Source organism: Variovorax ginsengisoli, assembly GCF_030811835.1.
Lineage (GTDB): Bacteria > Pseudomonadota > Gammaproteobacteria > Burkholderiales > Burkholderiaceae_C > Variovorax > Variovorax ginsengisoli_C.
In genome coordinates this window covers 282906-339664 of sequence record NZ_JAUSRO010000003.1, presented here as the reverse complement: position 1 = coordinate 339664, position 56759 = coordinate 282906, and the positions used below count along the sequence as shown (strand labels likewise).

At 67.2% G+C, this 56759-nt stretch carries 49 protein-coding genes and 2 pseudogenes (2 of these 51 cut by a window edge); 26 read left to right on the top strand and 25 right to left on the bottom strand.

The window, feature by feature from the left end:
- A protein-coding gene (locus tag J2W36_RS05840) for an NAD/NADP-dependent octopine/nopaline dehydrogenase family protein (RefSeq protein ID WP_307688739.1) crosses the window boundary here: on the bottom strand, positions 1-1016 show its 5' portion. Its footprint begins 58 nt before the window's first position; the window shows 1016 of its 1074 coding nt (coding positions 1-1016); its start codon is at positions 1014-1016; its stop codon lies off the left edge, out of view.
- A 112-nt stretch (positions 1017-1128) separates the two neighbouring features.
- Positions 1129-1707 carry a DUF3237 domain-containing protein gene (locus tag J2W36_RS05835; protein WP_307688738.1) on the bottom strand — a complete coding sequence of 193 codons (579 nt, stop codon included), beginning with the start codon at positions 1705-1707 and terminating at the stop codon, positions 1129-1131.
- 263 nt (positions 1708-1970) lie between these two features.
- Here J2W36_RS05835 and J2W36_RS05830 point away from each other — a divergent pair, with 263 nt between their 5' ends.
- The 3 genes from J2W36_RS05830 to J2W36_RS05820 all read left to right on the top strand — a co-directional run bounded on the left by J2W36_RS05830 (position 1971) and on the right by J2W36_RS05820 (position 4739).
- Positions 1971-2387, top strand: a complete 417-nt coding sequence (locus J2W36_RS05830; protein WP_370869264.1) for a barstar family protein — start codon at positions 1971-1973, stop codon at positions 2385-2387.
- Between the two features lie 87 nt (positions 2388-2474).
- Complete coding sequence (locus J2W36_RS05825) at positions 2475-4040, top strand: ATP-binding protein (protein WP_307688736.1); 1566 nt, start codon at positions 2475-2477, stop codon at positions 4038-4040.
- A 15-nt stretch (positions 4041-4055) separates the two neighbouring features.
- The gene (locus tag J2W36_RS05820; RefSeq protein ID WP_307688735.1) at positions 4056-4739 is read left to right on the top strand and encodes a response regulator; all 684 of its coding nucleotides are present in this window, start codon (positions 4056-4058) and stop codon (positions 4737-4739) included.
- A gap of 148 nt (positions 4740-4887) precedes the next feature.
- Here J2W36_RS05820 and J2W36_RS05815 read toward each other — a convergent pair whose 3' ends face one another.
- Genes J2W36_RS05815 through J2W36_RS05785 form a run of 7 tightly spaced genes read right to left on the bottom strand, consistent with a single transcriptional unit; the run spans position 4888 to position 12615 of the window.
- A complete protein-coding gene (locus tag J2W36_RS05815) occupies positions 4888-6348 on the bottom strand; it encodes an amidase (RefSeq protein WP_307688734.1) in 1461 nt (486 codons plus the stop codon).
- A gap of 42 nt (positions 6349-6390) precedes the next feature.
- The gene (locus tag J2W36_RS05810) at positions 6391-6735 is read right to left on the bottom strand and encodes an AzlD domain-containing protein (RefSeq protein WP_307688733.1); all 345 of its coding nucleotides are present in this window, start codon (positions 6733-6735) and stop codon (positions 6391-6393) included.
- Entirely contained in the window at positions 6735-7475 is a 741-nt protein-coding gene (locus J2W36_RS05805; RefSeq protein ID WP_307688732.1) for an AzlC family ABC transporter permease, read from the bottom strand. The genes J2W36_RS05810 and J2W36_RS05805 overlap by 1 nt, the downstream gene beginning before the upstream one ends.
- A complete protein-coding gene (locus J2W36_RS05800; RefSeq protein ID WP_307688731.1) occupies positions 7475-9136 on the bottom strand; it encodes a dipeptide ABC transporter ATP-binding protein in 1662 nt (553 codons plus the stop codon). Before J2W36_RS05800 ends, J2W36_RS05805 begins: the two co-directional genes overlap by 1 nt.
- A gap of 11 nt (positions 9137-9147) precedes the next feature.
- Complete coding sequence (locus tag J2W36_RS05795; protein ID WP_307688730.1) at positions 9148-10020, bottom strand: ABC transporter permease; 873 nt, start codon at positions 10018-10020, stop codon at positions 9148-9150.
- A gap of 1 nt (position 10021) precedes the next feature.
- Positions 10022-10963: an ABC transporter permease gene (locus J2W36_RS05790; protein WP_307688729.1), complete on the bottom strand. Its 942-nt coding sequence runs from the start codon at positions 10961-10963 to the stop codon at positions 10022-10024.
- Positions 10964-11022: 59 nt separating this feature from the next.
- On the bottom strand, positions 11023-12615 hold the full coding sequence (locus tag J2W36_RS05785) for an ABC transporter substrate-binding protein (RefSeq protein WP_307688728.1): 1593 nt from the start codon (positions 12613-12615) through the stop codon (positions 11023-11025).
- A gap of 184 nt (positions 12616-12799) precedes the next feature.
- Between J2W36_RS05785 and J2W36_RS05780 the strand changes: the two genes are divergently transcribed.
- Positions 12800-14221 carry an aminotransferase-like domain-containing protein gene (locus J2W36_RS05780; protein WP_307688727.1) on the top strand — a complete coding sequence of 474 codons (1422 nt, stop codon included), beginning with the start codon at positions 12800-12802 and terminating at the stop codon, positions 14219-14221.
- On the opposite strand, the gene J2W36_RS05775 is transcribed toward J2W36_RS05780, so the two are convergent.
- Positions 14211-14747: a GAF domain-containing protein gene (locus J2W36_RS05775; RefSeq protein WP_307688726.1), complete on the bottom strand. Its 537-nt coding sequence runs from the start codon at positions 14745-14747 to the stop codon at positions 14211-14213. The genes J2W36_RS05780 and J2W36_RS05775 overlap by 11 nt on opposite strands.
- Before the next feature lie 130 nt (positions 14748-14877).
- On the opposite strand from J2W36_RS05775, the gene J2W36_RS05770 reads away from it, so the two are divergent.
- The 8 genes from J2W36_RS05770 (at position 14878) to J2W36_RS05735 (ending at position 24315) form a co-directional block, all read left to right on the top strand.
- Positions 14878-16716 carry an ABC transporter ATP-binding protein gene (locus J2W36_RS05770; protein WP_307688725.1) on the top strand — a complete coding sequence of 613 codons (1839 nt, stop codon included), beginning with the start codon at positions 14878-14880 and terminating at the stop codon, positions 16714-16716.
- 382 nt (positions 16717-17098) lie between these two features.
- Positions 17099-18562 carry a DUF2868 domain-containing protein gene (locus tag J2W36_RS05765; protein WP_307688724.1) on the top strand — a complete coding sequence of 488 codons (1464 nt, stop codon included), beginning with the start codon at positions 17099-17101 and terminating at the stop codon, positions 18560-18562.
- Positions 18559-20025, top strand: a complete 1467-nt coding sequence (locus J2W36_RS05760; RefSeq protein WP_307688723.1) for a GTPase/DUF3482 domain-containing protein — start codon at positions 18559-18561, stop codon at positions 20023-20025. Before J2W36_RS05765 ends, J2W36_RS05760 begins: the two co-directional genes overlap by 4 nt.
- 10 nt (positions 20026-20035) lie before the next feature.
- Positions 20036-21442 carry a sensor domain-containing protein gene (locus J2W36_RS05755; RefSeq protein ID WP_307688722.1) on the top strand — a complete coding sequence of 469 codons (1407 nt, stop codon included), beginning with the start codon at positions 20036-20038 and terminating at the stop codon, positions 21440-21442.
- Between the two features lie 192 nt (positions 21443-21634).
- Positions 21635-22285 (top strand): CDP-alcohol phosphatidyltransferase family protein, encoded by a 651-nt coding sequence (locus J2W36_RS05750; protein ID WP_307688721.1) that lies wholly within the window; start codon positions 21635-21637, stop codon positions 22283-22285.
- A 36-nt stretch (positions 22286-22321) separates the two neighbouring features.
- On the top strand, positions 22322-22969 hold the full coding sequence (locus tag J2W36_RS05745) for a histidine phosphatase family protein (RefSeq protein WP_307688720.1): 648 nt from the start codon (positions 22322-22324) through the stop codon (positions 22967-22969).
- A gap of 57 nt (positions 22970-23026) precedes the next feature.
- On the top strand, positions 23027-23986 hold the full coding sequence (locus tag J2W36_RS05740) for a DnaJ C-terminal domain-containing protein (RefSeq protein WP_307688719.1): 960 nt from the start codon (positions 23027-23029) through the stop codon (positions 23984-23986).
- A 5-nt stretch (positions 23987-23991) separates the two neighbouring features.
- On the top strand, positions 23992-24315 hold the full coding sequence (locus tag J2W36_RS05735) for a chaperone modulator CbpM (protein ID WP_307688718.1): 324 nt from the start codon (positions 23992-23994) through the stop codon (positions 24313-24315).
- 18 nt (positions 24316-24333) lie between these two features.
- Here the strand turns inward: J2W36_RS05735 and J2W36_RS05730 are convergent, their stop codons facing one another.
- Together J2W36_RS05730 and J2W36_RS05725 are read right to left on the bottom strand one after the other, a co-directional pair.
- Complete coding sequence (locus tag J2W36_RS05730; RefSeq protein WP_307688717.1) at positions 24334-25062, bottom strand: alpha/beta hydrolase; 729 nt, start codon at positions 25060-25062, stop codon at positions 24334-24336.
- Positions 25063-25150: 88 nt separating this feature from the next.
- On the bottom strand, positions 25151-26119 hold the full coding sequence (locus tag J2W36_RS05725) for a helix-turn-helix transcriptional regulator (RefSeq protein WP_307688716.1): 969 nt from the start codon (positions 26117-26119) through the stop codon (positions 25151-25153).
- A 122-nt stretch (positions 26120-26241) separates the two neighbouring features.
- Between J2W36_RS05725 and J2W36_RS05720 the strand changes: the two genes are divergently transcribed.
- A complete protein-coding gene (locus J2W36_RS05720; protein ID WP_307688715.1) occupies positions 26242-27549 on the top strand; it encodes an amidohydrolase family protein in 1308 nt (435 codons plus the stop codon).
- A 42-nt stretch (positions 27550-27591) separates the two neighbouring features.
- The gene (locus J2W36_RS05715) at positions 27592-28284 is read left to right on the top strand and encodes a hypothetical protein (RefSeq protein WP_307688714.1); all 693 of its coding nucleotides are present in this window, start codon (positions 27592-27594) and stop codon (positions 28282-28284) included.
- On the opposite strand, the pseudogene J2W36_RS05710 reads toward J2W36_RS05715, so the two are convergent.
- Positions 28259-28645, bottom strand: a pseudogene (locus J2W36_RS05710) (Sir2 family NAD-dependent protein deacetylase); the annotation flags it as partial. The gene J2W36_RS05715 and the pseudogene J2W36_RS05710 sit on opposite strands and share 26 nt — an antisense overlap.
- A 189-nt stretch (positions 28646-28834) precedes the next feature.
- On the opposite strand from J2W36_RS05710, the pseudogene J2W36_RS05705 reads away from it, so the two are divergent.
- Positions 28835-29008 (top strand): annotated as a pseudogene (locus tag J2W36_RS05705) (cytosine deaminase); the annotation flags it as partial.
- 60 nt (positions 29009-29068) lie between these two features.
- Here the strand turns inward: J2W36_RS05705 and J2W36_RS05700 are convergent.
- Positions 29069-29896 (bottom strand): IclR family transcriptional regulator, encoded by an 828-nt coding sequence (locus J2W36_RS05700; RefSeq protein ID WP_307688713.1) that lies wholly within the window; start codon positions 29894-29896, stop codon positions 29069-29071.
- A gap of 159 nt (positions 29897-30055) precedes the next feature.
- On the opposite strand from J2W36_RS05700, the gene J2W36_RS05695 reads away from it, so the two are divergent.
- From J2W36_RS05695 to J2W36_RS05660, 8 genes are read left to right on the top strand one after another with little or no spacing between them, the layout of a single operon-like run.
- Positions 30056-31354, top strand: a complete 1299-nt coding sequence (locus J2W36_RS05695; RefSeq protein ID WP_307688712.1) for a 3-isopropylmalate dehydratase large subunit — start codon at positions 30056-30058, stop codon at positions 31352-31354.
- Complete coding sequence (locus J2W36_RS05690; RefSeq protein ID WP_307688711.1) at positions 31351-31893, top strand: 3-isopropylmalate dehydratase small subunit; 543 nt, start codon at positions 31351-31353, stop codon at positions 31891-31893. Before J2W36_RS05695 ends, J2W36_RS05690 begins: the two co-directional genes overlap by 4 nt.
- A 16-nt stretch (positions 31894-31909) precedes the next feature.
- Positions 31910-32773: a branched-chain amino acid ABC transporter permease gene (locus J2W36_RS05685; protein ID WP_307688710.1), complete on the top strand. Its 864-nt coding sequence runs from the start codon at positions 31910-31912 to the stop codon at positions 32771-32773.
- A gap of 4 nt (positions 32774-32777) precedes the next feature.
- A complete protein-coding gene (locus tag J2W36_RS05680) occupies positions 32778-33749 on the top strand; it encodes a branched-chain amino acid ABC transporter permease (protein ID WP_307688709.1) in 972 nt (323 codons plus the stop codon).
- Positions 33746-34597 carry an ABC transporter ATP-binding protein gene (locus tag J2W36_RS05675; RefSeq protein WP_307688708.1) on the top strand — a complete coding sequence of 284 codons (852 nt, stop codon included), beginning with the start codon at positions 33746-33748 and terminating at the stop codon, positions 34595-34597. The genes J2W36_RS05680 and J2W36_RS05675 overlap by 4 nt, the downstream gene beginning before the upstream one ends.
- A complete protein-coding gene (locus J2W36_RS05670; protein WP_307688707.1) occupies positions 34581-35324 on the top strand; it encodes an ABC transporter ATP-binding protein in 744 nt (247 codons plus the stop codon). Before J2W36_RS05675 ends, J2W36_RS05670 begins: the two co-directional genes overlap by 17 nt.
- 37 nt (positions 35325-35361) lie before the next feature.
- Positions 35362-36570: an ABC transporter substrate-binding protein gene (locus J2W36_RS05665; RefSeq protein WP_307688706.1), complete on the top strand. Its 1209-nt coding sequence runs from the start codon at positions 35362-35364 to the stop codon at positions 36568-36570.
- A gap of 28 nt (positions 36571-36598) precedes the next feature.
- A complete protein-coding gene (locus J2W36_RS05660; RefSeq protein WP_307688705.1) occupies positions 36599-37495 on the top strand; it encodes an isocitrate lyase/PEP mutase family protein in 897 nt (298 codons plus the stop codon).
- Positions 37496-37522: 27 nt separating this feature from the next.
- Here the strand turns inward: J2W36_RS05660 and J2W36_RS05655 are convergent, their stop codons facing one another.
- The gene (locus J2W36_RS05655; RefSeq protein WP_307688704.1) at positions 37523-38362 is read right to left on the bottom strand and encodes an NAD-dependent protein deacetylase; all 840 of its coding nucleotides are present in this window, start codon (positions 38360-38362) and stop codon (positions 37523-37525) included.
- A gap of 53 nt (positions 38363-38415) precedes the next feature.
- Positions 38416-38946 carry a 2'-5' RNA ligase family protein gene (locus J2W36_RS05650; protein ID WP_307688703.1) on the bottom strand — a complete coding sequence of 177 codons (531 nt, stop codon included), beginning with the start codon at positions 38944-38946 and terminating at the stop codon, positions 38416-38418.
- A 142-nt stretch (positions 38947-39088) separates the two neighbouring features.
- Here J2W36_RS05650 and J2W36_RS05645 point away from each other — a divergent pair, with 142 nt between their 5' ends.
- Entirely contained in the window at positions 39089-41218 is a 2130-nt protein-coding gene (locus J2W36_RS05645) for a TonB-dependent siderophore receptor (protein WP_370869259.1), read from the top strand.
- Positions 41219-41224: 6 nt separating this feature from the next.
- Complete coding sequence (locus J2W36_RS05640) at positions 41225-43636, top strand: PepSY domain-containing protein (RefSeq protein ID WP_307688702.1); 2412 nt, start codon at positions 41225-41227, stop codon at positions 43634-43636.
- Positions 43637-43669: 33 nt separating this feature from the next.
- Here the strand turns inward: J2W36_RS05640 and J2W36_RS05635 are convergent, their stop codons facing one another.
- The 7 genes from J2W36_RS05635 to pgaA all read right to left on the bottom strand — a co-directional run bounded on the left by J2W36_RS05635 (position 43670) and on the right by pgaA (position 54221).
- On the bottom strand, positions 43670-44113 hold the full coding sequence (locus J2W36_RS05635; protein ID WP_370869258.1) for a hypothetical protein: 444 nt from the start codon (positions 44111-44113) through the stop codon (positions 43670-43672).
- A gap of 82 nt (positions 44114-44195) precedes the next feature.
- Positions 44196-45269 (bottom strand): phospholipase, encoded by a 1074-nt coding sequence (locus J2W36_RS05630; RefSeq protein ID WP_307688701.1) that lies wholly within the window; start codon positions 45267-45269, stop codon positions 44196-44198.
- 5 nt (positions 45270-45274) lie between these two features.
- Positions 45275-47647 carry a Tex family protein gene (locus J2W36_RS05625; protein WP_307688700.1) on the bottom strand — a complete coding sequence of 791 codons (2373 nt, stop codon included), beginning with the start codon at positions 47645-47647 and terminating at the stop codon, positions 45275-45277.
- Positions 47648-47733: 86 nt separating this feature from the next.
- Positions 47734-48291, bottom strand: a complete 558-nt coding sequence (pgaD, locus tag J2W36_RS05620) for a poly-beta-1,6-N-acetyl-D-glucosamine biosynthesis protein PgaD (protein ID WP_307688699.1) — start codon at positions 48289-48291, stop codon at positions 47734-47736.
- Positions 48275-49552 (bottom strand): poly-beta-1,6-N-acetyl-D-glucosamine synthase, encoded by a 1278-nt coding sequence (gene pgaC, locus J2W36_RS05615; RefSeq protein ID WP_307688698.1) that lies wholly within the window; start codon positions 49550-49552, stop codon positions 48275-48277. Before pgaC ends, pgaD begins: the two co-directional genes overlap by 17 nt.
- Complete coding sequence (gene pgaB / locus J2W36_RS05610) at positions 49549-51621, bottom strand: poly-beta-1,6-N-acetyl-D-glucosamine N-deacetylase PgaB (protein WP_307688697.1); 2073 nt, start codon at positions 51619-51621, stop codon at positions 49549-49551. Before pgaB ends, pgaC begins: the two co-directional genes overlap by 4 nt.
- A gap of 11 nt (positions 51622-51632) precedes the next feature.
- Positions 51633-54221, bottom strand: a complete 2589-nt coding sequence (pgaA, locus tag J2W36_RS05605; protein ID WP_307688696.1) for a poly-beta-1,6 N-acetyl-D-glucosamine export porin PgaA — start codon at positions 54219-54221, stop codon at positions 51633-51635.
- A 245-nt stretch (positions 54222-54466) separates the two neighbouring features.
- Between pgaA and J2W36_RS05600 the strand changes: the two genes are divergently transcribed.
- Positions 54467-55849: an MATE family efflux transporter gene (locus J2W36_RS05600; protein ID WP_307688695.1), complete on the top strand. Its 1383-nt coding sequence runs from the start codon at positions 54467-54469 to the stop codon at positions 55847-55849.
- Positions 55850-55869: 20 nt separating this feature from the next.
- Here the strand turns inward: J2W36_RS05600 and J2W36_RS05595 are convergent, their stop codons facing one another.
- On the bottom strand, positions 55870-56571 hold the full coding sequence (locus J2W36_RS05595; protein WP_307688694.1) for a PqiC family protein: 702 nt from the start codon (positions 56569-56571) through the stop codon (positions 55870-55872).
- Positions 56568-56759: the final stretch of a PqiB family protein gene (locus J2W36_RS05590; protein WP_307688693.1), read on the bottom strand. The gene runs 1452 nt beyond the window's last position; the window shows 192 of its 1644 coding nt (coding positions 1453-1644); the start codon falls outside the window, past its right edge — the gene reads right to left on this strand; its stop codon occupies positions 56568-56570. The genes J2W36_RS05595 and J2W36_RS05590 overlap by 4 nt, the downstream gene beginning before the upstream one ends.

Sequence of the window (56759 nt, the reverse complement as noted above, 5' to 3'; positions counted from 1 at the left end):
AGCGCTTCGAAAGTGCGAGGTCCTTGCCGCAGGTCGCGTTGGAGAAAGCCACCCGCAATGGCCAGCAGGCCGTGCGCGATGGGCGCCTCCACGCCCGCATGCCGTGCCGCGGAAGCCAGGAACGCGAGGCCCAGCTCGGTGTCCTCGGTGATGTAGCGGTGGGTATGGAGGTCGATGTTCTCGCGCCAGTCACCCGACTTCACGAGCTGCTTGTGCGCGTCCCCATACATCCAGCGGTCGTTGTCGTAATGGTCGGCCAGTGGATAGTGCGGCGCGCCCATGCCCCAGGCCTCGCGAACGGCGATGCGTTCCAGGTCGAGCCGGTCGGTCACGTCGCGCACCGCGCGCTGCGTGCCTTCGTTGTGGATGTCCCAACGCTCGAAGTGCTGCAGCGGCGCCGCGTTCATGACCATCAGGGGCGGATGGATCACCGGGCCTGCATTCATGAGCGCGCCCGACAGCGCGTCGCCGCACGCATGCACGCTCGGGTAGGCTTGGCGGATGACCTGGATCGCTGCCGCGGACTTGCGCGCCGGGTAGACGCCGGTGGGCAGGCGCAGCGCTCGCACGGTCACATTGACCTCGCGTTCGCCGTGCTTGCGTGCAAGGTAGGGCAGCGTGCCGGTTTCTGCCCAGGCCACGTCGGCACGGCTGCCCATCTGCGCCACCGCGCGTGCCATCACGTAGCTGCCGAAAGTGCCCGGCGGCAGGAACACGACCTGACCATCGACGAGGTGCGGCGCCATGGCGCGCGCAATGTCCTCTTGTGCGGTAGCGGGCCCTGGAACGACGATGAGCTCGGCACCCTGCAGCGCTGCACCGATGTCGGCGGTCGCCAGCGAAATGCGCACCTCGCGGGGCCCCGCCGCGTCCTTCAACGTGATGCCGCCGGCGTCGATCACCGCCTGCAACGCCACCGCGTCGCGCCGCCACAGTCGTACCGCATGCCCCGCTTCCGCCAGATCCGCAGCGGCCGCATAAGCGCCGTGTCCACCACCCAGAATCGCAATTTTCATGGTTTCACAGTCGAAGAATGAAAGGTCAATGAAGCGGTTGCGCGGCAGAGGAAACAGCGCGGCGTCACATTACATTACTTTTCATTTGTTCGAGTGTCAACAAACATGAGTCCTAAACAAGCTTGTAGACCCGGATCACCACGGCGTCGCGCTGCGGCCGCATGCTGTTGAGCGTGCCGACGTAGACGAAATCGTTGATCCAGCCGTAGCGGCCTTCGGGCGCGGTGATCTCCAACGTGGAGAACACGTAGCGCGGCGTCGCGTCGCGCGCAGGCCGCGACAGCACGCGGTTGCGCACGGAGATGATCACGCCGTCGTCGGTCTGGAGTTCGTACACCGCGTCCAGGTTGACAGAGCCATCGCGCCGCACCAACTGCCGATCGGCCCCGCCGGCCATCACCTTGCCTCGCAGGCCCGGGCCCTCGAACGTGCCGCCGACGATGGGCACCATGCGCCGGTCGCCAAACGGGGAAGCCCCCAGTTGCAACGTGGGTGCGAGGTCGACGATCGACTCGTACACGAATTCGGAGCGCGGCAACGCCATGGGAATGGTGGCGGTTGTGGGCGTGGATGGCAGTTCCGCCGCCGACGCCGCAGCGCCCAAGGCGCCAGCGCCTGCTGTAGCGAGTCCAGCCAGCAACAGGCCACGGCGCGAAGGGATTAGGGGTCTAAGGGAAGAGGAAGTTTGCATGCGATGTCTCCTGGTTGTGGTTGAAAGAGCCGGGCCGGGGTGCTGCTCAAACCAAATTATCGTTATGGTTCATAATCAAAACAATGCGCCCCGATCCGCGTGGGCTCCGGACTTACCCGGTAGGAGCGCATCTCGCGGACGCACTCACCGTTCGCTGTGCGCCGCGTCGCCTTACTCGATGTCGGGCAAAACGCAAAGCCCCTCGATTCGCAGAAAACCCCGTTCTCGAATAGAGTTACGCCCCCTCTCCGAATAGATTACCGATGGAATTGAGCGAAATCACACTGTCCTTGCGCACCATGCGCCCGAACATCGTCCAGTCGATCCGCGCACTGCGTGTGGACGATCTCCAAGGAGCGGCCGAAGAGGAAGGACAGGTTTTCCTGCGTGCCAACCTGCGCGACGCGCAGACCAAGCAGGAAGTCCTTGACAGTCTCGTGCAGCAATTTGCGCTGCGCCCCGAAGCTTCCAAGAGCCTGAGCACGCTGTCGAGCGCGCTCACTGGCGTGCTGCCCAAATCGATGCCGCAACCCGGCTTCGTGGTCGTGCTCGAACAGATCCCGGTCACGGCCAAGTTCGACAAGGAAGACCGCGAGCAGTTGCTCGACATCTTCCGCGACGCGGCAGACCAGTGGGGCGACAGGCGTACGCCGTTCCGCTGCTTCTTCTCGTTCGCCTGACGCGCGCGCTCGAACGCTCAGGCGGCTGACGGCCTGGCGCTGGCGGCACTCAATGTTTCTCCGAATTGTGGTTCCATGATCAGGCGAATGCGAGTCCGTTTCCCGCGTCTTCCGACGTCCCGCCTGACGCTGTCCAAGAAGGTCTTCCTGGCCATGGCGACGCTGCTCGCGTTGCTGCTGCTGATCTTTGCCAGCTTCTCCATCCTCGGGCTGCAACGCGGCCTGGGTCCCTATGTGGCGGAAATCGAAATCCGCCGCATGGATTGGCTCGCCGAAATCCTTCAGAAGAAGTACGCCGTACACGGCAACTGGGACACCGTTCGTGCCGAACGGTCGGTGCTGCCGCGCCCCACGAGGAACGATGGCGGTGACGCGCCCGAGTTTGAACGCCACCGTGGCATGCCGCCGGGCGGTCCACCGCCCGACGAGGGAAATACGCCGCCGCCCGAGGGGGCGAATGCACCACCGGACGGCAGCATGCAGCCGCGCTTCATTCCACCGCCTTTCATCCGGGGGCGCGATGCGATCTACCAGCGCCTGGAAGTGATCGACGCTGCCGACAAGCACGTGGCGGGGGCATCGGTGGACGTCAATGAGGCCGCACGCCTGCCCTTGCTGCATGACGGCCGCGTCATCGGCACCCTTTTACTGGCACCGCTGCAGGAACTCGAAAGTGAAGCCGATCGCGCCTTCGTGGCGCGCCAGTCCAACGTCATCGCCCTGACCGGCGGTGTCGGCCTGATCATCGCGCTCATCCTCTCCTGGCTGCTGGCGCGCCACTGGTTCACCCCGATCGACGAGTTGACCCAGGGCGCCAAGAGCATTGCACGCGGGCGCCTGGACACCCGCGTGACGCCGCGCGGCTCCGACGAACTCGCCCTCCTCGGCCACACGTTCAACTCGATGGCCGAGCGGCTCGACACCATCGAGGCCTCGCGCCGGGCGTGGCTGGCCGACGTGGCGCACGAGCTTCGCACCCCCCTGGCAGCGATGCGCGCTGAAATCGAAGCGCTGCAGGACGGCATCCGGACCTTCGACGACAAGACGGCCCTGCGGCTGCACCGGCAGGTCATGCGCCTGGGCCAACTGGTCGACGACCTGCGCAGCAGCATGCATGAACCCGAGGGCATTGCCGCCAGCCTCGTTCCGGTGTTTCCGCTGGCCTTGCTGCACGAGACGCTGGCGCTGGCACGTGAGCGTTTTGCGCAGCGTGCCATCACGCTTGACACCCAAGGCCTCGACGAACTCACCGCTCGCCAGCCGATGGTGATGGGCGATCCGCGCCGGCTCCACCAGGTGTTCATGAACCTCCTGGAAAACACCCTGGCCTACACAGATGCCGGTGGTCAGCTCCAGCTCGGCGCACGCGTGCAGGGTGCGCCCGATGCCATGTGCCTGGTGCTGCGCTTCGACGACAGCGCGCCCGGCCCGGCAGCGCATGAACTGCAGCGGCTCTTCGACCGGCTGTACCGGGGCGACGCTTCGCGCAGCCGCCAGGTCCGCGACGCAGACATGAACGTGGGCGGCTCCGGATTGGGCCTGTCCATTTGCCGAACCCTGATCGAGCAGCATGGCGGCACGATCGAAGCCTCGGCCTCGCCGCTGGGCGGCCTGGGGATCACATTGACGCTGCCATTGATCGCCGACAACTGAGACGCCGCTGTGCCCATGAAAAATCGAATTCTGATCGTCGAAGACGATGCCGACATCGCCTCGGTGCTGCAGGACTACTTGCGCCACGCAGGCTACGAGACCGAACATGCTGCCGACGGTCGAACCGGGCTGGCCCGCATTCTTGCCGCACCGCCCGATCTCACGCTGCTCGACCTCATGCTGCCCGAGCTCGACGGGCTGGGTGTGCTGCGCGGCGCACGTGCGCGCACCAACCATCCGATCATTCTGCTGACCGCACGCATCGAGGAAGTGGACCGGCTGGTGGGCCTGGAACTGGGCGCTGACGACTACATCTGCAAACCCTTCTCGCCGCGCGAGGTGGTGGCACGGGTGCGCGCGGTGCTGCGACGCGCCAGCCCCAGCGCCCCCGCCGACCTCGCCGAGTCGGCACTGGTGCTCGACGAGGACCAATGGCAGGCCAGCATCCAAGGCACCCCGCTCCAACTCACGCGGCGCGAATTCCGCCTGTTGCAGGCCCTGGCACGGCATCCTGGCCGGATTTTCTCGCGCGGCCAGTTGCTCGAGCTGGCTTACGAGCCGTCGGACGACGTCACAGAGCGTGCCGTCGACAGCCACATCAAGAACCTGCGTCGCAAGCTGGCCGCTGCCGCGCCCACGCACGACTGGATCCGGTCGGTCTACGGCGTCGGGTTCTCATTCGAAGCGCCTGAAGGCTGAGCCGTCGGCGTTCATGGACTTCCTGCGCCATCTGGGCGCGTTATGGGAGGCACTGGTCGCGCTGGCACGCCTCCTCGCACGCCTGCTCGACCTGCTGCCCTGAGCCGCGACCAGGCCAGCAGGTCCGCGCGTTCAAGCGTTCAAGCGTTCAAGCGCCAGCGACGTGCACGCTGGGGCGTTGTCCCGCATTCCATTTGCCCCCGATGGCCCGCTCGATCTGCGCGGCCAGTTGCAGCAGCAACCCATCGTTGGCCTGGCGCGCCTGCGCCTGGATCCCCAGCGGCAGACCGTTTTCCTGCGCCGCCAGTGGCAGCGAGATGCCGGGCATGCCGCACAGGTTGGCCAGCGGGGTGTAGGCGAAGTTCTTCCAGAGGTTTCCGAACCAGTCGTAGACGGACGGGTTGTCGCTGACCGTGAGGTATTCGGTGGTGCCGACCTTGGGTGTGGGCAGCGCGGTCACCGGCGTGAGGATGATGTCCCAGTCCTCGAAGAAGTTGCCGAAGGCGCGCGAGGTGGTGTTGAACACCGCCTGCATCTTCGAGCGCTCGCCGTAGGTGGTGTCGAGGCCCGCTTCCCAGATCTTGATGTTGATCGGCTCGAGCAGATCGGCCGGCGGGCGCTCGTGGCCCAGGCGCGCGATCTGGCCGGCGATGACCTGCGCGAAGTTGCTGATGTAGCAGGTCGTCTGCGCGGCAAAGGCGGTCTGGAAGTCGACCTTGGGCAGCGCCCACTCGACGTGGTGGCCCAGCCCTTCGAGGAAGCGGCCGACGCGCTCCAGCTCGGCCACGAAATGCGGCACGGCGCGGTAGTCGCCCCACTCGTGCGACAGCGCGATGCGCAGACGGCCCGGGTCCTTCTTGATGAGTTCGCTGTAGGGCTCGGCCGGCGACCAGAAGGGCATGAACTCGCCCGGTGCGCCGCCGCGGCACTGGTCGACGAAGGCCGCGGTGTCGCGCACCGTGCGGCTGTGACAACCCTGGATCGACACCAGGCCCGACAGGTCCGACAGGTTCGGTGCCAGCGAGAACACACCGCGCGAAACTTTCAGGCCGATGTTGCCGTTGGCGCCGGCCGGGATGCGGATCGAGCCGCCGCCGTCGGTGGCGTGCGACATCGGCAGCACGCCCGCGGCCACGATGGCACCCGTGCCGGCCGAGGAGCCATAGGTGGTGTAGGCGGTGTCCCAGGGGTTGCGCGTGACGTACAGCGCGTTTTCCGCAGAGCTGCACACACCGAACTCGGGCGTGGTGGTGCGGCCCATGATGTTCAGCCCCGCCTGGCGGATCTTGCCGGTGAGGAAGCTGTCTTCGGCCGGGCGGTGGCCCTGCATCAGCATCGAACCGAATTCCTGCAGTCGGCCCTTGAGCGTGGGGCCCAGGTCCTTCATCAGGTAAGGCACGCCAGCGAAGGTGCCATCGGTGTTCGTGCCGTTGCCCACCGGGTCGGCCACGGCGTCATCGAACACCTCGACCACCGCATCGAGCGGGCCGTTGACCTTGTCGATGGCCGCCTTCGCCTGCGCCGCCAGCTCAGCCGGGCTCACGTCGCCCTTGCGCACCCGCTCGGCCAGTGCCACCGCATCGTGGTCCGCCCATTCGGACCAGCTCATTGCCATCGTCATTTCAGTTTCCGTTTCTTTTCAGTTGTCGAATCAAGGCCAGCCTAGCCCCAGCCTGAACAGCATGAGCGTAGCCGCCCCTGCCAGGATCGTCCCGGTCACGTCGTTTCGCCGAGCCAGGTAGTACAGCAAAGCCGCGGCCACGGCGAACAGGCGCGCGTCGCGCCAGTCGGCCAGCAGGTGGCCGTTGCTCAGGAAGACCTCGGGCACGACCATCGCCAGCAGCGCGGCCACCGGGGCATGGCGCAGACCCTGGCGGAGCCAGCCGGGCAGGCGCGGCTCGCGGTCGGGCAGCAGGAAGAAGCTGCGCGTGAGCACGGTCACCAACACCAGCGCCAGCACCGCGAGCCAGGCGTACACCCCATGGGCCGCATGCATCAGCGCAGGTTCCAGTGGCGGTCGGCCCAGAGCCCGGCCACGAAGGCGGTGGCGATGGCTGCGACCACGTTCAATCCCATCGGCCACGAGGCCGTGGCCAACGCGACCGACGCGGCAGCCAGCGCCGAGCAGCGCACCGCGCGGTCGGTCAGCATCGGCAGCGCGAGCGCGAGCAGTGCGAGCACGCCAACGAAGCGCAGGCCCCAGGCGGTCGGGATGGCGTCGGCCAAAAAAATGCCTGCGAGCGACGCCACATGCCAGGCCGCCCAGTTGGTGAGCGCCAGGCCGAGGAAGTAGCCCTGCTGCGCCACGGTCGCGCGGCCGGTCGGCGACGGCACCGGATGCCGCTGCACGAACTGCGCGTACACCGGGTCGCCCGCCAGGTACGACAGCAGCACCCGCTGCGGCCGGCCGTGCCCGCCGAAGTAGCGCCGCCAGCTCACGCTGAAAACGACGAAGCGCAGGTTGAGCACGCAGGCGGTCGCAGCGATCACCCACAGCGGCGCACCGGCGGCCATGAGCGGCAGGCAGGCCAGCTGCGACGCGCTGGCGAACACCAGCAGCGACATGCCGAGGATCACGCCCAGGCCGACGCCGCTCTTGGCCATCGCCACGCCGGCCACCAGGCCCATCGCCAGGGTGCCCAGCGCCGGGCCCCGGATGTCGCGGCAACCCAGCCTGAACTCGCGGCGCCACGCGGGGTCGTTGAGCTGCGGCGATGACAGGAACGGTCGCCGCATCAGGCGCCCGTCGTCACCGGTTGGCCCGCCAGTTCGGCGCGCGGTGCGGCGGCCAGCAGCCGGCGCGTGTAGTCGTTCTCGGGGGCGTTGAACACGCGCCCCGTGGGGCCCTGCTCGACGATGCGGCCCTGGCTCATCACGATCACGCGGTCGCACAGCTGCGCCGCGACACGCAGGTCGTGCGTGATGAAGAGGATGCCCAGGCCGAGGTCGCGTTGGATCTCGCGCAGCAGGTCGAGGATCTGCGCCTGCACCGACACGTCGAGCGCCGACACCGCCTCGTCGGCCACCAGCACCTGCGGCTGGCAGGCGATGGCGCGCGCGATGGCCAGGCGCTGGCGCTGGCCGCCGGAGAACTGGTGCGGGTAGCGTTCGAGCGCGGTGCGCGGCAGCTGGATGCGGTCCATCAGCTCTTCGGCCGTGCGGCGCGCATGCAGCTTGTCCATGCCGAAGTTCATCGCGCCCTCGACCATCGAGGAGCCGACAGTGCGACGGGGATTGAGTGAACGATTGGGGTCCTGGAAGACCACCTGCACCCGCGAGCGCATCGGGCGCAACCGCCCTTCCGAGAGCGACTGCACCGCGGTATCGCCCCAACGCACCTCACCCGCCGTGGGGTCGATCAGCCGGATCATGCAGCGAGCGAAGGTCGACTTGCCCGAACCGGACTCGCCCACCACGCCCACCGTTTCGCCGCGATGCACCGCCACGCTTGCGTCCTGCAGCGCGGTGTTGTGCTTGCTGCGGCCCAGCCAGTCGCGCCGGACATAGACCTTGCCGACACCCACGCCCGTGAGCAGCGGCTTGCCTTGGGCCACAGGCCGCGCGGGTGGCGGCGTCATGCCGGGCACGGCGTCGAGCAGCATGCGCGTGTAGGCTTCGCGCGGACGGCGAAGCACCTGATCGCAAGCACCCTGCTCGACCAGCACACCGCGGTGCATGACCATCACGTCGTCGGCGATTTCCGCGACCACCCCCATGTCGTGGGTGATGAAGAGCACGGCGCTGCCCTGCTCGGCCTGCAGCTCGGCGATGAGCTTGAGAATCTCCGCCTGCGTGGTCACGTCGAGCGCGGTGGTCGGCTCGTCGCAGATCAGCAGGCGCGGCTTCAGGATGATCGCCATCGCGATCACAATGCGCTGGCGCTGGCCGCCCGAGAGCTGGTGCGGGTAGCTGGCAAAGATGCGCGCCGGGTCGGGCAGGCGCACGCGCTCGAAGATCGCAAGGATGTGCGTGCGGCGCTCGGCCGCACCCCATGGCGTGTGGGTGCGCAGCAGCTCATCGACCTGTTCTCCACAGGTGAGCACGGGGTTCAGCGCCGTCATCGGCTCCTGGAACACCATGCCCATGCCGGTGCCGCGCAGTTCGCGCAGGCGGCGGTCAGCCACGTAGCGACCTTGGTCGAAGATGGTTTCGCCCGCCAGCACGATGCGGCCGGCCGCAGGCGTCAGGCCTTTGGCGATCAGCCCCATCACCGTGGTGGCCAGCACCGACTTGCCCGAGCCGGACTCGCCGACGATGCACAAGGTGCGGCCAGCGTCGATGCGCAGGTCGAGCCGTTCGATGGCAAAGGGTCGGTCGGCATCGGATGGCAGCGCAACCTGCAGGCCCTGCACGTCGAGGATGGCGCCGGGTTGTTCCGGGTGTGGATGGTCGTTCATGATGGGTCGCCTCAGACGCGTTTGGAGAACTTCGGATCCAGCACGTCGCGCAGGCCGTCACCCAGCATGTTGATGGCGAGCACGGTGGGCACGAGGAACAGGGCCGGAAACAGCACATTGCCGGGGCTCTGCGAGAACTGCACGCGGCCTTCGGCCATGATGTTCCCCCAGGTCGGCACGTCCGACGGCAGGCCCAGACCGAGGAAACTCAGGATCGCCTCGGTGAGCACCGCGGAGGCTGCGATGAAGGTGCCCTGGACGATCAGCGGCGCGAGCGCGTTGGGCAGGATGTCGCGCCAGAGGATGGTGAAGTCGGCGGTGGCCAGCGCGCGCGCGGCCTCGACAAAGGGCTCGTCGCGCAGGCTCATCACCAGCGCACGCACCAGGCGCGTGACGCGCGGCACCTCGGGTACGGCAATGGCAAGCACCACCGTCGGCAGGCTGGCGCCCAGCACGGCGACCAGCGTGATCGCCAGCAGCACGGCCGGGATGGCCATCACGCCGTCCATCACACGCATGAGCACCGCATCGATCGCGCGGAAGTAACCCGCCAGCATGCCCAGCAGGCAGCCGAAGACGATGGCGACCAGTGCCGTCAGCAGACCGACGGCCATCGAGATGCGGGTGCCATAGAGCACACGGCTCCACACGTCGCGCCCCACGCTGTCGCTGCCCATCCAGAAGGTGTGCGCAATCTGCGTACCGTCGGGCAAGGTCACCTGCCCCGTGGTGCCGGCTTCTACCGAAATGAAGCTCGGGTCCATGGCGGAAGGGTCGAAGGTGCCCAGCCACGGCGCGAAGATGCCCATCAGGGCGAGCGCGACCAGCACGATCACGCCACCGCGCACCGCCGTGTTGCGCCAGAGTTTGTGGAGATTGCCCATGTCAGTACCGGATACGAGGGTCGAGAAAGAGGTAGCTCAGGTCCACCAGCAGGTTCACGCCGACATAGACCAGCGCGAAGAAGAGCACCACGCCCTGCAGCACGGGGAAGTCCCGGTTGAGCACGGCGTCCACGGTGAGCTGGCCGAGGCCGGGAATCGCAAACACGGTTTCAGTGACGACCACGCCGCCCAGCAGCAGGGCCGCGCTGACGCCGATCACCGTGACCACGGGCACCGCCGCATTGCGCAGCGCATGGTGCTTGAGCACCTGCAGCTCGGTAATGCCCTTGGCCCGCGCGGTGCGGATGTAGTCCTCGGTCAGCGCCTCGCTGACAGCGGCGCGCGTCACGCGAGACAGAAGTGCCACATAGGTGATGGCCAGTGTCAGGCAGGGCAGCATGAGCTGGTGCATCCATGGCCACACGCCGTCGGCGATACGCCGATAACCCTGCACCGGAAACCACTGCAGCTTCATCGACAGCAGGTAGATGAGCACATAGCCGACCACGAACACCGGCACCGAGAAACCGGCGACCGAGAATGCCATCACCGCCTTGTCGAGCCAGCCGCCCATGCGCCACGCAGCAAGCGTGCCCAGCGGCAGCGCGATCAGCACCGCCAGCAGCAGCGTGCCGGCCGCCAGCGAGAGCGTGGGCTCCATGCGCTGTCCGATGAGTTCGGTCACCGGCTTGTTGAGGAAGAACGAAAAGCCAAGATCGCCGCGCAGCACGCCGCCGCCCCAGATCGCGAATTGCTCCCACAGGGGTTTGGTCAGGCCGAGCTGCACGCGAATGCGATCGAGGTCTTCGTTGGTGGCACTGTTGCCGCCGATGACCGCCGCCGGATCGCCGGGTGTGAGCCGCACGATCATGAAGATCGCAATGGCCACGACCAGCAGCACGGGCACGGTGGCGAGCAGGCGCTTGCCGAGAAAATTCAGCATGGGAAAAACTCCGGACAAAGACGGCGCGCGCCAGGCGCACCGTCTTCAGGTGGTGTGGCTTATTGCTTCTTGATGTTCCAGTACACCTGGGCACCCGCCGGCACCAGGCCGTCGATGTTCTTGCGCACGGCAGCAGGCTGGTTGTACTGGCCGACCGGCACGTGGGTCGCGGTCTCGAAGGCGCGCAACTGGGCGGCGGCGGCCAGCTTCCTCTTCTCGGCGTCGGTCTTGGCCTGCGTGAACTGGACCTTGATCTCTTCGAGCTTGGCGTCGGTCTGCCAGCCGAACCACCCCTTGTCGCCGGTGGCGTTCATCATCGCCATGGTGATCGGGTTGAGGATGTCCGACGCGGTCCACGAGGTCATGAAGGCGCTCCAGCCGCCGGCCGAAGGCGCGTCCTTCTTGGCGCGGCGCGCGACCAGCGTCGACCAGTCCATCGCCTGCATGTCGACCTTGAAACCGGCCTGCTCCAACTGCTGCTTGGCCACCAGCGGCAGCTTGCCGATGGTGGGGTTGTCGGTCGGGCGCATCAGCACCACGGGCTCGCCCTTGTAGCCGGCTTCGGCCAGCAGCGCCTTGGCCTTGGTCGGGTTTGCAACGCCGGTGTACTCGCCGGTCTGCTCCGACTCGAACAGCGTGCCGCACGGGAACATGCTCTTGCAGTAGCGCGTGAGGCCCGGCGTGCCGACCTGGGTGCGCAGGAAGGCCTCCTGGCCCAAGGCCAGCATCGCGGCGCGACGCACCTTTTCGTTGTTGAAGGGAGGCTGCAGGAAGTTGAAGCGCAGGATGAACTGGTTGCCGGCCGGCTGGGCGTCGACCAGCTTGATGTCCGGGTTGGTGCGCAGCGTGGCGTACTGCTCGAACGCGGGCTGCTCCAGGATGTCGGCCTCGCCATTGAGCAGCGCGTTCATCTGGGTCTGTGCGTCGCGGATGATGAGCCACTCGACGCGGTCCACATACACGTTCTTGCCGCCCGCCGTGCCCGATGGCGCTTCCGCACGCGGCTTGTAGCGCGTGTTCTTGGTGAACACCACGCGCTCGCCCGGGCGGAACTCGTCGGCCTTGAACACATAGGGGCCCGAGCCGATCGATTCCTTGATCTGCACGTCGCCGGGTGTGTCGGCCACCCGCTTGGGCATGATGAAAGGCACATTGGACGAGGGCTTGCCCAGCGCTTCGAGCACCAGGCCGAAGGGTTCCTTCAGCACGATGACGAAGGTCTTGGCATCGGGCGTTTCGTAACGCTCAGTGTTCTTGGCGAGCTGGGCACCGAAGGTGTCGCGGCTGGCCCAGCGCTTGATCGACGCAATCACGTCCTCGCCAGTGACTGGCTTGCCATCATGGAACTCCAGGCCATCGCGCAACGTGAAGGTCCAGGTCTTGTTGTCCGCCGACACCTTCCACTTGTCGACCATTTGCGGCTTGATGTGGCCTTCGAGGTCGGTCGCGAACAAGGTGTCGTAGACCATGTAGCCGAAGTTGCGCGTCACGTACGCGGTCGTCCAGATCGGGTCGAGCACCGTGATGTTGCTGCTCGGGATGATCTTGAGCGTGGTCTGCGCCAACGCGGGCGACGCGGCCGCGCCGACCAGCAGTGCGGCGATGCCCCAACGGGAAAGACGGCGCGCCAAGGAGTTCGGAAGTTGCTGCATGGGCTTTGTGATGCGAAGGTGGATCGGAAGCCGTTATTGGGGCAGCATTGCGGGGAAATGTATATGTACAGTTTGTGAGGTCTGTAGTAGAACAGTGCGCACCCGTCCCTCAGTTGGGGCCTGTTTTGCACACGAAGCGTGCATGCGGTGCCTGCCGCGACCTCTTCCTGCTCATCCTCCAGCCATGATCGCCATCGACCCCCTGCTCCCGACGCCCCTGGTCCGCCAGGTCTACGACGCGCTCCTGGCCCAGATCCGCTCCAGCGCCCTGCAGCCGGGCGACAGGCTGCCGTCGGTGCGCGCACTCGCCAAGACGAGCGCGGTCAGCACGATGACCGTGACGAACGCCTACCAGCGACTGGTCGCCGAAGGCCACGTCGAGGCACGGCCGGCCAGCGGCTACTACGTCGCGGCGGTCGAACGCGACGCCGCCCCGCGGCGCAAGCCCTTCCTGGGACGAACCTCGGTCGATTCGCTGTGGCTCCTCAAGCACGTGTATGAAGACGACCGCACCTTGCTGAATGCCGGCTGCGGCTGGGTGCCTCCTGAGATGCTGCATATAGACGGTGTGCGTCGATCGCTGGCGGCGCTCGCACGCAAGTCCGCAGCCGGCCTGGCCAACTACGGCACACCGTACGGTTACTTGCCGCTGCGCCAGCAGATCCAGACGCTGCTCGCGCAAAAAGGCATCGACACCGCGCCCCACCAGATCGTGCTGACGCACGGCGCCTCGCAGGCCCTGTTGCTGATCGCCAGGTGCCTGCTGCAGCCGCGCGACGTGGTGCTGGTCGACGAGCCGAGTTCGACCAACCTGTTCGCGATGCTGCGTTCGCTCGACCTGAAGCTCGTGGGCGTTGAACGCACGGTGCACGGCCCCGACCTGCAGGCGCTGCAGACCCTGGCGCAGCGGCACGGCGCCAAGGCGTTCTTCACCACCAGCAACCTGCACAACCCGACGGGCAGCCAATGCACGCCGGCCGTGGCCTACCAGATGCTGCGGCTGGCCGAGCAGTTGGACTTTCGCATCGTCGACAACGACGCCATGGCCGGGCTGGAGCCGCCGGGCGCGACGTCGCTGGCCAGCCTTGACCGCCTGCAGCGCGTCATCCACGTCGGCAGCTTTTCCAAGACCGTCTCACCCAGCCTGCGCGTGGGCTTCGTGGCCTGCAACGAGGAGTTCGCCGAAAAGCTGATCTACCAGAAGATGGTGAGCAGCCTCACCACCTCCGAACTCAGCGAGAAACTGCTGCACGGCGTGCTGGTGGAGGGACATTACCGGGCACACCTGTCGCGGCTGGCCGAACGGCTGCAGCAGGCACAGGTGGCCGTCTGCGACGGGCTTGAAGCCGCCGGCATGCAACTCTTCATGCGGCCAGCGGGCGGCCCGTTCCTCTGGGCCCGCTTCGAGCGAGACGACGTCGACATGCGTGCCCTGGCGCAGCGCGCCATCGGCGAAGGCTTCCTGCTCGCACCCGGCGACCTGTTTCGCACCGACATCCGCCCCACGCCCTGGCTGCGCTTCAACGTCGGCTATGCGCACGACCCCAAGCTGTACCGCTTCCTGGCACAGGAGGCCCACAAGCATCGGCGCACAGCTATGGGCTGAGGGGCGGGCTCGCCGCCTCCAGCGCCTGGGTGGCGCGGGCCTCGAGCATCACCACGACCTGCTGCGCCATGAACTGCAGTTGCTCCAGCTGGTGGTCGGAGATCGCGCGCGGCCGGGAGTCGAGCACGCAAACAGTGCCCAGCGCCTGGCCAGCGGCAGTGACCAAGGGTGCGCCCGCATAGAAGCGGATGTGCGGCTCGCCCGTCACCAGCGGATTGGCGACGAAGCGCTCGTCCTTGGCGGTGTCTTCGATCACCAGCGGCTGGTCAGGCTGGGCCATCGCGTGGGCACAGAAAGACACCTCGCGCGGCGTCTCTGTCTGCTGCACGCCGATGCGCGACTTGAACCACTGGCGTCGGTCGTCGACCAGTGTGATCAATGCCATTGGCGTGCCGCACACGGTGGCGGCCATGCGCGTGATGTCGTCGTACGCCTGTTCCTCGAGTGAATCGAGCACACCCAAACGCCGGAGGTCGGCCAGGCGGGCGGATTCCTGGGTGGGGTGGATGCGAGGCAAGGTACTCATCGTCGCCTTACAACGTCGCGTCCATGCAAACGGCTGACATCCACCTGACTCTCCCGGCCAGGCCAAGCCCCCGCGCCCGACAGGTCGTTGCTTGCCCGCTACAGTAGGCACCTGACTGGAGACCGCGCCCTTGTTCCGTTTTTTCGAGAGACTTCTTCCCGCTTACCCCCCCGCCGAGCCCACGCTGCCACCCGACGGCTTCTTCGCCTTCCTCTGGGCCTGCACCGACGGCCTGCGCGGCAAGATCGCGGCCATGGCGTTGCTGACGGCCGCCATGTCGTCCTTCGAGGCACTGCTGTTCGCCATGCTCGGGCGCATCGTCGACTGGCTGGGTGGCCAGGTGCCAGCCCGACTCTGGGAAGACCGCGGCACCACGCTCACCTGGCTGGCCGCGGCGCTGGTCGCGAGCATCGCGGTGGTCGGGCTGCAGACCATCGTCAAGCACCAGACGCTGGCCATCAACATGCCGATGCGGCTGCGCTGGAACTTCCACCGACTGATGCTCGGCCAGAGCATGGCCTTCTACCAGGACGAGTTCGCGGGCCGCATCACGGCCAAGGTCATGCAGACGGCATTGGCCGTTCGCGACACCGTCTTCGTGCTGGCCGACGTGCTGGTGGCGATGGGCGTGTACGTCATCACGCTGATCGTGCTGGCCGCTGTGCTGGACACCCAGCTGATGATTCCCTTCGTGGTCTGGCTGCTGCTCTACATCTTGCAATTGGTGTGGTTCGTCCCGCGCCTGGGCGTCATCGGCAAGGCGCAGGCCGATGCGCGTGCCGACATGACGGGGCGCATCACCGACGCCTACACCAACATCGCCACCGTCAAGCTCTTCTCGCACACCCAGCGCGAGGCCGGCTTCGCGCGCTCGGCCATGCAGAAGTTCCAGACCACCGGTCAGGCGCAGATGCGGCTGGTGAGCGCCTTCGAAATCGTCAACCACACGCTGAGCATGGGTCTGACCGCCGGCATGGCGGGCATGGGCCTGTGGCTGTGGTCGCAAGGCGCCGTTGGCGTGGGCGCGGTGGCCGCGGCGACCGCGATGGCGCTGCGTCTGCAGGGCATGTCGCACTGGATCATGTGGGAGATGACCAGCCTGTTCGAGAACATCGGCACGGTGCAGGACGGCATGAAGACGCTCTCGCGCGCACGCACCGTGGTCGACGCGCCGGCCGCGAAGACGCTGCAGGTGCCGCATGGCGAGGTGCGCTTCGAGCATGCGAGCTTCCGCTACGCCGAGGGCCGCCCGCGCGTCATCGACGACATGACGCTGGTGGTGCGCCCCGGCGAGAAAATCGGCCTGGTTGGCCGCTCGGGCGCGGGCAAGTCAACGCTGGTGAACCTGCTGCTGCGCTTCCACGACCTGGACGGCGGCCGCATCCTCATCGACGGACAGGACATCGCGCAAGTCACGCAGGATTCGCTGCGCGAGCACATCGGCATGGTCACGCAGGACACCTCGCTGCTGCACCGTTCCGTGGCCGACAACATCGCCTACGGCCGGCCCGACGCAAGCGACGAAGCGATCCGCGCTGCCGCCGAGCGCGCCGAGGCGCATGACTTCATCGGCACGCTGGGCGACGCCAAGGGCCGCACGGGCTACGAGGCTCACGTCGGCGAGCGCGGCGTGAAGCTGTCCGGCGGCCAGCGCCAGCGCATCGCCATCGCACGCGTGATGCTCAAGGACGCGCCGATCCTGCTGCTCGACGAAGCCACCAGCGCGCTCGATTCCGAGGTCGAGGCCGCCATCCAGGCCAGCCTGTACCGGCTGATGGAAGGCAAGACCGTGATCGCCATCGCCCACCGCCTGTCGACCATCGCGGCGATGGACCGGCTCATCGTGCTCGACGGTGGGCGGGTCGTCGAAGAAGGCGACCACCAGAGCCTGCTGGCCCGCGGCGGGTTGTATGCGCGCCTGTGGGCGCACCAGAGCGGCGGCTTTCTGGCGGACCACCTCGACGAATAGCCCTGCCGGTTCTGTGGAGAGTCCTACAGAGCGCCCCGGCTGTTGCCGACAGCAAATCCCAGCGTCGATGCGAAGCTGTGCGCATCGTCAACAAAGAGGAGTTAGCCCGTGAATTCAATCATCTACATCGTCGGTCTGGTCGTGGTCGTGGTCGCCGTACTGTCCTTCTTTGGACTGCGCTGAAAAGACTACAAGACCTTCCGGCCCCCGGGCTGGCTCCAGGCTGCCGTTGTGCAGCCTTTTTTTTCGTGTTCGCGGCGGAACGTGAGGCCATGTCGATCGTGCGGCGCGTCAGCCAGGCGCACGCACGGGGGCCGGGCATAATTTCCAGCCCGCCGCCTCGCCGGCCGCTGTATGCCTCGAAGGGAAGCCGTTGAAGTCCATGTCGCGTGAGTCCCGCGCTGGTGCCATCCAGGATGCACTGTTCATCGAAGCGATCGCACTCATCGAGCAAGCCGGGCCACTGGAAGACGCGCAGGCCATGCGCACGGCGGCAGCGGCCGCAGCGGACAGTGGCAGCCGCATTGCCGCACGCGCCCGCGAACTCGGCCAGCGCGTCGGACTGCAGCACACCTTGCAGCGCGCGCGTGGCGTCGCACCCTGGGTCGCGCTGGGCCTCGTCGCGCTGGTGGTCACGGCGGGCCTCTCGCTGGCTGGCACAGTCGTCGGTGACCGGCGCATCAACGTGATGGTGGCGCTCGTCAGCCTGCTCGGTGCGCACGGGGTCACGCTCGCCCTCTGGGTCGTCGGCCTGGCTTTGCCCGCCGGCGCATTCCGGTTCTCCTTCGGCGGTCTGTGGCTCGCTCTCACTGCGCGCGTGGCCGGTGGTCACACAGGGCAGGCGCCCGTGCTCGCGCGTGCGGCCACGCGTCTGCTCGCACGTGCCAGGCTGCTGCCGTGGGCATTGGGCTTCGTGAGCCACGCCATCTGGACGTTCTCGTTTGCCGTCGTGCTGGCCTCCCTGCTGTTCGCCCTCGCCTTTCGCAACTACACATTGAGCTGGGAAAGCACCATTCTGGAGCCAGCCTTTTTCGTGCGCGCAGTTCAGGCGCTGGGTGCGCTGCCGGCACTGTTCGGCTTCCCGGTGCCCGACGCGAACGCCGTGCTGGCCGCTACGCCGGCCGGCAGCACCATGCCCGGCGCGGGTCAGCGCGCCTGGGCGCTGTGGCTCACCGGCTGCATCGTCTGCTATGGGCTGTTGCCACGCGCACTGTTGGCGCTGCTGTGCGCAGGCGTCTGGCGCCTGCGGCGGGCGCGTATGACGCCCGACACCACGGAGCCGGCCTACCGCAAGCTGGTGACTCGCTTCGACGCGATGGCCCCGGCGCGCGTGACCGACGCCGATCCCGGTGCGCCACCCGCCCAGGCGCCGCGGGGCCTGCAACGCAACGAGGTCACCGATGCCAGGCTCGCCATCGCATTCGAGCTGCCTGGCGATTGGGCGTGGCCACCGATCCAGTGGGAAGCGATGGGTTTCGTTACCTCTCGCGTCGATGGCAGTGCGGCCCAGCGCCGCGCGGTGCTCGACCAGCTGGCACACGCCCGTCCGCACTGTGTGCTGGTGGCCTGCGCCGCATCGGCCAGCCCCGACCGAGGCACGGCCCGCTTCCTGCGGGATGTGGCCGCACTCAGCGGCGAATGCCGCGTCTGGCTGGTGGCTGCCGGCGATGGCGTGGCCGACGCGACTGGCGTGCTGCGCTGGCGCACCTGGCTGGCAGATACAGGCCTGGGCGGGCTCCAGGCCAGCGAGCGTCTCGCGGACGTCATACCGGAGAAGCCGATGGGCCCCACAGGGCCTACCCCGCATGCCAACGAACGCCCATATGGGCGCGGACCCGCTGCATGACGACGACTGCACCGATCCTGATCGCGGTGGTCGGGCACACGAACGCCGGCAAAACCTCGCTGCTGCGCACGCTGACGCGGCGTGTGGACTTCGGCGAAGTCGCGCCACGGCCCGGCACCACGCGGCATGTGGAAAGCGTCGACCTGCAGTGCGACGGCCGCACCGCCTTGCGCTTTTTCGACACCCCCGGCCTGGAAGACGCAGTGAGCCTGCGTGCTCATCTGCAGGCTTTTGGCGAAAGCGGCCACAAAGGCGATGGTGAAGAAGGTGCAACCACACCGCCCGAGCGCATTCGCCGCTTCCTGCGATCGCCCGAAGCGCGAGGTGACTTCGAGCAAGAGGCCAAGGTGCTGCGCACGCTGCTCGATGCAGACGCAGCCTTCCTGGTGATCGATGTGCGGGAGGCGGTGCTGCCCAAATTTCGCGATGAGATCGAACTCATCGGCGGCTGCGGCAAGCCGGTGCTGCCGGTGCTCAACTTCGTGCGCGATGCCCAGGCCCGCACGGCCGACTGGCAGGCCCTGCTCGCCGCCTACGGGCTGCATGCGGTGGTGCGCTTCGACGCCGCCGCACCCTTCGTCGGTGCCGAGCGCGATCTGTACCAGGACCTCGTCACGCTGCTGCGCCATCGCCGCGCAGACCTGGAGGCGGTGGTGCGCCATCTGGCGCATGAGGCGCAGTCGCGCGATACGGCAGCCGCCACACGCATCGCGCGCCTGCTGATCGACGTGGCAAGCCTGCGCCGGCTCCTGCCCGCCGGCTCGGCCAGTGCGGGGGCGTCACGCGAAGCCGCAGTGGCGGCACTGCGCCAAGAAGTCTTTGCGCAAGCGCAGCGCTGCGCCGACGATCTTCTCTCGCTCTACGGTTTTCGCGAAGGTGACGCGGGCGAGGCTCGCTTGCCGGCGGTCGAGGGCCGATGGTCCATGGATTTCTTCAGCCCCGAGGCAATGAAGGACGCCGGCATCCGCTTGGGCAAGGGCGCTGCCGTGGGCGCTGCGGTCGGCGCCGCAGCCGACCTGGCCGTGGCTGGACTGTCGCTGGGTGCGGGTGTGGCGCTGGGCGGTGCCATCGGCGGTGCGCTGGCCCAGGGGTGGGGCCCGCTCGGGCGCAAGCTGCTTCACCGCTTGCGCGACATCCGGGAGCTGAGCGTCGAAGACGCGATATTGGGCGTATTGCTGGTCTGGCAGCTTCGACTCGCGCATGCACTGGCTCGGCGCGGTCATGCCGCCGCCGGCCAGCCGGTCGCCGAAGATGCGCATTTCTCTGTGCCGCCGCACGCCCTCGCGGACGTCCTGCGGGCAGTGCAACCGGCCCGTTCTCACCCCGAATGGGCCATCACCAAAGGCGGCATTTTGGGCGCAAGACAAAACCAGCATGCCGACCTGGAAAAAGCGGATTTGTTGCATATCGTCACACAGGCGATTCAAAGTATTACAAAATGCGGCATGCAGCCACCCGTCTGAATTTCGAGGCATGACCGACTTGTCCAAGCTCGCGCCGAACGGCCAGGAGTTTCTTTCCGAGGTGATTGAACGAATGGTCGACGCGATCTGCGTGGTGGATCTCGATGGCCGGTTCATCTTCGTGAGCGCCGCGGCTCGGCGCATCTTCGGGTACGAGCCCGAGGAAATGACCGGACGCCAGATGATCGATTTCGTCTGCCCCGAGGACCGGGAGCGCACGCTCGCCGCAGCACGCGACGTGATCGCCGGCCAGAGCCAGGCACACTTCGAGAACCGCTATGTCCGCAAGGACGGCACCCTCGTCCACATCATGTGGTCGGCGCAATGGTGGGAATCGGGCACCATGCGCGTGGGCGTGGCGCGCGACGTGACCGAACGCAAGCGTGCCGAGTCGATGCAGGCGGCGCTGTACGCCGTGTCCGAGGCGGCCCATACGGCTGCAGACCTGTCGGACCTGTTCGCTCGCGCCCACGAGATCATCGCGGGCCTGCTGCCCGCAAGCAATTTCTTCGTCGCGCTCTACGACCGTCGCAGTGGCCTGCTGAGCTTCCCCTATTACGTCGACGCCTACCACGCCCCTCCCGCGCCGCGCGCGCTCGATTCGGGCACATTGAGCTCGGAAGTCATCCGCACCGGCAAGCGCCTGCTTCTGCGCTCGGACGCTCAGGCGCCTCTGCCCACGCGGGTCAAGGTGGACATGGGCACCAACTCGCTGGACTGGCTGGGTGTGCCGCTGGACGGACAGGGCGGTCCCATCGGCGTGCTCGCCGTTCAAAGCTACACCGGTGACGTGCGCTACACAGAGCAGGACGCCGACCTGCTGCAGTTCGTCTCCGTCCAGGTGGCCTCGGCCATCGAGCGCAAGCAGATGGAGGAACGTCTGCGCCATATCGCCTGGCATGACCCGCTCACCGACCTTCCCAACCGCTCTCTGCTGCATGGACACCTGCAAAGCAGCCTGGTGCATGCGCGCCGCGAGGGCCGGCACCTGTCTGTGCTCTACCTGGACCTGGACACCTTCAAGCAGGTCAACGACATGCTGGGCCATGGCATCGGCGACCTCTTGCTGCAGGAAGCGGCGCTGCGCATGAAAAAGTGCGTGGGGAGTGCCGACATGGTGGGCCGCATCGGCGGCGATGAATTCCTGATCCTGCTCGACGGCGATACATCGGCCACCGGCGCCGTCGACACGGCAGAACTGATCCGGTCCATCTTGAACCAGCCCTTCCAACTCGAAGGCCACCGTGTGCGCGTTTCATCGAGCATCGGCGTGGCCCGCTACCCCGAGCACGGCGCCGACTACAAGCAGCTCATCCGGTGTGCCGACGACGCGATGTACACCGCCAAGAAGACGGGCGGCAACCGCGTGTGCGTGTGCGCCAACGCATTGCACGACACGGCGCAGCGCGCCGCCTGAACGCCGCGTCACGCCCAACCCATCACGTTGCGCCCTTCACGTCGCCGGCACCTCAACGCTGAGGCGCCAGACACAGACTACATCGGCGCGCTGCCGATTGCGCTAAGGTCCAAGGCATCGCTTCGACCCGAAGCGGGCCCCCGCGCCCGTTTCTCCCCGAATCCCCTAAGTTTCTCCTGAAGGTTTCCTGCCATGTCTTCCCCGCGCCCCGCCGCCACACCGGCGCCTGCCCGCCGGCATTTCTCGATGATCCGCGGCTTCCACCTGGCCGACGCCTTCACGCTCGGCAATGCCGCCTGCGGTGTGGGGGGCGTGTTCCTGGCCATGGCGTACGTCGGCAGCCAGTCGCTGAACTTTTTTTTGTGGGCGGCCGCGCTCGCACCCGCCGCGTTCATCTTCGATGTGTTCGACGGCCGCGTCGCACGCTGGCGCCAGACCCATTCCGCGCTCGGCCGCGAACTCGATTCGCTTGCCGACGTCATCTCCTTCGGCGTTGCGCCTGCCGCGCTGGCGTTTGCAGCGGGTCTCAACGGCGTCTGGGACTGCCTGATTCTGATTTATTTCGTCTGCTGCGGCGTCAGCCGGCTGGCGCGTTACAACGTCACGGCCGAGGCGCTTTCAGAAGGCGCCGACAAAGTGAAGTATTTCGAAGGCACGCCCATTCCCACCAGCGTCGTGCTGGTCGGGGTACTGGCGTGGGCGGCCTGGCAGGGCCACGTCGGCACCGCCGTCTGGGGCGGCAGCTGGCAGCTTGGCCCCTGGGTGCTCCATCCGCTGACGCTGATGTTCGCGCTGTCGGGCACACTCATGATCAGCAAGACGCTGCGCATCCCCAAGTTCTGAGCCGGCCTGTTTCCGCCGCCCTACCGCCCTACCGCCATGTCGACCGAACCGATTCCCGCCCTCCACACCCGCCCGCCCGGCCTGCTGCAACTGGAGGCACTCGGCGCCGCCTTGCCGCTCGCGCCGGCCTGCGATCACTTTTATTTCCTGCGCCACGGCCAGACCGGCCGCAACGCGCAGCGTATCTTTCAGGACGTTGACGAGCCGCTGAGCGCGCTCGGCCTCCAGCAGGCCGCTCGCGCGGCCGAACTGCTGGCCGGCGAGCCGATCCGCAGCATCGTCTGCAGCGACGCAAGACGCGCCTTGGACACTGCGCACGCGGTCGCCGTGCCGCACGGGCTGACGCCGGCAGCGCAAGACATGCTGCGCGAGCGTCACTTCGGTGCGCTGATTGGCACCTCGTCGGCGGCCATCGACTGGGCCTGCGAGCCCGAAGGCGGCGAAACGCTGGCGCAGTTCGTCGCGCGCAAGCACCGAGCGCTCGACGCCGCGCTCGGCCAGCCCGCGCCTGTTCTCGTGGTCGCGCATGGCGGGACGCTCTATGCATTGGCCGCCATGCTGGGTGTGCCGGTGGATGCGAGCGTGCTCGGCAATGCGCAGCCCTTGCGATTCGAGCGCACCGGCACCACATGGCGTGCTGTGCCCCTGCAGGGTCAATTGCGCGGTGAGTCGGCCCTGGCCTGACAACGCCGGGTTGCCGCCACCGCCGGGGTTGTTCAGTTGCAAAGGCAGGCAAAGACGATGGATTTCAAGGACTACTACCAGGTGCTCGGTGTCGAGCGCACCGCGTCTGACGACGAGGTGCGCAAGGCTTACCGCAAACTGGCCCGCAAGTACCACCCCGACGTCAGCAAGGAGCCTGATGCCGAGCGGCGCATGCGTGACATCAACGAGGCCAACGACGTGCTGCGCGACAAGGAAAAGCGCGCCGCCTATGACACGCTTGCCGATCGCGTGGCGCGCGGCGGCAACCCCCAAGGCGATTTCCAGCCCCCGCCCGGCTGGGACGAAGGCTTCGAATTTCACCGCGCCTCCCAGGGCGGCCCTGCCGACCATGCCGACTTCAGCGATTTCTTCTCGTCGGTGTTCGGCGCCGCCGAACGCCGGTCGGCGACCCGGCAGAACCACCGGGCGCGTGGCGAAGACCACCATGCCGCCATCGAAATCTCGGTGGAAGAGGCGCTCAACGGCGCCGAGCGCGAGATCGCACTGCGCGGCCTGGAGACCGGCACCGACGGCCAGCCCGAGCTTCGCACCCGCACGCTGAGCGTGAAGATCCCCGCGGGCGTGCATCCCGGACAGTTGATTCGTCTGGCCCGCCAAGGCTTGCCCGGCCATGGCGGCGAGCCGGCCGGCGACCTTTATCTTGAAGTGCGCATCGCCCCCCACAAGCTGTACCGCGTCGACGGCCGCGACCTGTACATGACCTTGCCGGTGACCCCCACCGAAGCCGCGCTGGGCGCGCAGGTGCAAGTGCCCACGCCGGGCGGCGGCGCGGTCGAGGTCACCGTACCGGCCCGTGCGCGCGCTGGCCTCAAGCTGCGGCTCAAGGGCCGCGGTTTCGCAGGCCATCCGCCGGGCGACCTTTACCTGCTGCTCGAGATTGCACTGCCGCCGGCCGATTCCGATGCGGCTCGCGCGGCCTACGTGCAGCTTGCCAAGGCCGCACCCTTCAATCCGCGCAGTCACCTGGGAGTGTGAACACCATGGCCACGATCACCATCACCAGCACCGCCCTGAGCAACGTGCATCCGCTCGCGGCGGACGAACTGGCGCATGCGTGCGGCGCGCACCTCGAATGGGTCGCACAGCTCGTCGAGGTCGGCATCGTCGAGGTTGCAACCCCGCAGCTGCCGCCGGCGCAGTGGCGCTTCGAGAGTGCAGACCTGCAGCAGGCGCTGGCGGCGCGGCGCCTCGAACGCGACTTCGGCGTCGGCCTGGACGCAGCGGCGCTCATCCTCGATCTGCAGCGTGAAGTGCGCCGGCTCCGGCGCGTGCTGCATGCGCAGGGACTCGACGCGGCAGGTTGAGGTCGACGCTTTCAGACCTCAATCGCGTCCGGCGGCGATGATTGCCGCGCCCAGCACGGCCGGGCTCGAAAACCAGGTCTCGTGGCTGCCTGGGCATTCGACCAGACGGAACAGGCCCAGTCGCTCCGACAGGCGCGGATGCCAGCCGAGGCTGTGCGGCAACGCGGTGTCCTGCTGGCAATTCAGGTAAGACTTGCCCAGCGGCAGCGCTGCCAGGGGGCGCGCAAGCACGATCCTGTCGGTGAAGGTCTTGTAGGGATGAGGATTCAACGTGCCGAACGCCGAGGTGGCGAGTTGCAGGTCGGCATCGTTGATGAATGCCTCCCGCCAGATGTCGAACGGCAACATGACGGCACCGTCGCTGGCTTCGGCCACGGCGTCGAACAGGGTCACGTAGTGCGGCGGCACCAGGTCGTTGAGACTGTCGCCATCCAGCGGCACGAAGGCATTGACGTACACCAGCCGCCTGAGGCGCGGCAGCACCCGGTCGGCGACGCCTGAAATGACCATGCCGCCATAGCTGTGGCCGACGAGGCGCACATCGTTCAGGTCGTTCGAGGTGAGAAACGCTTCCAGCGAAGCGACAGCGTCTTCCAGACCGCAGCGGCTGCGATCGTCGCCACTGCGGTTGCCTGCCAACGTCGGGCAATGCACCGTGTGACCGGCAGCGCGAATCACGTCGGCAACGGCTTCGAGCTGTGCGCCGGTGTGCCAGGCGCCGTGGACAAGAACATAGGTATCGGACATGTCATTTTCCTAGGGGTGGGAGTCCGAAATTAACGCGCGTCCCACGCGCCGGATGGCCGCTGCGCGACACGGCGATGGCCGCTGCGCGTCAACGCCGCTGCCGCAGCACGGCGGGTGTCGCGCCAAGCTGCTGACGGCACACGCGAGCGAAATGCGATGCATCCACCAGGCCGACCCGCCGCCCGATCTCCGCGATGGACAGCCGGTCGAAGCGTGTGTCCGCCAGCATGCGGCGCGCAGCCGCCATCCGGCAGGCCATCAGGCACTGAGCGAAGGTCGTTCCGGTGTGCGCGAGCGCGCGGTGCAGCGTGCGCGGTGACAGGTCGAGCACCCGCGCCACGTCTGCTGCCGTCAGTCCAGGTTCCGCATGGCGTTGACGGACGATGTCGCCAATGCGGCCTGCAAGCGCGTCGGCCGACGCGCGCGGCAGCGCCAGCACCGGCTGCGCTGCCTGCGTGGCCATTGCCAGCAACGCGCCCAACTGATCGCTCAGCACGTCGTGCGGCAGAGGCGCCGCCGCGGCCGATTCGGGCGACAACGCGCGCGCGAAGCTGCTGAGCGCCAGCCCCCAGCCCGCCTGCCCGTCGATGCGGTGTGCCACCTGAGACGCCGGATCGACCAGCCAGGACGCGAGCCAGTCGGGCGGCAGTTGGAGAGAGATGGTGTCTGCACTGACGGGAAAGTGGAATTCGTAGCAACGCCGCGAATCGACCAGCACCACATCGTTGGGCAGCAAGCGCGCCGAGCGGCCGGCCTGCTCGGTCGTCCAGGGCGTGTCGGTCTTGCAGAGCAGGTAGAAGTAGCTGTTGGTACTGCGTGCGATGGCCGCCGGCGTGCGGTAGACATCCTGTGTACAGCCGCTCACACGATTCACGCCGACTCGCCCGCAGGCTGCCGACACGAGGGAACTGGAGAACGCGGCCGCTTCCGGGCTGCTCACCTCCATTTCAAGAAAGCCTTCGCAAATTGCATCCACCCAGTAGTCGAGCCGCTGCGCGGGCGCCACTTCGTCGGTGGACCACCTGCGAATCGTGGAAGGTGGGTGGCGATCGTCCATGACTGCATTTCCTGAAAAGGGCCGTGCGTCGCCCGTGATGCCGAAAGTGACGGTGCGGGCACTGCACGCTGCCAACATAATCGGGCATCCGCTACGTCCGGGCGCAGCAGCGCCACATCATCATGCTGAATCTTCTCCTGCGCAACGCCACGCTACCCGACGGCCGCACCGGCATGTCCATCGCCGTGCAGGACGGCCGCATCGCCGAAGTGACAGCCGGGCTCGACGCGCCGGCCCACGAGACGCTCGATGCACAAGGCCAGCTCGTTGCGCCCCACTTCATCGACCCGCACTTCCACATGGACGCGACGCTGAGCTACGGCCTGCCGCGCATCAACGAAAGCGGCACTCTGCTCGAAGGCATCGCGCTGTGGGGCGAGCTCAAGCCGCTGCTCAAGCAGGACGCGCTGATCGAACGTGCGCTGGCCTACTGCGACTGGGCCGTGGCCAAGGGGCTGCTGGCCATCCGCACCCACGTCGACACCAGCGACCCGAGCCTGCTGGCAGTCGACGCGCTGCTGGAGGTCAAGCGCCTGGTCGCGCCCTACCTCGACCTGCAGCTGGTGGCCTTCCCGCAGGACGGCGTGCTGCGCACGGCCGGCGGCGTTGACAACCTCCAGCGCGCGCTCGACAAGGGCGTCGATGTGGTCGGCGGCATTCCGCACTTCGAACGCACCATGGCCGATGGCACGGCCAGCGTGAAGCTGCTGTGCGAGATCGCGGCCGAGCGTGGCAAGCTGGTCGACATGCACTGCGACGAGTCGGACGATCCGCTGTCGCGCCACATCGAGACGCTGGCCTTCGAGGCGCAGCGACTCGGGCTGCAGGGCCGCGTGACCGGCTCGCACTGCACGTCGATGCACAGCATGGACAACTACTACGTGAGCAAGCTGCTGCCGCTGATCGCCGAAAGTGGCGTCGCGGTCATCGCCAACCCGCTCATCAACATCACGCTGCAGGGCCGCCATGACACCTACCCCAAGCGCCGAGGCATGACGCGCGTGCCCGAACTGATGGCCGCCGGCGTGAACGTCGCGTTCGGCCACGACTGCGTGATGGACCCCTGGTACGGCATGGGTTCGGGCGACATGCTCGAAGTCGCGCACATGGGCCTGCACGTGGCGCAGATGACCAGCCAGGCGGGCATCCGCCGCTGTTTCGACGCGGTGACGACGAATGCGGCGAAGGTCTTCCACCTGCCGGCCTACGGGCTCGAGGCGGGCTGCGACGCCAGCTTCGTGCTGCTGCAGGCGCGCGACCCGGTCGAGGCGATCCGTCTGCGCGCAACGCGGTTGAAGGTGTTCCGCCGCGGTGTGCTGCTGGCCGAGACGCCGGCCGCCACGGCGGCGCTGCACGTGACGGGCCGACCCAGCAGCACTTCGTTCATGATGGCGCAGAGGCCCGAGTCCGACCGCAACGCGTCAACCTAGACTCATCTGTCGATTGGTCCAACCACTTACACCGTCCACCTGATGCTGCAGAAACGCTTTCTGATATCCCTTTCCCTGTGCCTGTGCGCCGGTATCGTCGCTGCGCAGGGCCAGAACCCTCCCGCTGGCGAATACATCTTCGAGCGTGGCAGCGGCGTGCTGAACGTCAAACCGAACGGCACTTTCGATATCAGCACCATCGGCCCCAACGCCCACCTGTGCGAGCTGGACGGCCGCATCGTGCGCGGCAAGGCCAAGCTGGACGACAGCCCTTGCGTGGTGGATTTCGCGACCCATGGGAAAACCGTCGTCGTCACGACAAACGCTGCCGAGCAATGCCGCGACAACTGCGGCGCACGCGCCACCTTCGAAGGTACATATACGCGCCCCACGCCCGCCTGCACCCACAGTGCCGTAAGCACTTCGCGCAAGCGCTTCAAGCAGCAGTTCGATGCCAAGAACTACGCGGTCGCCGAGGGCACCCTGTCGGCCGTGCTGTCGGAGTGCGAAAAGACGCTCGACTGGCTCAGTGCAGGTCGCATCCGCAATGACCTGGCGCTCACCCAGTCCAAGCGGGGCGACAAGGCTGCCTGCCTGAGAACACTGCAGCCGTTGGCCGAAGATGCGGCCAAAACGGACGACGGCATCAAGGAAAGCTATCCGCCGGCGGATGCCGAAGACTACCTGCCGATCGTCAAGGCCACACGCTTCAACCTGAAGATGTGCGCGGGTTGACCTGCGGAGCTGCGGAATGGATGCGCCCGATTTCCAGCGCCTCCAGCGTGGCGCCAATGGGTGCCTCGACCTTCAACGTCAGCAGGTCGTCGGCCCGGGTGCGGCCCAGGTTCAGTGCCGCCACCGGCTTGCCCGCCGCCACCGCCGCCTGCACGAAGCGAAAGCCCGAATAAACCATCAGGGATGATCCGGTGACCAGCATGGCATCGGACTCGGCCAGCGCCGTTAAAGCGGCCTGCACGCGCTCACGCGGCACGCTCTCGCCGAAGAACACCACGTCGGGCTTGAGCAGGCCACCGCACACCGGACAGGCGGGGACGTCGAAGCTGGCGAAATCGACCTCCTCCAGATCGGCGTCGCCGTGAATCTTTTCCTGCGCAACGCCACGCTACCCGACGGCCGCACCGGCGCGTCAACGAAAGCGGCACGCTGCTCGAAGGTATCGCGCTGTGAGGCGAGCTCAAGTAGCTGCTCAAGCAGGCCATGGCCGATGGCGCGACCAGCGTGAAGCGGCTGTGCGAGATCGCGGCCGAGCGTGGCAATCCACTGGCGGGCCTACGGGCACGAGGCGGGCTGCGACGCCAGCTTCGTGCTGCTGCAGGCGCGCGACCCGGTCGAGGCGATCCGCCTGCGCGCGACCCGGCTGAAGGTGTTCCGCCGCGGTGTGCTGCTGGCCGAGACGCCGGCCAGCACAGCCACGCTGCGGCTGGCAGGACGACCTTCCCATTGCGCGTTCATGCCGGCGCGCGGGTCGGACCGAGGGTCAGCCGACGGCTGCCCGCCCTCAGGTCTTTTTCGCGTTGTCGCTCGATTCGCTCAGACCGCCCGCACTGTTCATCGCGGCTTCGACCTTGCGTACCTGCTGCTTGAGTTCGCGCGCCAGGTCTTCGCGCCGCTCGGACTCCAGCCGGCCCGAGATCGCGGCGATGCTGATGGCACCGACCGGGTTCTCCGTCGGGAAGGCCACGCCGATGGCGGCGGTGCCCGGCGTCACCACGCTGTCGAGGAACGAATACCCCTGCGCCCGGCCGCGTGCCACCGCCTCACGCAGGAAGTCGGCGGTGAAGGAGGCGAACTTCTCGTAGCGATGGCCGTTGGCATCGATGATCGCCTCGGCCTCTTCTACGGGCATGGCGCACAGCATGGCCAGTCCGCCTGCGCCGACGCCCAGCGGCCGTCGAATGCCGATGTCCAGCGGCATGGCCTTGATCGGGTAGTCGCCCAATGCGCGGTTGGTGCACACCGCTTCCATACCGCTGCGTTCGCTGAGATAGACCGTGTCCTGCGTCAGGTCGGCGAGCCGATGCACGGCGGCGTCGCACAGCTCGCTGAGCCGATAGCGGGGCCGTGCGAGCAAGCCCAGCTCGTGCAGCAGCGGGCCGAGGAAATACTTTCGCGTGTGCGGATCTCGGTCGACCAAGCCTTCGATCTCCAGCCGCTGCAGCATGCGAAAGCAGGTCGACTGCGGCAAGCCGCTGGTGGTCGCCACCTCGCCGATGCGCATGCCCCGTCGGCCACGGGACGCCACGACACGGAGCATGCCCACCACGCGCTCGATGCTCTGCGTGCCCGTTCTCGGTGTGCCACCTTGTGGCGATTCATTTTCGGTCATGGCTGCAATCGTCTCCTGTTCCCCTATGGCGATCTTTATATTGCATCCACATTGTGGGCATCCTAGGGTTAACCTTGTTCGTAGCGACAAGGGGGTCATCTTTAATCAATGCAAGGCGGTTTTACAGATCGCCACATTGTGGATAAACAAGGAGACAAGATGCCCCAGACGATGACCGAGAAGATCCTGGCCCGCGCAGCCGGCCGCGCGAGTGTTTCGCCCGGCGACGAACTCCTCGCCCGTCCCGATTTCGTGATCGCGTACGACTTCCCTGGCTACACCGACGTGTTCTTCAAGGAAGCGAAGGAAGAGTTCGGCGTGGACAAGGTGCCAAGCCCTGAGCGCTTCGTGCTTTTCATCGACCACATGGTTCCGGCCACTGCGCCCAAGGAAGAAGAGCTGCACAAGGTCACCCGTGCGTGGGGCAAGGACCAGGGCGTGCCGGTGCACGAGCGAGAAGGCATCGGCCATCAGGTGTCGGCCGAACTGGGCTACGCCACGCCAGGCGCCTTCGCAGTGCACTTCGACGGCCACGTGAGCCAGCTCGGCGCCTTCGGCACGCTGGCGATGGGCGCGCGCAAGAGCGTGCTCGAGACCTTCGTCAGCGAGACCATGGCGCTGACCGTGCCCGGCACCGTGAAGATCACGCTCACCGGCACGCTGCAGCCCGGCGTGATGGCGCGCGACGTCTTCCACCACATGGTGCGCGTGCTCGGGCCGTCGTCTTGCCGCTTCAAGGTGGTCGAGTTGTGTGGGCCGATCATCGACGACATGAGCATCGAAGGCCGCCAGACCGTCTGCGGCCAGGCCATGTTCCTCGGTGCGACGACCATGCTGATCGCGCCCGACGCCAAGACGCTGGCGTATGCCAAGGGCCGCTCCAAGATCGTGCTCGACCCGGTCTACCCCGACCCCGATGCGGTGTACGACCGCGAAGTGACCATCGACGTGAGCAACCTCGCCCCGATCGTCGTCGCGCCGCCGAGCCCCGCCAACACGCGCGACCTGACCGAGTACGTCGGACTCGAAGTGCACACCGGCTACCTCGGCTCCTGCGCCAGCGGTCGACTCGAAGACCTGCGTGCTGCCGCCGACGTGCTGCGCGGGCGCCACATCAAGCCGGGCTTCCAGCTCCATGTGGTTCCAACCTCGCAGGCGATCATGTCGCAGGCTGCGAAGGAAGGGCTGATCTCCACCCTGGTGGATGCCGGCGCATTCATCAGCTCGTCGAGCTGCGACTACTGCTACGGCCGTATCGCCACCATGACCGACGGCCAGCGCGCCGTGTCGACCGGCACGCTCAACACACCGGGCCGCATGGGCAGCGCCGATTCGGAAATCTTCATCTGCAACGCAGCGGTGGTTGCTGCGTCGGCGCTCGAAGGCTGCATTGCCGACCCGCGTCCGTATCTCGCTGAAGCCGCACGGGCCAAGGAACTCGAAGGGAGCGCAGCATGAGCATGCCCAACCTGCAGGGCCGCGCAGCCTGGATTTTCAAGGAAGACGATTTCGACATCGACCTGATCGTCGGCATCAAGAACATCAAGATCACCGACATCCACGAGCTTGCCGCCGTCACCATGACGAGTTACGACGCCGACTTCGCCACGTCGGTGAAGAAGGGCGACCTGCTCGTGGGCGGCCACAACTTCGGCTATGGCCATCCGCACTACCCCGCGATGCGTGCCATGCGCCATCTGGGCGTGGCGGGCGTGATCGCCGAGTCGTTCTCGCCGGGTTTCTTCCGCGGAGAGATCAGCATGGGCTTTCCGCTCGTCACCTGCCCCGGCATCCGCGAGATCACCACGCGCTGGGACGAACTGAAGGTCGACTGGGACGCCAGCACCGTGACGAACATTGGAAGCGGCAGGCAGTTGCCCTTCGAGCGCCTGTCTTCGGTGGAGCGCGGCACACTGGAAGCTGGCGGATTCATTCCCTACCTCAAGGCACGGCTGGCGCGGCAGAACGATGCCGCCGGGTCGACGGCTTCAGCCTGAGCCCGGAGCGCACCGCATGATGCAGATGATCGTGAGCGGCGTCGCCCTGGGCGCCATCTACGGGCTGATCGCCCTGGGCATCGTGATGGTGTTCAAAGCGACCGGCATCCTTAATTTCGCACATGGCGAAGCGGCCATGCTGTCGGCCTTCATGGCCTGCACGCTGGTGCGCCTCGGCCTGCCGATGTGGGCGGTCGTGCCGCTGGTGCTGCTGTTCGGCGCCGCGCTGGGCATGCTGATCGAGCGCTTCATCATTCGCCGCTTCATCGGCAAGGCGCTGCTGTCGTCGGCCATCTGCACGCTGGGCCTGTTCCTGATCTTCGGCGACCTCGCCATCTGGGTCTGGGGCAAGGACACACAGGAACTGCCGAGCGTGTTTGCGTCCACGCCGATCGACGTCGGCGGCGTCATCGTCTCGGGCATTGACCTGGGCATCGTAGGCGTCTGTGCCGCGCTGGCCGGGGCGCTGTTCGCCTTCTTCCGCTTCACGCGCCTGGGTATCGCGATGCAGGCGACGATGGAGAACCCGACCGCGGCGCGCCTGATGGGCATTCCGATCAAGCGTATCTACGCGCTGGCATGGGCGCTGTCGCATGTGATCGCGGCGGCCGCGGGCCTGTTGATCGCGCCGCTGACGTTCGTGCACTTCTCGATGATGCAGCACGCCCTGCACTTCGCGTTCGCGGCGGCGGTGCTCGGTGGCATCGGCAGCATGCCGGGCGCGCTGCTGGGCGGCGTGATCATCGGCGTGACCTCCAACCTCACCGGTGCCTACCTGTCTTCCGAATGGAAAGACGCGGTGCCCTTCATCGTGATGCTGGCGATCCTGATCCTGCGCCCGCATGGTCTGCTCGCACGGCGCCACATCAAGAAAGTCTGAAGCCATGACCCGCATCTTCGACTCGCGGCCCTGGCTGGCACCGCTGGTATTCATCCTGCTGTTCGTGCTCGCTCCGCTCATTCCCGGCGGTTATGTGCTCTACATCTTTACGCTGGTGCTGATCTACACGCTGGCGTCCTTTGGCACCAATATCCTGACGGGCTATACCAACCTGATCTCGATGGCAGGCGCGGTGTTCTTCGGTATCGGCGCCTACGGCAGCGCGATCCTCACGACGCATTTCGGCGTGCCGCTGGTGCTGTCGATGCTGATCGCGGCCTCTATCGCGACGGTGGTGGGCGTGCTGCTCGCGCTGCCGGTGCTGCGGCTGGAAGAAGTGTTCCTGGCCATCGCCACGCTGGGCTTCGTGATGATCTCGGTCGAGATCGCCAAGTCCGGCGGCGAGTTGTCGGGCGGCGAGAACGGCATGGGGGCGCCCGGCCCCACGCTGTTCGGCTGGCCGCTCAACGAGCGGGCTTACCACCTATTCGTGGCGGTGGTGCTGGGCGCGGCGCTGTGGATCGCGCGCAACCTCGGGCAGAGCCACTTCGGCCGCGGCTTCCTGGCGCTCAAGGGCAGCGAGACGGCCTCGCGCGCGCTGGGCCTCAACGCCACCAAGCTCAAGCTCATCGCCTTTGGCGTCTGCGCCTTCTACACCGGCCTGTCGGGTGCGCTCTATGCGCCAGTGGTGCGCTTCATCGATCCGTCGCTGTTCAACATCATGGTGTCGATCAGCTTCGTGTCGATGGTGATCGTGGGCGGGCTGGGCTCGATCATGGGCTCGGTGCTGGGCGCGGTGTTCGTCATCGGCGCGCCCCAGCTGCTCACCTATTTCGGTTTCGACCAGTTCCAGCGCGCGCTCTACGGCGTAGCGATGATCCTGGCGCTGATGTTCCTGCCCGACGGGCTGGCCAGCCTCTTCAAGCGCAAGAAACTGCCGGGCGCCGACGTGCCGACCACGGAGGTGCCGCGATGAGGGCGATGATGGACGGCGCACCCGCCGCGGCTCGCCCACCGCGCGATGCGGGCGCGGCGCCACTGCTCTCGCTGTCGGACGTGCGCATGAGCTTCGGCGGCATCGTTGCCGTGCAGGACGTCGGATTCGACGTGATGCCCGGCACGGTGCACGCGCTGATCGGCCCCAACGGTGCAGGCAAGACGACAATGCTCAACTGCATCAGCCGCTTCTACACACCGCAGAAGGGATCGATGCGGCTGCTCACGGCCACCGGCGAGCACGACCTGCTCCAGTGCAAGGCGCACCAGATCTCGCGCCTGGGCATCGCACGCACGTTCCAGAACCTGGAGCTGTTCTCGGAGCTGACGGTATTCGACAACGTGCTGATCGCGCGTTCCATCGCGATGCGCTCGACCCTGACCGAAGCCCTGCTGCGCCTGCCGCGCCAGCGTCGCGAAGAACGCGAGCAGCGCGAACGCACGCAGCAAATCGTCGACGGCCTGAACCTGGGCGCCCACGCCCACACGCTGGTGCGCGACCTGCCCTACGGCACGCAGAAGCTGGTCGAGCTGGCCCGCGCGATGGCGCTGGAACCGGTGCTGATGCTGCTCGACGAGCCGGCCGCCGGCATGAACAACCGCGAGATCGACGCGCTGGGCGACACCCTGCGTCGGCTGCAGGCTGCCACCGGCGCGACGCTGTTGCTGATCGAGCACAGCATGCCGCTGGTGATGTCGATCTCCGACACCATCACCGTGATGCACAACGGCGCCTTCCTGGCGCAGGGCTCGCCACGCGAAATCGAAAAGAACCCGGCCGTGGTCGAGGCCTATCTCGGAGGAGGCAAAAGTGGCAAACGCCGTTGAACCCGACCCGCACGGCGAGCCGCTGCTGCGCGTCGACAACTTGAGTGCGGCCTACGGCAAGATCCGCGCGCTGCACGGCGTGTCGATCGAGGTGCCGCAGGCGGCCATCGTCTGCGTGCTCGGCGCCAACGGCGCTGGCAAGACCACGCTGCTGCGTGCGCTCTCGGGCCTGCTGCCGGTGACCGGCGGCACTGCCATCTTCAGCGGCCAGTCGATCGCCAACGTGCCGGCCGAACAGCTGGTGCCGCGCGGCGTGGTGCACGTGCCGCAGGGCCGCATGGTCTTCGCGCAGCTCTCGGTCAAGGAGAACCTGGTGCTCGGCGGCTACACGCGCCCGGCCGCTGAGGTGCGCCATGACATCGACCGCGTACTGGGCTACTTCCCGCGGCTGAAGGAGCGCATCACCTCGCGCGCCGGCACGCTGTCGGGTGGCGAGCAGCAGATGCTGGCCATTGCCCGCGGCTTGCTCGCCAAGCCGCGCCTCTTGATGCTCGACGAGCCCTCGATGGGCGTCGCACCCATCCTGAAGGACGCAATCTTCTCGACGCTGCGCGACATCCGCGACCAGGAGCGGCTCACGCTGCTGATCGTCGAGCAGGACGCCGACATCGCGCTCGACATTTCCGACCAGGGCTATGTGATCGAGACCGGCCGCGTCGTCATGCACGGGCCGGCGGCCGAGCTGGCCGGCAACGAGGACATCCGCCGCGCCTACCTCGGCGGCTGATGCGCAGATTCCCCCACACCAACGACAGGAGACACCCATGAACCATTCCGCCTCGCGCCGCACCGTGCTTGCCACGGGCGCCGCACTGCTGTGCGCCGCCACGCTGCCCGCCTTCGCCTTCGAGAACAAGGACGAAGGCGTGCTCGACAAGGAGATCGTGCTCGGCTCGTCTCAACCGATGTCGGGCACGCTGGCCTACATGGGCAAGGCGGTGGACGAAGGCATTCGCACCTACTTCGACATGGTGAACGAACAGGGCGGTGTGAACGGCCGCAAGATCAAGCTGATCACTTACGATGACGAGCTCAAGCCAGCAAAGTCGGTGGCCAATGCCAAGCTCTTGATAGAGCGCGACAACGTGCTGGCGATGGTCGGCAACATCGGCCATGCGACCAACATCAGCGCCTACGAATACAGCTCGACCAAGAAAGTGCCGACCATCGGTGCGCTGAGCATCTCCGATTTGACCTCGACGCCGCCGCGCGACCTGCTCTACGTGCTGCCTTCGCCGCAGTCGACCGAGACCGCCGCCTACATCGACTACGCCGTCAACACGCTCAAGGCCAAGAAGGTCGCGATGCTCTACCAGAACGACGGCTGGGGCAAACCGGCCTACGACATCGCAGTCAAACAACTGGAAAAGCACGGCCTGAAGCTGGTCGAGGCGCAGAGCTTCGAGCGCTTCGCGACTGACATCACGTCGCAGGTCTTCAAGCTCAAGCAAGCCGAGCCCGACGTGGTGGTGGTCTATGCGCTGGGCCAGGAGGCAGTGCTGTTCTTCCGTGGCGCAGAAAAGCTGGGCTGGAAGCCGACCGTGTTCGGTGCCGGCGGCCTGAACGACCCGAAGTTCGTCGAGCTGCTGGGCAAGAGCCCGGCCAAGCTCTACGTCGCGTCCTACTACGACGCGGTCGAGGGCGACAACCCGGCCATCAAGGAGTTCTTCACTCGCTACACCAAGCTCTATCCAAAGTCCGCGCCCTCCTCCACCGCCCTGATGGGCTACTCGGCCGCCGCAGTCACGGTCGAAGCGCTCAAGCGCGCGGGTAAGGAACCTGACCGCACCAAGGTCGTGGCCGCGCTCGACGCCATGAACAGCTTCGACCAGAAGATCGGTCCGAAGATTTCCTTCCAGCCAGTGAGCGCCGGCGGCTACGCCCGCCGCGGCCAGACCGGCATAGCGCTGATGGAGCTGAAGGACGCGAAGTTCGTCTCGCTCGGCGGCTACATCGATCCGGTCAAGCGCTGACCCCTTCCCTCTTTCAAGGAGTATTCCCATGACCTCAGTTCGCAAGACGATGCGCACGCGCATCCAGTCGGGTCCGACCTTCTGGATGGCCGGCGCGCAGGACGCGCTTTCGGCGCTGCTCGTCGACCAGTCCGGCTTTGACGGCATCTTCACCACCGGATTCGGCATCTCGGCCTCGCTGTTAGGCCAGCCCGACGTGGAGCTCTACACGCTGACCGAGAACGTCGGCGTGGTGAACCGCATCGCCAACGTCGTGACGAAGCCGATCTTCGCCGACGCCGACACCGGCTACGGCAACGTGATCAACGTCGCACGCACCGTGCGCGAGTTCGAGAAGACCGGCGTGGTTGCGATCTCGCTCGAAGACCAGTTCAGCCCCAAGCGCTGCCCGGCTGCCGCCAGCACCATGCCGCTGGTGCCCGTGCGCGATGCGGTCGCAAAGATCCGAGCCGCGGTCGATGCCCGGAAGGACCCGGACTTCCTGATCGTCGCACGCACCGATGCGATCGACCCGTCGGAAGCCATCGACCGTGCCTGCCAGTACGCTGAGGCCGGCGCCGACCTGATCCAGCCGATCTCGCGCACCTTCAAGGGCTTCGACGATCTGGTGAAGCTCAAGGAGGCCACCGGCCGACGTCTGTCACTGCAACTGATGCAGGGCCTGTGGATGGCGAAGCTGAGCCGGGCGCAGATCGAGTCGGTCGCTGCCTTCGCGACCTATCCGGTCGTCACGCTCATGAGCACTGTGCATGCGTTGCAGGCCAACCTGCAGATGTTGTCGGACCGCCGCACCGGTGATGTTGACGGCCTGCCTAGCGGACAGACCACGATGACGGAGTTCAAGGAAGTGATCGGTTGGAATGCGATCGAGGAACGGCAGGCGCACTATGAGCTGGCCGCAACGCCGCTGAAGCGCGCGGCCTGAGCGAGCGCGCGTTCCGGCCCGGCGCGGTCAGGACCTGAACGGCCGCCCGACCATCTCATCGGTCACCGCCGCGAGCGTGGCGCCCACCGGCGCCTGCACCTTGAGCGCCAGCAAGTCGTCCGCGCGGGTGCGCCCCAGGTTAAGCGCCGCGATGGGCTTACCGGCGGCGGCTGCGGTCTGCACGAAGCGAAAGCCCGAATACACCATCAGCGACGAACCCACGACCAGCACTGCGTCGGACGCATCCAGCGCGGCAAACGCGGCCTTCACGCGCTCGCGCGGCACACTCTCGCCGAAGAACACCACGTCGGGCTTGAGCAGGCCACCGCACACCGGACAGGCGGGGACGTCGAAGCTGGCGAAATCGACCTCCTCCAGATCGGCGTCGCCGTCGGGGGCGGCGCGGGCCTCCAGCGCTGCCCATCCCGGGTTACGGCTCAGCAGCATGCGCTGCAACTCGGCGCGCGGCAGGCGGTGCTCACAGGCCATGCATCGCACGGTGTCGATGCGCCCGTGCAGATCGATGGTTCGACGGCTGCCCGCCGCGTCGTGCAGTCCGTCGACGTTCTGGGTCAGCAGCAGCCCGATCCGGTCCGCGGCTTCCAGCCGTGCCAACGCATGGTGGGCAGCGCCGGGCCGCGCCTGGCCCATGACCTGCCAACCGACCAGGCTTCGCGCCCAGTAGCGGCGGCGTGTGGCATCCTCTCCCATGAAGGCCTGGTAAGTCACGGGCGGCGGCCGCTTCCACTCGCCTTGGGCGTCGCGGTAGTCGGGTATGCCCGATTCGGTGCTGCAGCCGGCGCCGGTCAGCACGAAGAGCCGAGGGTGTTTTTCGATGAACTCGGCGAGCGCAGCGGTGGTGTCCATGGGACAAGCATACGGGGACGAGCGCGCCGTGCCCTTGCGCTTCCGCTAATTGCCTATTTACCGGGTGTCGCCTGAAGCGCGAATGCATGCATCTCGCGCCATCTGCCGGTCGCGTTCTCGATGAGCAGGACCGAGGTGCAGCGCGCATGCACCGGTCCCGCGTCGCGCAGCAACGCCCCCAGCTCGAGCGCTGCGGCATCGGCGAGCGCTGGATCACCATGCGCGACGCTCAGATGCGGGATCACCTCGGCATGCGCGCCGCCATAAGGCAGATACGCAGGAAAGGCGCACACCAGTGCCTGGGTAATCGCCACGAAGGGCCGGGCCGGCTCGGGTGCCAAGTACGTGGTATCAGGAAATCGCCCCATCTCGCGCAGCACGAAGTCGAAGGCAGCCACTTCGCTCAATGCCGCACGCGCTCGCGCCAGTACGTCTGGCCCGATGTCCGCAGGGTCCATGAAGGGCACGAGCACCGAGATGTGCGCTGGCACGCCCAGTGCGAAGGTGCTGTCGAACCGGCGACGAAGCGGGCTCACCAGCGCTTCGGCGGCTGCCACGCGAACAATGAAAGCACTGATGGGCATCGACCCATTCTGCACGCGCTGATCGCCGAGCGCGTGAGCCTGAAACTGTCGCTGGCCCACAACGCCATGCAAACTTAATTGCTAATGATTCTCACCACACTTCTAGAATCCTCGCTCCCCTGACTTTCCCGAGACCCGTGCCGTGGCTTCCCTGCGTTCCTGCCCCGCGATCCTGCTGATCGCCCCCCTGTCCCTCTCTGCCCTCACGGCCCAGGCCCAGGCGGTCTCCACGTCCACCTCCCTCGAACTCGGCACGGTCACCGTCGATGCCCAGCGCGCCAATGGCTTCGTGCCCAACTCGGTGGAGGCCGGCACCTTCCGGGGCGCGGGCATCATGGACGTGCCGGCCACGGTGAACGTCGTCACGCGCGCGGTGATTGAGGAACAGGCTGCTGCCAGCGTCTACGACGTGCTTCGCAACACGGCCGGCGTCACGCGCCAGCAGAACGGCGGCGACACTTTCGACCAGCTCGTGATCCGCGGCATTGGCGTGGAGAACCGCACGAATTACCGGCTCAACGGCTCGCTCGCAATCCCCAACGTGTCCGAGATTCCGATGGAGAACAAGGAGCGCGTGGAAGTGCTCAAGGGCGCGTCGGCGCTCTACTACGGCTTCACCTCGCCAGCCGGCGTGGTGAATTTCGTGACCAAGCGCGCGAGCAGTGTGCCGGTGACGACCCTGGGGCTTTCGTTCGACGACCAGGGCGGCGCGCAGACTTCGGTGGACATCGGCCGCCAGTTCGGTGACGACAACCAGTACGGCCTGCGCATCAACGCGGCAGGCGGCGAGCTGGGTTCCACCATCGGCGGCGTGAACGGCAGCCGCCAGTTCTTCTCCGGCGCCTTCGACTGGCGCGTGAACAGCCGGCTCACGCTCAAGGCCGACGTCGAGCGCTATCGCAAGCGCATCACCGAGCAGGCTGGCATCCAGCGGCCATCCGCCGTCAACGGCGTGATCACCCTGCCCTCGATGCCCGATCCGGACAAGCTGCTGGGCCCGACCTGGGCCGACTTCGAGGCGGAAGTCACCAACACGCAATTGCGCGCCGACTATGCACTGAGCAGCAACTGGGCGCTGACCGTGGAAGCCGGCCATTCGGAGGCCGAGCGCACGCGCCGCCTGCCGATCTTCAGCAACTACAACGTCACCACCGGCCAGGGCCGCATCACCGGCAACGTGCAGGACCTCGAACAGACCTCGAACATGCTGCGCGCCGAACTGTTCGGCACCTTTGCCACCGGCAGCCTGCAGCACGAACTGACGCTCGGCGCGGCGCGCAATGACAAGACACAGGGCGCCATCTACCAGCGCAACTACGGCGGTGCGAGCACGGTGCAGAACCTCTACAACCCGGTGCCGATCGGCGACCTCGCGCTCACTGCAACGCCGACGCGGCCGACTTCGGGTGCGCAGGACAGCGCGGAGCTGGGCGTGTATGCGCTCGACCGCATCACCTTCTCGCCGCAGTGGCAACTGGTGGCCGGCCTGCGCAACACGCACTACGAGAGCACGCAGTTCGCCAGTGCCACGCTGCCGACCATCGCCTACGAGGTGCGCAAGACCACGCCGCTGGCCGCGCTCACCTACAAATTCACGCCCGACCTGGCTACCTACATTTCCTTCGCTGAAGGTGTGGAGGAAGGCGACGTGGCGCCCACCGGCACGACCAACCAGAACACCCGCATGGCGCCGGGCGTCAGCAAGCAGAAGGAAGTCGGCCTGCGCTGGCTCACGCCCACGGGCACGCTGCTGTCGACCGCGCTGTTCGACATCGAACGCCCAGGTAGCTACACCGACCCCAATACCAACACCTTTGTGGCCAGTGGCAAGCAGCACTACCAGGGCATCGAGGCATCGGCGCAGGGCCTGCTCACGCGCAGGCTGGCATGGCAGACCTCGGCGCAGTTCCTCGACGCCGAATTCCGCGACATCTCGGCAGCCTACAACGGCAAGATGCCGGAGAACACCGCCAAGCGCACGGCCAGCGCCTTCCTGTCGTACGACATTGCCGCCGTGCCGGGCCTCTCGGTCAACGGCGGCGCGTATTACACCGGTCGCCGACCCGTCGACGACCTGAACCAGGGCTTCGTGGGCGGCTTCACCACCTTCGGTGTGGGAGTGCGCTACGTCAGCACCCTGATGGGCAAGCGCACGACCTGGCAGCTCAACGTCGACAATGCCGGCGACAAGCGCTATTGGGCCGCGGCCGGCACGCGGCTGGCCGTGGGCACGTCGCGCACCGTCAAGGTTTCCGTCAAGTTCGACCTCTAGAATTCCATGGCACTGCTTCGACGGATCTGGTTCCAGATCCACTGGTTCCTGGGCATCACGGCCGGGAGCGTGCTCCTGTTCATCGGGCTGACGGGCGCAGTGCTCTCGTTTCGCGAGGAAATCGTGGCGCTGGCCAATCCGGCGCTGCAGCATGTCGCAGCGCCTGCAACGAACGCGCTGCCGCTCACACCGGCCGAATGGGTGGCGCGCCTGCAGCCACGGCGCATTGCTGCCATCACGCTGTATGCCGAAGCCGGCCGGCCGGTGCGAATCAATTTCGCACCGGCCGAAGGACAGCGCCGTGGCGAAGTGCGGCTGGCCGACCCCTACACGGCGGCGTTGCTGCCGCCGCCGCGCGGCGAGGATTTCTTCGACTTCGTCGAAAGCCTCCATCGTTGGCTGCTGCTGCCGCGTGACATCGGCAAGCCGCTGACCGGTGCAGTGGCCTGCGTGCTGCTGGTGCTTGCCCTGTCAGGGCTCTACCTGCGCTGGCCACGGCGTCCGCTGGCCTGGCGCGCCTGGCTGCGGCTGGACTTCACCCTGACCGGGCGCGCCTTTCTGTGGAACCTCCATGCCGTGGCCGGCACCCTGGCCCTGCTCGCCTACCTGGTCTCGAGCGTCACCGGCATCTACTGGGCCTTCGACGGTGTGCGCACCGTCATCGATGACGCCGCCGGCGAGAACCGCAACACCCGCATGCAGCGTGTGCAGGCAGGCGCCGGCAAGCCATCGAACGCGCAGAAGACGGCGGTCGGCCCCCCCGACCTCGGCGCGGTCTGGACCGGCTTCCTGCAGCAGACCCACGGCAACTGGAGCCTGGTGACGCTGCGGCTGCCCGCGCGGGGCGCTGCCCTGATCGAAACCACTTACCTGGACGCCGACCCAGCGCACGAGCGCGCCCGCAACCGGCTCTACCTGGATGCGGTCACCGGCCGGCCGGCGCAGCACGACCGCTATGCCGACAAGCCGATGGCCGGCCGGCTCATCAACAGCATCTACCCGCTGCACATGGGCACCTACTGGGGGCTGCCGGGCCGGCTGGTGATGACGCTGTCGAGCCTGGGCCTGGTGCTGTTCGCAATCACAGGCTGGATGCTCTACCTGGGCCGGCGCCGCACCGCACGTGCAGTGCGCACGCAACGCGCCGCATTGCAGGCGGCCACCGCGGGCATGCCGCCGACTGCGACCGTCGCGCACGACACCGTGCTCGTCGCCTACGCAAGCCAGACCGGCCATGCCGAACGGCTTGCCCTGCAGACCGCCGCATCGCTGCAGGCCGCTGGCCTGCCGACCGAGGTGCGTGCGCTCGGCACGCTGAGCGTGGACGCGCTGCATCACTACCGGCGAGCGCTGCTGGTTGCCAGCACTTTCGGGGAAGGCGAGCCGCCCGACACCGCGCGCCCATTCGCACGCCGCCTCGCCTCCCAGCCTGGTGCCGCGCTGCAGCATCTGCGCTACGGCATCCTGGCGCTCGGTGACCGGCACTACACCGCCTTCTGCGGCTTCGGCCACCTGCTCGAGCATGGCTTGCAAACGCTCGGCGCCCAACCGCTGTTTCCCACTGTCGAGATGGACAACGGCGATCCGGCCGCGCTGCAGCGCTGGTCTGCCGCTGTGGCCGAAGCCCTGGCGGTCGACACGCTCGGCGCCCTGCAGACCGAACCCGCCACCGTGGCCGACGACTGGACGCTCACGCGCCGTACGCTGCTCAACCCGGGCAGCCAGGGCGCACCGCTGTACGAGCTGGCATTCAGCCCGCCGCGCGCCGGCATGACCTGGGCACCGGGCGCGATCGCAGAGCTGCGACTCGCCCCGCCCCTGGCCCCTCGCAAGTACTCGGTGGCCTCGACGCCGGCCGATGGCACGCTGCAACTGCTGGTGCGCCAGGCGCGCCATGACAACGGGTTGGGCGTCGCCTCCGGCCTGCTGACGCAAAGCGCGGCACTGGGCAATGTGCTGTCGTTCCGGCTGCTGGACAACCCCGGCTTCGCGGCGGCCGACGACGGCCTGCCCTGCGTGTTCATCGGCAACGGCTCCGGCTTTGCCGGGCTGCGCGGTCATCTGCGTGAACGCGTGCGGCGCGGTCATGCACGCAACTGGCTGCTGTTCGGCGAGCGCGAAGCGGCACACGACGCCTTCTGCGCCGACGAGGTGGCGCAGTGGCAGGCTGCGGGAGCGTTGGCGCGCGTGGATCTGGTGTATTCACGGGCATCGTCCGGCCGCGTCTACGTCCAGGACCGGCTGCGCGAAGCAGCCGATGAACTCCGCCAGTGGATCGCGGAAGGGGCCATCGTCTACGTGTGCGGCAGCCTCGTTGGCATGGCGGGCGGTGTGGATGCGGCGCTGCGCGACATCCTGGGCAGCGACGCAGTGGACGAACTGCTGGTGCTGGGGCGATACCGGCGCGACGTCTACTGAACCGAAGAAGCGCTGCGCCCGTTGCCCCGCAGCTCAGCCCGTGCGGAATTGCTTGCGCAGCATGGCCTTGTGGCGGGCGATGTGCGCGAGTTGCGGCTCGGCGATCAAGCCGCCCAGGTCGACACCATCCCCGTTGAGCACGTCGTTGGCCAGGGTCAGTGCGCGCTGCACCACCACGTCTTCCGCCACGCCCTGCTGCGCTGCCAGGTCGAGTGCGACCCGCTTCATCGCGCGCTGAGACAGCACCCACATCGCGCCGAAAGCGTCCCATGCGGCAGCCGCCTCCTTGAACTTGTCGCGCTCGGCCAGGATCTGGTCGAGCGGCTTGGCAAGAATTTCGTTGAGCGCTTCAATCTGTTCGGCAAGCGCCTCGTTGCGGGTTTCCAACTCCGCGCGCACCAGATCGGCACCCGGCGGTGGCGCGAAGGAACCATCCGCCTGCGGCATGGAAAGAGAAAACGTGTCGGTAGGCGGCATGGGGTGCGTGGGAAGACAAAAACGGGACGAAAACGGGATTCAACGCACAGGTTGCGCGGCAGCCGATTATCGGCTGCAGGTCTCAGAGTGGCTCGACCCGCGACATGTCCGGGCGCAGCAGCCATTCCTGCAGTTCGTCAGCAAGTTGCTGCGCGGCGGTGGCCGCGGCGCGCCAGGCTGCCATGCGGCCGGCCGGGTCGCGGGCATAGTGCACGAAGTCCTTGCGGTCGGGCAGCTTGCCGTTGGGCAGCGAAGCCACCCATGCCGCCGACGGCGCCAGCACCACCGTGCGATCGAGAAAAGGCGTGGCCTTGTGGCGCCACTTCAGCCCCTTGTCGAGCCAGCCGGGGACCACGGCCTGCTGGAAGTGCGGATACAGCACCAAGCCGTCGGTGCCGGCTTGGTAGTCCAAATGCAGGTGGTAGTCGGTGATGCCACCGTCCCAGTAGGCACCGGGCGGCGCGCCGGGAATGTCGTGCACCGCCTCCAGCATGAACGGAATCGAGCAGGACGCCTGCAGCGCGAGCTCGAAGTTGGCTTCGCTCAGCACGGCGCGACGGGTCGGGAAGTCCTGGGTGTCGAACGGCAGGCCCACGTCCTGCGTCGAGAACACCACGCGCTCCAGCCAGGCGCCAAGCGACTTGCGCCGCACGCTGTTCGCGGCAAAGGCGCCGAGGTAGCCAAGCGCGGTGCGCGCACGGGCTTCCCGGCCCAAAATGTGCCGGCCATGCGCGGTGATCACATGCAGGCGATAGCGCGGATGGTGCAGCACCTCGCGCGAACGGCCGCCGTAGAAGCTCTGCAGTCCGGCGCTGAACTGCGCACTGACCTGCCGTGCCGTGAGCCTTTTCTGGCCGGCGGGCACTTCGAAGTGCTGGGCAATGTAGCCGGCCTCGAAGTCTCGCAGCGCACGCATGGGATCGTCCAGGCAGGCATTGGCCAGGCGCCACGCACCGATGGAGGCGCCCACCAGGTCGATCGGCTGGCTCGACCGTGTGAGCCATTCGCCGAACAGAAAGCGGTCGATCGGGCCGAGGATCAGGCCTTTCGGTCCGCCGGCCGCGCCCGGCACGATGCGCACATCGTGCGGCTGCAGACCGTGGCTTCGCAGATGCTGGAGCGCCAACGGGCCGGCATGCAGGCGCAGCGCTTTCATGCGTGCTACTTTCGCAGGCCCTGCAGCTTCGCAAAAGCGCTGGCCATCTGCCCGGCAGGCTGCGGCGCGCTGTCGCGACGCGGCGCCTGCTGACCGCGGCCGGCGCCCTCGAAGCGGTTGTCGCGCGGGCCGTCGCGTCGGGCCGGCGTCGCGTCGAGCCGCATCGACAGGCCGATGCGCTTGCGCGCCACGTCGACTTCCATCACCTTGACGCGCACGATGTCGCCGGTCTTGACGATCTCGCGCGCATCCTCCACGAACTTGTTGGCGAGCTGGCTCACATGCACCAGGCCGTCCTGGTGCACGCCCAGGTCGATGAAGGCGCCGAACTGCGCGACGTTGCTCACCGTGCCTTCGAGGATCATCCCTTCCTTCAGGTCGGCGATGTCGTCGACGCCGTCGTTGAAGCGCGCCACCTTGAAGTCCGGGCGCGGGTCGCGGCCGGGCTTCTCGAGTTCGCCCAGGATGTCCTTGACCGTGATGACGCCGAACTTCTCGTTGGCGAACAGCTCCGGCCGCAGCGTCTTGAGCATGTCGGCGCGGCCCATCAGCTCGGCGATAGGCTTGCCGGTCTTTTCCATGATCTGTTCGACCACCGGATAGGTTTCCGGGTGGACGCCAGTCACGTCGAGCGGGTTGCTGCCGCCGCGCACGCGCAGGAAGCCGGCGCTCTGCTCGAAGGCCTTGGGGCCGAAGCCGGTCACTTCGAGCAGTTGCTTGCGCGTCGCGAAGGCGCCGTTGGCCTCGCGCCAGCGCACCACCGCCTTGGCCACACTCGCCGACAGGCCCGAGACGCGCGACAGCAGCGGCACGCTGGCCGTGTTGAGGTCGACGCCCACGGAGTTCACGCAGTCTTCCACCACCGCGACCAGCGTGCGCGCGAGCTCGCTCTGGTTCACGTCGTGCTGGTACTGGCCGACGCCGATCGACTTCGGGTCGATCTTCACCAGCTCGGCCAGCGGGTCCTGCAGGCGGCGCGCGATGCTGGCGGCGCCGCGCAGGCTCACGTCGACATCGGGCATCTCCTGCGAGGCGAACTCGCTGGCGGAATAAACCGAAGCGCCGGCCTCGCTCACCACCACCTTGTCGATGGCCATCGGCGGCGCGCCAGCCTGGTCGGCCATCTTCGCAAGCAGCTTGATCAGGTCGCCGGCGAGCTTGTCGGTCTCGCGGCTGGCGGTGCCATTGCCGATGGCAATGAGGTTCACGCCGTGCTTGGCGCAGAGCTTGCCCAGCGTGTGCAGCGACCCTTCCCAGTCCTTGCGCGGCTCGTGCGGGAACACGGTGGCGGTCTCGACCAGCTTGCCGGTCGCATCGACCACCGCGACCTTCACGCCAGTGCGGATGCCGGGGTCCAGCCCCAGCACCACGCGCGGGCCGGCCGGCGCGGCCAGCAGCAGGTCGCGCAGGTTGTCGGCGAACACCTTGATGGCGACCTTCTCGGCCTCTTCGCGCAGGCGGGTGAACAGGTCGCGTTCGGTGGAGAGCGCGAGCTTCACGCGCCAGGTCCAGGCCACGCACTTGCGGATCAGGTCGTCGGCCTTGCGGGCCGAGTGGCTCCAGCCCAGATGCAGCGCGATCTTGCCTTCGGCGATGGACGGCTTGCCCGGCTCGGGTTCCACCGGCAGCACCAGCTTCGCGTCAAGGATGTCGAGCGCGCGGCCACGGAACACGGCCAGCGCGCGGTGCGACGGCACACGGCCGATCGGCTCGTCGTAGTCGAAGTAGTCGCGGAACTTGGCGACGTCGACGTTGTTCTCGTCCTTGCCCGCCATCAGCGTGGACTTGAGCAGGCCTTCGGCCCACAACCACTCGCGCAGGCGCTGTACCAGCGCCGCGTCTTCGGCCCAGCGCTCCGACAGGATGTCGCGCACGCCGTCGAGCACGGCCGGCACGGTGGAGAAATCAGGGCCTGGCTTGCCATCGTCGAGGGTCTCGGCCGGCTTCAGGAAGGCCTGCGCCTCCACAGCCGGGTCGAGCGTCGGATCAGCGAAGAGCTTGTCGGCCAGCGGTTCGATGCCGAACTCGCGGGCGATCTGGCCCTTGGTGCGGCGCTTCTGCTTGAAAGGCAGGTAGAGGTCTTCCAGCTCCTGCTTGGTGGTCACGTTGGCGATGGCGGCACGCAGCGCATCGGTCAGCTTGCCCTGTTCGTCGATGCTCTTGAGAACCGCCGCACGGCGGTCTTCCAGCTCGCGCAGGTAGGAGAGCCGGGCTTCCAGCTCTCGCAGCTGGATGTCGTCCAGGCCGTCGGTGGCCTCCTTGCGGTAGCGGGCAATGAAAGGCACCGTCGCGCCGCTGTCCAGCAACTCGACGGCAGCCTTCACCTGATGCTCGCCGACCTTGATCTCGGCGGCGAGCTGGCGAATGATTTTCTGCATGTTCTCTGCTTATCCCTGGGAAAACAGCGAAGTTTGCCATAGGCGCCCGGTGGCCAATGCGCCCCCGTGCGCCCGACCCGGGGTACTCAGATATGCCGGCTCGACACCACCGGCTCGGCTGCATCGCGCAGCCGCCCATCGTCGTCGTGCTCGACCACCAGCCGGCGCGCCTGTTGCCACACCAGCAGATTGCGCGGGGCCAAGTCGGCGTAATCGGCGATCTCAGCCGTGGAATTTCGCGCAGCGTGCGCGTCGGCCGGCTTCTTTTCATGCGTGTGGCGGCGTATCGGCGCAATCAGCAGCATGACCACGAAGATCACGGCGATGCCCACGGCACAGAACCCCAGCGCGCTGCGGCTGCCCTGAACGTCCGCGATGGTGAAAAAGTGGTACCAGGCATACAGCACCACCGCGATCCAGAACGCCACCAGCAACAGCGGCCGCAGCAGACGCAGCCACAGGTACATGCTGACGGCCCCTATCGACGATTTATTCTCGCGAAAGGCCTTGAAGGACACCCGCGCCGCATCGAGGATCGGCTCCTCGTGCGGTTCTGCCCAGCCGCTGACGCGGTCGGGCGGCGGCGCGGCAACGGCCTGGGGGTGTGGCGCGATGGCGGGGCGGGTTTCAGTTTGCGGTTGCATTTGCATCTCCTCGTTCAGGGCTGGTCCAGACCGCACGCTTGCCGCGGCGGCGCAAAAGGGTGATGGGAAGCGCCAGGATGGTGGTGAACATATTGATCATCCAGAAGGCCAGCGGGTACCAGATGGTCCACACGAAATAGCGCATGATGTCGCGGTCGTAGTGCCGGTCGATCCACAGGCTCACGAGCATCTGCAGCATGCAGGTGACGCCCAGCAGCATGCCGTTCCATTCGGGCAGGAAGCCGACGAACTGCCATTCCGCTGGCAGGAACGGCCGGACCAGCGCGAGCACCAGCACGGTGAACATCGCGTAGGCCCAAACCACGCTGGCGAGGTACTCGATGAAGATCGGCCACATGCGCGCGTTGCGCGGCTTGAGCAGTTCCAGGCCATGGCGCAGCAGCGTCTGGATGCCTCCGGTGGCCCAGCGCTGGCGCTGGCGATAGAGCCCGCGCACGGTCTCGGGCATGAGGATCCAGCACAGCGCACGTGGCTCGTAGCGCACGTCCCAGCCCTTGAGTTGCAGCTTCCAGCTCACGTCGATGTCTTCGGTCATCACGTCGGGGCTCCAGAAGCCCACGTCGAGCAATGCCTTGCGCCGGAACATCGACAGCACGCCAGAGACGGTGAACAACCGGCCGAACAGTTGCTGGGTACGCTTGATCAGGCCGATGGTCGACGAGAACTCGCCCACCTGCATGCGACCCAGCAGGCTGGTGCGCGTGCGGATGCGCGGGTTGCCGGTGATCGCGCCCACGCGTTCGGACTGCAGCATGTGCCGCATCATCCAGGCAATGGCATCGGGGTCGACCAGCGCGTCGCCGTCCACGCCGAGGATGTATTCGCCGCGAGCCAGCAAGGTGGCGGTGTTCAGGCCGACGGCCTTGCCCTGGTTGCTGGCGTTGTGCAGCACCCGCAGCAGCGGATAACGCAGTGCAAGCTCGTCGAGCACCTGCCCCGTGCCGTCGGTGCTGCCGTCGTTCACGGCAATCACCTCGTAGCTTGGGTAATTGCTGCGCATGAGCTGCTCGATGACCTCGCTCACGCAGCCCGCCTCGTTGTAGCAGGGCACGATCACGCTGACCATCGGTGATGCCTTGAGCATCGGCTGCGGGTCGATCGGCAGATGCCGCTTGCGCTCGAACACCAGGGCATGGGCCAGGCCACCGGCCATCCAGACGTACGCCATGATGAACGGGTAATAGAAGACGTAGCCCAGCATGAACTGGACGAAGGGCGAACCGAAGATTTCTGCGCTCATCGTGCGGCTCCTTCGATCGCCACCGGCTGCAGCAGGCTGCTGCGCACCGACAACGCGTTGCGAACGGTGGCCAGGCCCGGCTGGTCGTTGAAGAAGTCGTCCGGGTAGTAAGCCAGGTGTCTTGCGCCCATGCGGTGCAGCAGTGACCATTGCGCCGCCAACGTCGAATCGGGCACCGGCTTGCCGGTCCGCCAATCGCGTGCCTGCAGTTCGAACACAGTGCGTTCGAGGCCGCGCGGCGTGGCCGCCACCCGGCGCGCCAGCGTCGCGAGCCAGGCCTGCGGGTCGGCGACCTGTTCCATAAAGGGCATCGCCATCACGGCGGTGTAGTCGTAGGCGGCGAGCGATTGCGCGTAGTCCTGCGCAAACCATTCCCCCGAAGCTGGCTCCATCACGGGGCGCGCGTAGAGGTTGCGCGCGGTCAGCACGCCGGGTTGCCAGTCGCGCACACGCTGAGCGAGTTCCAGCGTGAAGTCGGTCAGGAAGCGCGTCTTGTCCGCGGACCAGCGTGCACGCAGCGCGGGGTCGGCGCGGATGGCTGCCACGTCGACGGGCAGGCCCCAGCGGGCATAGGTCTGCAGCGCCAGCGGGCTGGTGTCCTCGTCGTCGCTCAAGGTGGCGTCGTCGTGGAACAGAACGCCGGCAAAGGCGGCATGGCGGCCCAGGTCTTCATAGATGTCACCGATGAGGGCGCGCACGGCCGGGTCGAAGGGGGTGAGGCGCGCATAGCGCGTGCCTTCGGCCTGCGGCTTGTCGTGCCGGGGCTGGGCATCGAGCCAGCCCACCGTGTGCGCGGCGAGCGGATGGTCCTTGGGCAGATGGAAGGCCATCACAGGCATCCACGCAAAGACCTGGACGCCCGTGCGTGTGCGCAGTTGCCAGGCGACGCGGTTGAACAGGTCGGCGCGCACCGGCATGTGCCGGTTGGGAAAGTACAGCGCGTCGGCCACGCCGTCGCCGTCCGGGTCCGAAAAGGCCTGCAGGTACACGGCGCTCGGGCCGACCGCGAGCACGCGCTCAAGCAGGCGCGAGAGGTTCGCTTCCTGCTGCGCCGGGTCGGGGTCGTAGACGTAGTCAAGGTCGATGTGCATGGCGCGGTGGATCGGGAAGATGCTGCCGGTGCGACCGGGGGTGCGCAGCAGCGCGTGGTAAGGCACGGGCATGTCGTAGGTGGCCAAGCCGCGGCGGATTTCCTGCAGCGGCACGTCGGCCGTGTTCGGGCCCTCGTCCAGCGTCAGCGTGATCGGCATGCCGGCGCGATCGGCAGCACGCAGCGCCTCCCGGTTGTAGGCCCCGTAGGGCCAGACCATCGCGCGGACCTTGCTGGCGGTGTTCTTCTCGATCACCTCGCGGCTGCGGCGCAGGTCGGCTTCCACGCGGGCGACATAGGCTGCCACCGTTTCGTAGCGGCCACTGGCCGCATCGAACTGCAGGGTGGTGCCGGCGGGCTGCACGTTGCCCTGCGGGTTACCGGGCACGCCGCGGTGCAGTGCATCGCTGTGGCTGGCGAATTCGACCAGCCCCGAAGCGGCCATCTCCCGCGCCTGGGTCCAGGTAAGGAAGCTGTCGCGCGACGGCGGCGAGCCGGGGTTGTAGTCGGTCACCGGTTGGCCGGCTGGCACGTCGAGCCAGCTGGTGACGAGCGCCATGACAGCCGGATAGCCGAAGCGCTTGAGCAGCGGAAAGGCCTTGGTGTACGCGCTTTCATAGCCATCGTCGAAGCTCAGCAGCACCGCACGCGGCGGCAGCGGCTTGCCACCGGCGCGCGCGTCGATGATCTGTTGCAGGCTCACCGGATGGTGGTCGTTGGCCTGGAGCCACGAGAAGAACTCGGCGAGCGTGCGTTCGTCGAGGGCCGTGGCTTCAGGCGCGGTCTCGAAACTCTCGCGCACGTTGCTGCGGATGTCGTGCAGCGCGATGGCGCGGAAGGTCTTGCCGTCGTCGACGTCGGGCGCCGGAACCTTCTGCGCGTGCGCGGACGGCGCCATGCACAGCAGCGTCAGCATCGCAGCGAACAGCAAGGCCGGCAGTCGCCAGCGGAGGGAGGAAGAAAGGAAATGGACAGACACGTGACGGGTTCTCATTGCAATGGCACCGAAAGATTCAGGAAGACGAAGGGCCTTCGCTCCCTGACGCCGTCGTAGGGATGGCTGGACACACCCAGGCCGTAACGCAGCTGCATGGTTGGGCCGAAGCTCCACTCGTGGGCGTAGCGCAGCGACCAGGTCGGTCCGCTGCCGAACCCCTCCTGCCGGTAGCGGCCGGTGCTGGCCTCCACCACCTGCGCAAAACTGCGGTCGTCGCGCTTCCATGTCAGGTAGCGGGCGCGCGCGCCCAACTCCACGGCGCTTTCGCGCGCCGGGCTGAAGTAAGGCGTGTCCTGGCGGTCGTAGCGGGCGGTTTCGCCGCCGAGCGTGGTCTCGAACTGAAACCGCGGCCCGCTGATCCAGCGCTCGCGCCAATCCAGCCCGAACGCGTCGCGCGTGTTGCCGTCGCTGAAGTCCATGCGCTGCGCAGTCGCGTCGAAGCTGCGCGACTCGTTGACAACGTAGGTCGCGCCCAGCGCCGTCGCATGCGCGCCGATGCCTGCGTTGCGCGCTTTCCACGGCGTGTCGGGGCTGTTCGTGTCAACCTCGGCGGACAGGCGCCATTGGTCGCTGGCACGGTAGCGCAGCCCGAGTGCAACACCCGTGCGGTAGGGGCCGTCGTTGGACTGATGCAGCTCGCCGGTGAAGTTCCAACGGCCCTTGAGGTATTCGGCGCCGATGCCCGCCCGCGCCAGGGTGACATTGCCCTGGTCGGTGTCCGCGTGGGCGAGGATCTGGTGATAGAAGAGGCGCCAGGTGTCGTCGCCGAACCAGGGCGAAATCAGGCGCGTGTCGGTGCGCCATTCACGGTTGGCCAGAGCGCCGCCATCGCGACCTGCTTCGGCATCGATCTCCAGGCGCGGCGCGAGCGTGGCGTCCCGCAGGCGCACGGCATTGCGCACGGCGATGGCATCAGGCGCGTCGGCGGCCAGTGCGTCGGTGGCGCGTCGGCCCTCGCTCAGTTCGCCGGCATTGAAGAGTGCGCCCGCATGGCCGGCACGCACGGAAACGTTGTCCGGATGGTCGGTGAGCAGTTCGTCGTAGTGCGCGAGCGCTGCTTGAGGATGACTGCGCGCCATTGCCGTTTCTGCCTGGGCACTGCGCAAGCCCGCGTTCATCGGTGCGAGCGCCGACAGGATGCCCGCACTGCGCTCCGCCTGCGCCGGACGGTCGGCATACAGCTGCATCAGCGCGCGCAGATTGCGCACTTCGGTGTACTGCGGATTGGGTGTCCCGCCTTGCGGCGACAGCCGAAGCATGGGCGGCGTGCCCTCCTCCATCCGGCTCAACAGCGCTTGGGCTTCGTCGAAGCGCGCTGTGTCCATGTAGGCATAGACCAGGCCGATGTGGGTATCGCTCGGCATCGGCAGACGGTCGGCGCCGCGGCGCAACGCAGCCTCGTACAGGGGCACGGCCAAGTCGGAGCGCCGTTGCTGCTGATACGCGCCCGCCACGTCGGACTGCACGTAGTAAGGAGGCTCGACACCCTCGGCGGCCAGCGCCTCGTAGCTGGCCGTGGCTTCGGCGTAGCGCGCGCGGGCGGTCAGCGCCACGATGCGATCGTAGCGAAGCTGCAGGCCCAGATTGCGCCAGGCGGTGGCGCCCGGCACGTCGCCGGCGCTGCGGGCTTCGCTTTCCTGCGCCATGGCGGCCTGTCGTTCGGGTTCGTAGTGCGGCAGCAGTGCATCGAGCAGCGCAAAGCGCTCGGCGCCCCATCCTGTCGATTCATCGCGATGGGCAACGGCCCAGCGCAACTGCTGGCCGAACGCCTGCTGTCGCAGGGTGGCCATTTCCAGCGCAGAGAAAGTACCCGGTTGGGCCGCCTCGGCAGCTTGCGCATGCGCCAGCGCGGCCGATTCGGCACCCGTGCTCTGCAGGATGAATGCCACGGCGCGGCGTGCATAACGGTGGTGGGGCTCGATCGCCAGCAGCGCGTTGTAATCGGCCAGGGCATCGAGTGGACGGGCACGGGCTTCGTTGAGCGCGCCTCGTGCTTCGAGCAATGCAACCTGCTGCTCGGTCGTCGGGCTTGGCCAGCTCGCCCGCAGGCTCGCCAGCGTGGCCTCGGCCTGCGCATAGTCTTGCTGGTCGGTCTGCCAGACGGCCTCGAAGATGCGCGGGCGCCACGCTTGCGGCTGGCGCGTACGCATCAGCCGTACGGCTTCGCCCTCGAGCGTCCGGTCGGCGACACTGCGTGCAGCCTGGAATGCCGGCTCGAAGGCATAAGCGTCGAGCACCTCGAGCGGAGCCTCCCGCGCCCAACGGGCCGCGTCGGCCGGCTGGCCTGCGGCCATCGCCCACACGACGCCATCGGATGCGACACGGCGTTGTGCCGCGGCATCCAGGGACTGGCGCCGCCACGCCTCGAGTTGCGCAAAGCCAGCGCGCGGCGTGACGCTGCCGCTTCGCTGCGCTGTCACGAGCGCGTCGTGCGCTTGCGGGCTGTAGGGAGATTCGCTCGCCTGTGTATTGATCGCCACCACCGCCGGCTGCGCATGGGCGGCACCGGCAAGGCTGGCAGCGATCGCAGCCGCAGTCAGGGCATGACGAAGGATGCCCGGGGGGCCGGGCGGTCGCTGCAAAGGCTGGGGGGAGGATTTTCCGGAGCGGAAGAAATCAATTCGGTCGGAAGTGTGAACGTTCAATGCGATGTCTCTTTATTTGAGAACCGCGATTAACACGAAAGCACTAATTGAAACTTGAGGTTGTTTTGACTACTTTAGTGTAGTCATTTGCGCCGCCGCAACACGCTGGCACATGGTTCTCAAAGCGAAGTCCGCCGCCCATGTAGGATGCGCCGACCCTACGGCAGCCAGCCGCCCTCACCATGACCCCCAACGAAATTTCACGTCCCGCCGCACCGCTCGACACCCATCCGCTCTGGAAGACATTCGCTTTCTTCCTGGGACCGATGCTGTTGAGCAACATCCTTCAGTCGCTGTCGGGCACGCTCAACAACGTTTACGTCGGCCAGATGCTCGGCGTGGGCGCGCTTGCCGCGGTGTCGAGCTTCTTTCCGGTGATGTTTTTCTTCATTGCGTTCATGATCGGACTGGGTGCCGGCGCCTCGGTGCTGATCGGCCAGGCCTGGGGCGCACGCGACACGGCCAAGGTCAAGGCGGTGGCGGGCACCACGCTGTCGGTGGGCATCGCCTTCGGGCTGCTGGTGGCCTTGTTCGGCGGCTTTTTTACCGAGCGCATGCTGGCCGCGCTCGGAACGCCCCCCGACATCCTGGCGGACGCCACGCGCTATGCGCGCATCATCCTGATCGCGATGCCAGGACTCTTTGTGTTCCTGCTGTCGACCGCCATGCTGCGCGGTGTCGGCGATACGGTCACGCCGCTGTTCACGCTGGCCATTTCGACCGGCATCGGCCTCGTGCTGACCCCGGCGCTGATCCGCGGCTGGGGTGGCCTGCCGATGTTGGGCGTGGCCAGCGGGGCCGCGGCCACGGTGGTGTCGTTCGTGGTGGCCACCACGTGGCTGGCGTTCCGGCTTCGCGCGCGCAAGAGTCCACTCGCGCCCGATGCCGACTTTGCACGCCACATGCGTGTCGACCCCAAAATCCTGAAGATGGTGCTCAAGGTCGGCGTGCCGACCGGCGTGCAGATGATCGTCATCTCGCTGGCCGAAATCGCCCTGCTCTCCCTGGTCAACGGCTACGGCTCCGATGCCACGGCGGCCTACGGCGCGGTCAACCAGGTGGTGGCGTACGTGCAGTTCCCGGCGATCTCGATTGCCATTACCGCGTCGATCCTCGGTGCGCAGGCCATTGGCGCCGGCCGCGCCGACAAGCTGGGCGCCATCGCACGCACCGGCCTGCTGATGAACCTTGTGCTGACCGGCGGGCTGGTGGTGCTGGGCTACCTGTTCTCGCGTCGCCTGATGGGCTTTTTCATCACGAGCGAGCCGGTGATCGAGCTGGCGCAGACCCTGCTGCACATCATGCTGTGGAGCAGCGTGATCTTCGGCATGGCCGCGGTGTTGTCCGGGATCATGCGTGCGAGCGGCTCGGTGCTGATGCCCACCGCCATCTCGATCATCTGCATCGCGCTCATCGAGGTGCCGGTGGCCTGGTTCATGAGCCAGCGCATCGGCATCAACGGCGTGTGGGTGGCTTACCCGGTCGCCTTCATCGCCATGCTGGCGCTACAGACCGCCTACTACCGCCTGGTCTGGCGCAAGAAGGCCATCCGGCGGCTGATCTGAGGCCGGGCCGGCTCGCGCCCTCAGCGCGTGCAGGCGGCTCCGGGGTTCGCCTGCAACGCGCGCACATGCCGCGCGATGGCGTCGGCGGCGCGTGCCGTCACGCGTTGCGCGCCCTGGGCCAGCGCCTCGATGCCGCTGCCGACCGGCTCGGTGGTCGACCACTGGCAACTCGCGCTCAGGTCGGCGTCGGAGCGCCGCACGGTCCAGCTGAACGCGGCGTCGACGCGCGTGTCCTCCACGGCATCGAACTGACGCACCTGCACGGCGATGCGCCAGGCTGGCGTGCTCGGCTGGCGCCCGCCTTTGGTCACGTCGATGGCGCCCAATTGCGCGGCAACGCCGCTGGCCAGCGCATCGCGCAATTCGTTTTCGAATGAAGACGACCAGCGGTGCTGTTCGAGCAGTTCGACCTGGGCGCCGGGCGTCGCCTTGCGGACCAGCATCTGCGGGCGCGCGAGCCGCTCGGGCATGGCAACGGGAGCCAGCTCGATGAACATGGGAGCGGCGGCGGCAGCGTCGTTCGAAGCGTTCTGCGGTGCGGTCGTGCCAGGAGCGGCCAGCGTGTAATAGCGATCGGGCGAGCTTGCACAGCCTGCAATCAGCCCGGCACAGGTCAGCATCAGCGCAAGCGCCGTGCCGCGCGGCGCGGAGAACACGGCACGCAAAGGCGCACTCAGGGACACGGAGGCGTCTGCGGACGCAGCAAGATGCACTGGCTTCATTTTTTGTCGTCCGGTTTGCCGCGCAGCAGCGACTCGGGGTGGCGTTCGAGGTAGTCGGTCAGCACGCGCACGGAGCCTGCCGCGCGGGTGAGCTCCTGCAGCGTCTGGCGCATGTCCTGCTGCAGGGGTGAATCCTGCGCCAGCGTCCGCTCGGCGCTGTTGATGGTCTTGCGCGCGTCCTTCATGGC

Bases quoted from the DNA above. Each gene is read 5' to 3' on its own strand.
- J2W36_RS05750 (WP_307688721.1), top strand. From the start codon at position 21,635: ATGTCTTCCCCGCGCCCCGCCGCCACACCGGCGCCTGCCCGCCGGCAT.
- J2W36_RS05765 (WP_307688724.1), top strand. From the start codon at position 17,099: ATGTCGCGTGAGTCCCGCGCTGGTGCCATCCAGGATGCACTGTTCATC.
- J2W36_RS05695 (WP_307688712.1), top strand. From the start codon at position 30,056: ATGCCCCAGACGATGACCGAGAAGATCCTGGCCCGCGCAGCCGGCCGC.
- J2W36_RS05725 (WP_307688716.1), bottom strand. From the start codon at position 26,119: ATGGACGATCGCCACCCACCTTCCACGATTCGCAGGTGGTCCACCGAC.
- J2W36_RS05715 (WP_307688714.1), top strand. From the start codon at position 27,592: ATGCTGCAGAAACGCTTTCTGATATCCCTTTCCCTGTGCCTGTGCGCC.
- J2W36_RS05730 (WP_307688717.1), bottom strand. From the start codon at position 25,062: ATGTCCGATACCTATGTTCTTGTCCACGGCGCCTGGCACACCGGCGCA.
- pgaD (WP_307688699.1), bottom strand. From the start codon at position 48,291: ATGCAACCGCAAACTGAAACCCGCCCCGCCATCGCGCCACACCCCCAG.
- J2W36_RS05640 (WP_307688702.1), top strand. From the start codon at position 41,225: ATGGCACTGCTTCGACGGATCTGGTTCCAGATCCACTGGTTCCTGGGC.
- J2W36_RS05650 (WP_307688703.1), bottom strand. From the start codon at position 38,946: ATGCCCATCAGTGCTTTCATTGTTCGCGTGGCAGCCGCCGAAGCGCTG.
- J2W36_RS05785 (WP_307688728.1), bottom strand. From the start codon at position 12,615: ATGCAGCAACTTCCGAACTCCTTGGCGCGCCGTCTTTCCCGTTGGGGC.
- J2W36_RS05735 (WP_307688718.1), top strand. From the start codon at position 23,992: ATGGCCACGATCACCATCACCAGCACCGCCCTGAGCAACGTGCATCCG.
- J2W36_RS05660 (WP_307688705.1), top strand. From the start codon at position 36,599: ATGACCTCAGTTCGCAAGACGATGCGCACGCGCATCCAGTCGGGTCCG.
- J2W36_RS05600 (WP_307688695.1), top strand. From the start codon at position 54,467: ATGACCCCCAACGAAATTTCACGTCCCGCCGCACCGCTCGACACCCAT.
- J2W36_RS05755 (WP_307688722.1), top strand. From the start codon at position 20,036: ATGACCGACTTGTCCAAGCTCGCGCCGAACGGCCAGGAGTTTCTTTCC.
- J2W36_RS05630 (WP_307688701.1), bottom strand. From the start codon at position 45,269: ATGAAAGCGCTGCGCCTGCATGCCGGCCCGTTGGCGCTCCAGCATCTG.
- J2W36_RS05760 (WP_307688723.1), top strand. From the start codon at position 18,559: ATGACGACGACTGCACCGATCCTGATCGCGGTGGTCGGGCACACGAAC.
- J2W36_RS05820 (WP_307688735.1), top strand. From the start codon at position 4,056: ATGAAAAATCGAATTCTGATCGTCGAAGACGATGCCGACATCGCCTCG.
- J2W36_RS05700 (WP_307688713.1), bottom strand. From the start codon at position 29,896: ATGACCGAAAATGAATCGCCACAAGGTGGCACACCGAGAACGGGCACG.
- J2W36_RS05675 (WP_307688708.1), top strand. From the start codon at position 33,746: ATGAGGGCGATGATGGACGGCGCACCCGCCGCGGCTCGCCCACCGCGC.
- J2W36_RS05595 (WP_307688694.1), bottom strand. From the start codon at position 56,571: ATGAAGCCAGTGCATCTTGCTGCGTCCGCAGACGCCTCCGTGTCCCTG.
- J2W36_RS05665 (WP_307688706.1), top strand. From the start codon at position 35,362: ATGAACCATTCCGCCTCGCGCCGCACCGTGCTTGCCACGGGCGCCGCA.
- J2W36_RS05655 (WP_307688704.1), bottom strand. From the start codon at position 38,362: ATGGACACCACCGCTGCGCTCGCCGAGTTCATCGAAAAACACCCTCGG.
- J2W36_RS05815 (WP_307688734.1), bottom strand. From the start codon at position 6,348: ATGAGCTGGTCCGAATGGGCGGACCACGATGCGGTGGCACTGGCCGAG.
- J2W36_RS05810 (WP_307688733.1), bottom strand. From the start codon at position 6,735: ATGCATGCGGCCCATGGGGTGTACGCCTGGCTCGCGGTGCTGGCGCTG.
- J2W36_RS05680 (WP_307688709.1), top strand. From the start codon at position 32,778: ATGACCCGCATCTTCGACTCGCGGCCCTGGCTGGCACCGCTGGTATTC.
- J2W36_RS05635 (WP_370869258.1), bottom strand. From the start codon at position 44,113: ATGCCGCCTACCGACACGTTTTCTCTTTCCATGCCGCAGGCGGATGGT.
- J2W36_RS05685 (WP_307688710.1), top strand. From the start codon at position 31,910: ATGATGCAGATGATCGTGAGCGGCGTCGCCCTGGGCGCCATCTACGGG.
- J2W36_RS05805 (WP_307688732.1), bottom strand. From the start codon at position 7,475: ATGCGGCGACCGTTCCTGTCATCGCCGCAGCTCAACGACCCCGCGTGG.
- J2W36_RS05690 (WP_307688711.1), top strand. From the start codon at position 31,351: ATGAGCATGCCCAACCTGCAGGGCCGCGCAGCCTGGATTTTCAAGGAA.
- J2W36_RS05830 (WP_370869264.1), top strand. From the start codon at position 1,971: ATGGAATTGAGCGAAATCACACTGTCCTTGCGCACCATGCGCCCGAAC.
- J2W36_RS05740 (WP_307688719.1), top strand. From the start codon at position 23,027: ATGGATTTCAAGGACTACTACCAGGTGCTCGGTGTCGAGCGCACCGCG.
- J2W36_RS05625 (WP_307688700.1), bottom strand. From the start codon at position 47,647: ATGCAGAAAATCATTCGCCAGCTCGCCGCCGAGATCAAGGTCGGCGAG.
- J2W36_RS05780 (WP_307688727.1), top strand. From the start codon at position 12,800: ATGATCGCCATCGACCCCCTGCTCCCGACGCCCCTGGTCCGCCAGGTC.
- J2W36_RS05790 (WP_307688729.1), bottom strand. From the start codon at position 10,963: ATGCTGAATTTTCTCGGCAAGCGCCTGCTCGCCACCGTGCCCGTGCTG.
- J2W36_RS05745 (WP_307688720.1), top strand. From the start codon at position 22,322: ATGTCGACCGAACCGATTCCCGCCCTCCACACCCGCCCGCCCGGCCTG.
- J2W36_RS05775 (WP_307688726.1), bottom strand. From the start codon at position 14,747: ATGAGTACCTTGCCTCGCATCCACCCCACCCAGGAATCCGCCCGCCTG.
- J2W36_RS05825 (WP_307688736.1), top strand. From the start codon at position 2,475: ATGCGAGTCCGTTTCCCGCGTCTTCCGACGTCCCGCCTGACGCTGTCC.
- J2W36_RS05795 (WP_307688730.1), bottom strand. From the start codon at position 10,020: ATGGGCAATCTCCACAAACTCTGGCGCAACACGGCGGTGCGCGGTGGC.
- J2W36_RS05835 (WP_307688738.1), bottom strand. From the start codon at position 1,707: ATGCAAACTTCCTCTTCCCTTAGACCCCTAATCCCTTCGCGCCGTGGC.
- J2W36_RS05800 (WP_307688731.1), bottom strand. From the start codon at position 9,136: ATGAACGACCATCCACACCCGGAACAACCCGGCGCCATCCTCGACGTG.
- J2W36_RS05720 (WP_307688715.1), top strand. From the start codon at position 26,242: ATGCTGAATCTTCTCCTGCGCAACGCCACGCTACCCGACGGCCGCACC.
- pgaC (WP_307688698.1), bottom strand. From the start codon at position 49,552: ATGAGCGCAGAAATCTTCGGTTCGCCCTTCGTCCAGTTCATGCTGGGC.